We start from the raw sequence: 56,670 nt of genomic DNA on the forward strand, positions 1-56,670 counted from the left end.
CACCTCGGCATACGTCCACGACACACCCTCGGACGACACCGCCACGGCGTCCGGACGCGCCGCCGCCTGCGCCTCGAACAGCGCCGGGATCGTCGCCCGCTCCGCCGGGGCCTCGGCCCGCCCGGCCCACTCGCCGAGGACCAGCGACCGCTCCTCGGGCGCGAGGACGTCCGCGGCGCCGATGGGCGAGTCCGGGTCCGCGAGCAGCGCGGACAGGTACCGCTCGAACCGCTCGACGAGCCGCCGCGCGGTGGCCGGGTCGTAGAGGTCGAGCGCGTACTCCAGCTCGCCGTCGAACCCCTCGGCGCGCTCGGTGAGGATCACGAGCAGGTCGAACCGGGACGCGCCGCCGGCCAGCGGCTCCAGCTCGGCGCTGAAGCCGGGCATCTCCAGCCGTGCCTCCGGGTTGTTCTGGAACGTCAGGCCGACCTGGAACAGCGGGTGCCGCGCCAGGTGGCGCGGCGGGTTCAGCACCTCGACGAGCCGCTCGAAGGGGACGTCCTGGTGGGCGTAGGCGGCGAGGTCGGTCTCCTTCACCCGCCCCACCAGCTCCCGGAACGACGGGTCGCCGGACGTGTCGGTCCGGAACACGAGCATGTTCACGAACATGCCGACGAGGTCGTCCAGCGCCTCGTCCGTCCGGCCCGCGATCGGCGACCCGATCGGCACGTCCGTCCCCGCCCCGAGCCGCGTCAGCAGCGCGGCGAACGCGGCCTGGGCGACCATGAACGGGCTCGCGCCGGTCTCGCGGGCGATCTTCATGAGTCCGGCGCGGGCATCGGCGCCGAGCCGGAACCGCTCCGTCCCGCCCCGGTAGGACGCCTGCGCCGGGCGCGGCCGGTCGGCCGGCAGCGGCAGCTCCTCCGGCAACCCGGCCAGAGCGTCCCGCCAGTACGCGATCTGCTTGGACACCAGGCTCTCCGGATCCTCCTCGGAACCGAACAGCTCACGCTGCCACAGCGTGTAATCCGTGTACTGGACGCGCAGCGGCGCCCAGTCCGGCGCCGTCCCGGCGGCCCGCGCCGCGTACGCGGTGACGAAGTCGCGAGCGAGCGGCGCCATGGACCAGCCGTCGCCGCCGACGTGGTGCAGGAGCAGCAGCACGACGTGCTCGTCCGGGCCGACCCGGAACAGGTGGGTGCGCAGCGGCGGCTCGGCGGTGATGTCGAACGCGTATCCGGCGGCCATGGCGAGCCGGACCGGCAGTTCCGCCTCGGTCGTCTCGGAGACTTCGAGCTCGGGGCGGGCGGCGGCCGGGGCCAGGACGAGACGGCGCGGCACTCCCCCGGCGTCCGGCAGGATCGTGCGGAGCGTCTCGTGCCGTTCGACCAGGTCGCCGATCGAGGCGCGGAGCGCGTCCGCGTCCAGGGGTCCGCGGATGCGCAGCGCGACCGGCATGTTGTAGGTCGCCGACGGGCCCTCCAGCCGGTTCAGGAACCACAGGCGCTGCTGCGCGTAGGAGGGCGGGACCACGTCGGGGTGCTCGCGGGGCTCCAGCGGCGGGCGGCCGGACGCCGCGCCCTCCAGCGCGGCGACCCGAGCGGCGAGGCCGGCGACGGTGGGCGCCTCGAACAGGGCCCGGACGGGCAGCTCGGCTCCGAGGGCCCGGCGGATCCGGGTCGCCACCCGCATGGCGACGAGCGAGTCGCCGCCGAGGTCGAAGAAGTCGTCGTCGATGCCGGGCGCTTCGATCCCGAGCAGGCCGGCGACGATGTCCGCGATCGCGGCCTCGCGGGCGTCGCGGGGCGCCCGGTAGGGAGTGCCGGCGCCGGTGAGCTCCGGCTTGGGCAGCGCCTTGGTGTCGACCTTCCCGTTGGGCGTGAGCGGCAGCTCGTCCATGACCACCACGACGGCGGGCACCATCGACTCGGGGAGGTTCTCCCGGACGTGGGCGCGCAGCTCCTCGGGGTCCACGTGGGCGCCCGGCGCGGCGACGACGTAGGCGACCAGCCGGCTGCCGCCGGGCGCGGCGCCCCGCCCCGCCGGGGCGCCGGGCGCGGCCAGCTCGGCCCGCGCGTCGTCGGCGCCGGGCAGCGTGATGGCGCCGACGGGGCGGTCCGGCTCCGCCACGAGGGTCTGGACGAGGCCGTCCAGCAGCGCGGTCAGCCGCTCCGCGGTGGCGCGGCCGACGACGTCCGGCCGGTACTCCAGCCGGAGCCGGAGCCGTTCGCCCGGGACGGCGAGCAGGGTCAGCGGGTAGTGGGTGGCGTCGACCAGGTCGGCGTCCACCAGCCGGACGCCGCCGAACTCCGCCTCCAGCAGCCCGGCGTCGAGGGGGTAGTTCTCGAACACCGTCATGGTGTCGAAGAGCGGTCCGGTCCCGGCCGCCCGCTGGATCTCGCCCAGCCCGAGGTGGTGGTGGGCGAACAGCGCCGACTGCTCGTCCTGGAGGCGGCCGAGGCTCTCCACGAGGGTCTCGGCGTCGCGCAGCCGGACCCGGACCGGCAGCGTGTTGATGAACAGCCCGACCATCTGCTCGGACCCGGCCAGTTCGGGCGGGCGCCCGGACACCGTGGCGCCGAACACCACGTCGTCGCGGCCGGTGAGGCGTGCCAGCAGCAGCCCCCACAGCCCCTGCACGACGGTGTTGACGGTGAGGCCGTGGCGCCGCGCCCGGGCGGTCAGCCCGTCGGACAGTTCCGCGCTCAGGTCGAGGACGACGTGCTCGGGGAGCACCGGCGGGCGGCCGGCGGCCGCGGGGGCCAGGAGCGTCGGCCCGGAGATCCCGTCCAGCGCCGCGCGCCACGCGTCCCGGGCGGCGTCGCCGTCCTGGGCGGCCAGCCAGGCCAGGTGCTCCCGGTACGGCGCGGTGGGCGGCGGCCGCTCCCCGGCGTACAGGGTCAGGAGTTCGCCGGCCAGCACCGGGATCGACCAGCCGTCGAGCACGATGTGGTGCGCGGTGAGCAGCAGGCGGTGGCGGCCGGGGCCCAGCCGGAGCAGCGCGAAGCGCAGCAGCGGCGGACGCTCCAGGTCGAAGGGGCGGGCCCGCTCGGCCGCCATGGCCTCCCGGACCCGCGCGGCGGGGGCGCCGTCGAAGTCGGTCTCCTCCCAGGGCGCTTCGGCCTCGCCGAGCACGATCTGCACGGGGTCGCCGCCGCCGGTCTGCGCGAACGCGGCCCGCAGGCCCGGGTGCCGGTCGACCAGCCCCTGCCCGGCGGCGCGCAGGGCGGCGGCGTCGAGGGGGCCCTCGAAGTCCAGGACGAGCTGGGCGGTGTAGACGTCGGAGCCGGAGTCGAGCAGCGCGTGGAAGAAGAATCCCTGCTGGAGCGGGGACAGGGGCCAGACGTCCCCCAGCCCCGGGTGCGCCGCCTCCGCCTCGGCGACCTCCGGCCGCGTCAGCGGGACCAGCGGGAAGTCGGACGGCGTGTGCCCGCCGCCGCCCGCCGCGACGTGCGCGGCGATGCCGCGCAGGGCCTCGAACCAGGCGGTGGCCAGCTCGCGGACGTCCGCGCCGTCCAGGATCCGGGCCGCCCACGTCCAGGTGGCCGACAGGCGCGGCCCGGCGGCCGAGTCGCGGGCGATCGCGTCGATCTCCACGGTGTGGGCGAGCGGCATGGCGGCGTCCCCGCCGCCGTCCAGGGCCCCCGCCTCGGCGGCGATGCTCCAGTCGCCGTCCGCGGTCTCGACCCGGCCGAGGTAGTTGACGACGATCTGCGGCGCCGGGGACGCGGCGAGCTCCGGTCCGGTCGCGGCGTTCAGGTGGCGCAGCAGGCCGTAGCCGACGCCGTTGTCCGGCAGCGACCGGAGCCGCTCCTTGACGTTCCGGACGGCCTCCCCGGCCGCCGCGCCGCCGGCGCGGACGTCGTCCCACGCCGCGTCGCCCGCGTCGAGCCGGACGGGGAACATGCTGGTGAACCAGCCCACCGTGCGCGAGAGGTCGAGCGCGGAACCGTCGCCGAGGTCTTCGCGCCCGTGGCCTTCCAGGTCCACCAGCACGGCGGAGTCGCGCGTGCCGGTCCCCCGGCGGCGGCGCCACTCGGCCACGGCGAGGGCCAGCCCGGCGAGCAGGACGTCGTTCACCCGGCCGTGGAAGGCGGCGGGCACGCCGGTCAGCAGCGCCGACGTGGTGGCCTCGTCCAGTTCGAGGGTCAGGCTCCCGGCCGTGCCGCGGGTGTCCTCGGCCGGGTCCAGGGGGCGTCCGCCGAGCAGCGGGTCCTCCGTCCGCAGCATCTCGGTCCACAGGCCGAGTTCGGCGACCCGGCGATCGGTGACCGCCTCCGCGGCCAGCCGCCGGGCCCACCGGCGGAAGGACGTGCCGACCGGGTCCAGCCGGACGGGCGCCCCGGTGGCGCTCGCCGCCCAGGCGGCGACGAGGTCGGGCAGCAGGATCCGCCAGGACACGCCGTCGACGACGAGGTGGTGCAGCACCGCCAGCAGGCGGCCCGGCGCGTCCGCGCCGGCGTCCAGCCACACGAGCCGCACCATCGCCCCGGAGGCGGGGTCCAGCTGCCCGCGGGCGAGCGCGGCCTGCGCCCTCGCGGTCTCCGCCAGGGCCGCGTCGTCGGCTCCGGCGACGTCGACCCGGAGGACGCACGCGGCCGCGTCGACCGTCCCCGGCGGGGCGATCCGCGGCTCGCCGCCATCGGGAAGGCTCATCCGGAGGGCATCGTGGTGGTCGAGCACGGCCTGCAGCGCACGGGTCAGATGCTCCGCGCCCAGTCCCGGCGGGGTGCGCAGCAGGACGCTCTGGCTGAACCCGGCGGCCGGACCGTCCAGGTCCCGCAGCCACCGCATGATCGGGGTCGCCGGGAACCCGCCCACGCCGGCCCCGGGCTCCTCGGCCGCGCCGCCCGCGCCGTCCCGCGCCGCGTCCTCCGCCGGCCGCGCGACCCGCGCGAGGGACTCCACCGTCGGGTGCCGGAACACCTCCCGCGGCGACAGCAGCAGCCCGGCCCCCCGGGCCCGCGACACCAGCCGCATGGCGATGATCGAGTCGCCGCCGAGGTCGAAGAAGCCGTCGTCGATCCCGACCCGCGCGACGCCCAGCACCTCGGCGAACAGATCCGCCAGCAGCTTCTCCGCGGGGGTGCGCGGCTCGCGGCCGGACGCCCGCGCCGCGAAGTCGGGGGCGGGCAGCGCCGCGCGGTCGAGCTTGCCGCTGGGGTTCAGCGGCAGTGCCTCCAGGGGCACCACCGCCGCCGGGACCATGTACGCGGGCAGCGCCTCGCCGACGAAGCGGCGCAGCTCGCCGGGGTCGGCGGAGCCGCCGGGCGCCGGGACCACGTAGGCGACCAGCCGCGGGTTCCCCGGCTGGTCCTCGCGGTGCACCACCGCGACCTGGCCCACCGCGGGGTGCCGGGCGAGCGCGGACTCGATCTCGCCCGGCTCGATGCGGAAGCCGCGGATCTTCACCTGGTGGTCCAGGCGGCCGAGGTACTCCAGCCGCCCCGCGCCGTCCCAGCGAGCCAGGTCGCCCGTGCGGTACATGCGCTCGCCGGGCGTCCCGAACGGGCAGGCGACGAACCGCTCGGCGGTGAGAGCGGACCGGTCCAGGTAGCCGCGGGCCAGGCCCTCGCCCGCCAGGTACAGCTCTCCGGGCGCCCCCACCGGTACGGGTTCGAGCGACGCGTCCAGCACGTAGGCGCGGGTGCCCGCGATCGGGCCGCCGATCGGGGCGCGGCCGGCGGGGTCGCCGTCGTCGAACCAGGCCGTCGCGTAGACGGTCGCCTCGGTGGGGCCGTAGATGTTGGAGATGCGGGCCTTCGGCATGAGCGCCCGCAGGTCCCGGACGAGCTTCGCGGGCAGCGCCTCCCCGGCGAGCACGACGTCGCCCGCCTCCAGCGCCGGGGCCCCCGTCGCGAGCAGGGCGGACACCGCCGACGGCACGCCGCTGACCAGCGTCCCGGACCAGCCGCCCCGCTCGGCGACCTCCAGCAGGTCCCGGACGACCTCGATGCCGCCGCCCATCGTGAGCGGCGCCAGCCACTCGAACACCGACACGTCGAAGTTCAGCGACGTGGAGAACAGCACGCGGGCGAGGCGGCCGGGGCCGAAGTCCTCCCGCGCCCACGCGCACAGGTCGACGACGCCGGCGTGCGAGACGACGACGCCCTTCGGCCGTCCGGTCGACCCCGAGGTGTAGATGACGTAGGCGGCGTTGCCGGGACGGAGCGGGCGGACCCTCTCCGCGTCGGTCACGGCGGCGGGCGCGCCGCCGCCGGGCGGGCCGCCGAGGGCGAGCGCGTCCAGCTCGACCCGGGGCGTCCCGCCGGGCAGGACGGCGTCCGAGGTCGTGACGACGCAGACCGGGGACGCGTCGTCCAGCATGAACGCGATGCGGTCCGCCGGGTAGGCCAGGTCGACCGGGACGTAGGCCGCGCCCGCCTTCAGCACGGCGAGCGCCGCGACGACCAGGTTCTCGTCGCGCGGGAGGGCGAGGGCGACGAAGTCCTCCGCGCCGACGCCGCGGCCGATCAGCAGGCGGGCGAGGCGGGTCGCGCGCTCGTCCAGCTCCCGGTAGGTGAGGGTCGCGCCGGCGTGCGTCACGGCGGGCGCGTCCGGCGTGCGGCCGGCCTGCGCCTCGAACAGCTCCGGGACGACGGCGGGCGCGACCGGCCGCGCCGTGTCGTTCCACTCCTCCAGCACGCGGGACCGCTCGGCGGCGTCCAGCAGCTCCACGTCGCGCAGCGGCGTGGCCGGGTCCACCGTCCCCAGCCGGCGCATGAACCGCAGGTAGCGGTCCAGGTGCGCGGCGACCTGGTCCTCGGTGTAAAGGTCCGGGTGCGCCTCGAAGTCGACGCGCATCCCGGCACCGTCGAAGTTGTCGTAGACGTTGATCGACAGGTCGTCGACCGGGCCGGTGGTGACCGCGTGCATCCGCGCCGGCAGGCCCGCGAAGTCCAGCCGGTAGTCGAAGGCCATGACGTTGATGACCGGGCCGTACAGCCGGTGCCGCTCGCCCAGCAGCCTCAGGTCGCGCACCAGGTCGTCGCGCCGGTAGCGCTGGTGCCGCAGCGCCCGCGCGGTCGCCCGCGTCACGGCGCGGACCAGGCCGTCCACCGTCATGTCCGGGCGGACCCGGACCCGCAGCGGCAGGATCGTCGACAGCATCGCCGGCGTCTCCAGCGCCAGCCGGGACGTGCGGCCGGAGACGGCGAGGCCGAGGACGACGTCCTCGGCGCCGGTCATCCGCGCCACGTACGCGGCGGCCGCCGCGATCGCGAGGCCCGGCGTCGCCGTGCGCAGCAGCCGCGCCCCGGCGGCGAGGGCGGCGCTCTCCTCCGGCGGGACGACGCCGGTCAGGCTCCGGTGGTCGGCGGTGGGCTCGGCCGTCGCGTCCGACAGCGACACCGCCACCGGGCGGTCGGCGAACCGCTCGGTCCAGTAGGCGCGGTCCCGCTCGAACCGCTCCGACGCCCGGTACTCCTCCTCGTCGGCGAGCAGCGCCCGGTAGTCGCCGAGCTCCGCCGGGACGTACCCGCCGCCGGCCGCCAGCGACGTGTAGATCTCCGCGGCCCGGTGGGCGATCAGCGAGCCGCAGTAGCCGTCCTGGATGATGTGGTGGGCGCGGATGAACCAGCGGTGCAGGTCCGGCGACAGCCGCAGCAGGGCCGTGGTGAAGAGCCGCTCGCCGTCCAGCGGCAGGGGCTCGGCCATCCGCTCCCGCGTCCACGCCCGCGCGGCGGCGTCCGGGTCGGGCTCGCCGGACAGGTCCACCAGCGGGATCGACACGGAGGCGTCCGGGTCGAGGATCTGGTGGACGGTCCCGTCCTCCTCCACCAGCCGCGCGTTCAGCGCGAGCACCTCGTGCGCGCCGATCCGCGCCACCCGGTCGAACAGCTCGTGGTCGAGCGGTCCCTGAATCTCGATGTACTGCGCGATGTGGATCGGCGTTCGCGGCGCCAGCTGCTGCGCGTACCAGACGCTGCGCTGAGCGGCCGAAAGGGGAACGTACTCGATGGACATCAGGCGGTGCTTTCCCGGTCGCAGGGGGTTTGCTTCACGCCCGGATTCGGGTCCGGCAAGACGCCGGCGGGCAGAAATTCAAAGAGAATGACCACAGAACTGATCGGGTTTCCCCGTCCCCTTTCACCCGAGTTTCCTCCGGGGACGCACATCGCCCGCACGATCCCGGAGTCAACGCCCCGTGTTCCGGCCAATACGGAGCGCCGTCGCTTTCCGCCCTCGCCCGTCTTCCGCTCGCGTCCCACGATCTACTCAGGAGTAGCGGGGTCACAGTCAACCAGCCGGTCACATGCCTCGCAATCCCCTCAAAAGCAGAACTTGCCCGGCCCCATTGCTAACAGGAGTGACAAAATCATCGGCCGCCAGGTCCGTTCCGGACAGGCGGGACGCTCGACGGGTGACAAAGGTTGGCAACCCAATCCGGCCAGCCCGGTCACGCTCGGTGAAGGGCAGGCCGGCTACCTGCCCGGGTACTCGTGCACCACCACCGCGGCGGCCCGCACCGCCGGATGGCGCTGCAGCACCGCCTCGATCTCGCCCAGCTCCATCCGCACCCCGGCGATCTTGACCTGGCGGTCGACGCGCCCCAGGTACTGCAGCGTGGGACGGTCCTCGCCGCCCGCGCCGGGCGGCAGCAGCCGCACCGCGTCGCCCGTCCGGTAGAGGCGCCCGGTCGGGGACGCCCCGAAGGGGTCCCGGTAGAACGCCTCGCGGGTGCGCTCGTCGTCGCCGAGGTAGCCCCGGCCGACCACCACGCCGCCGACGAACAGCTCCCCGGTCTCGCCGACATCGCACGCCGACCAGGTGCCGTCGTCCTCCTGCCGCAGCACGTACAGGCGCGCGTTGACGATCGGCGTGCCGATCGGCAGGCGGAGAAGCCCCAGGTCACCGGCCGTCACGGTGTGGTGGGTGACGTCGTCGGAGCACTCGGTCGGGCCGTAGGCGTTCAGCAGCCGGGCGTGCGGCACGGCCTCCAGCCAGCGGCGGGACAGCTCGGCCGGCAGCTCCTCGCCCGTGGCGATCATCCAGCGCAGGCCCGCCAGCGGGCGGGCCCCGGCGCCGCCGGCCGGGGAGGCGCCGGCCGCCAGGTCGTCCAGCAGGTGCCTGACCATGGTCGGGACGAGCTCGACGACCGTGACGCCCTGCGCGTCCACCGCCCGGGCGAGCGCGACCGGGTCGTGGCCCACCTCGTCGCCGACCACGTCCACCCGGCCGCCGACGAGCAGCGGGCAGAGCATCTGCCAGATCGAGATGTCGAAGCCCAGCGGGGCGGTGAACGCGACCACGTCGTCGCCGGTCAGCTCCAGGTCGGCGACCTTCGCCCAGAGGTGGTTGAGCATGCCCTGGTGCTCGACGACCGCGCCCTTGGGACGGCCCGTCGACCCCGAGGTGAACAGCACGTACCGGGGCTGGTCGAGCGTGCTCAGGCGCGGCTCCCCCGCCCACGGGGCCAGGCCGTCCGCCCGGGACGCGCCGACGACCCGGCACCCCGCCTCCGCCGCACCCTCCAGCAGCGCGGGCGCGACCCTCTGGGCGTCCATCGTGATCAGCAACGACGCGCCCGCCTGGTCGAGGACGTCACGGACGCGGGCGGCGGGCCAGGTCTCGTCGGCCGGGACGTACAGGGCGCCGACCAGCTCGATCGCGAGGAACGCGGCGATGACGCCCGCGCACCGGGCGCCGCCCACGCCGACGACCGTGCCGGGACGGACCCCCTCGTCCTCCAGCAGCGCGGCGATCCGGCGCGCCTCGGCGGCCAGCCCGGCGTAGGAGAGCGTCCGGTGCTCGTCGGCGACGGCGGGGCGGTCGCGCTCGGCGGCGATCCGCTCCACCCGCGCGATGACCGGGCCGGCGAGGTCGACGTCACGCTCGCGGAGCATTCCGAGCCGCGCGGCCAGCTCGCGGGCCCGCTCCGCCTGCGCCGCGGGCACGTCCAGGGCGGGCAGCCCGGCCAGGGGGAGCAGCCGGTCCACGGCGGGTCCGCGAGCACTCATCTTAACTCTCCGTGTTGTAGGACTTCTCCGCTGTAACAAGCAAAACAAGCGGCCGCCATAGCCTAAGTCCGGCCCGGCAGAAGTACCACGCATTCTGCCCTACCGGCGGGTAATCAGGGGGTTGCGGCGGCAAGATGCCCGAAGGTACCGTGATGCCTCGCCATGGCTCTGGCGTGAAGCCCGCGGCGAACTTCGGGGGAAGACGAGGGAATTGCTTCTTCATTTCAGGGTGGCAGCGTGCCGATCATAACCTCGCCGCAGGAATTCAATGTCGACGACCTTTACGTCGATCTTCGGCATGTCATACAGCGCCCGCTCTACCTCAAATGCGAGGGCTTCAATTTCGCCGGTTCGGTGAAGCTGAAGGCGGCCGCGGCGATGGTGGAGGCGGCCGAGCGGGACGGCGCGCTCACCCCCGGCTCGATCATCGTGGAGTCGTCGTCGGGCAACCTCGGGATCGCGCTCAGCCTGATCGCCGCGAGCCGCGGCCTGCGGTTCGTGTGCGTCACCGACCCGCGCTGCAACCCGGCGTCGATGCGGGTCATGCGGGCCCTCGGCGCGGAGGTGCGCGTGGTGTCCGACCGGGACGCCAACGGCGGCTACCTCGGCGGGCGCATCGCCTACGTCCGGAACCTGTGCGCGTCCGGCGACGAGTACGTGTGGCTGAACCAGTACGCCAACCGCAACAACTGGCTGGCGCACTACCGCGGGACGGCCCCGGCGATCGACCGCGAGTTCCCCGACCTGGAGGTCCTGTTCGTCGGCGCCGGCACGACCGGCACGCTGATGGGCTGCGCCCGCTACTTCCGCGAGCACCGCCGGCCCGTCACGATCGTGGCGGTGGACGCGGTCGGCTCGGTCACCTTCGGGGGCCTCCCCGAGCGCCGGATGGTCCCCGGTCTCGGCACCAGCACCCGGCCGGCGCTGGTGGACGAGTCGTTCGTCGACGACGTCGTGCACGTCCCCGAGACCGACACGATCCGGACCGTCCACGCGCTGGCCTCGCGCGGGTTCCTGTTCGGCGGCTCCACCGGCACCGTCGTGTCGGGCGCCTCCCGCTGGCTGGAGGCCAAGTACCCCGGCGAGGACCCCGTGGCCGTCGCCATCGCCCCCGACCTCGGCGAACGCTACCTCGATTCCATCTACGAGGAGAACTGGCTGCGCGAACACTTCGGCGACCCGGCCGCTATCCTCGGCGACTGATCATCACAGCAGAACGGAGTTCCGCACATGACGCAGGCCCCAACGTTCGCCGTGGTCTCCGGCGCCCAGGTCCACCAGGCGGTCGCCGGGCGCGAGGCGGAGGTCACCCGGATGGTCGAGGCGGCCTACCGGCTGCACGGCGAGGGCCTGACGGTCAACCCCGACTCCTACTTCCTGCGCTTCCCCGACCGCCCGTCCGACCGGATCATCGCGCTGCCCGCCTCGGTCAAGGGCGGCGTCGGCGTGCACGGCATCAAGTGGATCTCCAGCTTCCCGGGCAACGTCGCCAACGGCGTCCCGCGCGCGTCGGCCGTGCTGGTCCTCAACGACGCCGAGACGGGCTACCCGTTCGCGTGCCTGGAGAGCTCCATCATCTCCGCCGCCCGCACCGCCGCGTCCGCCGCGCTGGCCGCCGCGGCCCTCGCCGACCGCCGCGGCCCCCGCCCCCGCCGGGCCGGCTTCGTCGGCACCGGCCTCATCGCCCGCTACATCCACACCTACCTGGCGGGCAACGGCTTCGCCTTCGACGAGCTCGGCGTCCACGACCTGTCGCGCGAGCACGCCGAAGGCTTCCGGGGCTACCTGGAGCGCGCCGGCAAGGGCGAGATCACGATCCACGACTCGGCCGAGTCGCTGATCCGCTCGTCCGATCTGATCGTCTTCGCGACCGTCGCGGGCGAGCCGCACGTCACCGACCCGGCCTGGTTCGCGCACGCACCCCTCGTCCTGCACGTGTCGCTGCGGGACCTCTCCCCCGAGATCATCCTGTCGTCGTACAACGTCGTGGACGACGTCGAGCACTGCATGAAGGCGAACACGTCCCCGCACCTGGCCGAGCAGCGGGTCGGCCACCGCGACTTCGTCGCCGGGACCCTGTACGACGTCCTGACGGGCGAGACGGCCCCGCCCGCCGACAAGCCGGTCGTCTTCTCACCGTTCGGCCTCGGCGTCCTGGACCTGGCCGTGGCGAAGTACGTCTACGACCAGGTCGCGTCGTCGGGCGAGCTGAACACCGTGCCCGGCTTCTTCCACGAGATGAAGCGCTACGGCTGACGCCCGGAGGCGTGCACCGCGGGCTTGAGGACCTCCTCGCACCACTGCCGGAAGGTGGTCGGGGTGTCGATCGCGTGCCGGGGGGTGCGGACGATCGCGTCGTCCAGGCCGTTCTCCTTGGCCGCCATCATGTCGAGCATGCTCTGGACCATGGCGCCGGACATGCCTCGGGCGGTGAGCCGGTCCGCGAGGGCCTGGGCGGGGATCCGCTCGTACCGGACGGAGGTTCCGAGCACCTCGGAGATGACGGCGGCGATGTCGTCGTAGGACAGGTTCTCGGGGCCCAGCAGGGGGATCTCTTCCTGGCCGGTCCACGTGGCGTCGAGCAGCAGGCGGGCGGCGACGGCCGCGATGTCCCGCGTGGCGACGAGGCGCAGCTCGCGGTCGGGAGAGATCACGTCGAAGAACCGGCCCAGCTCCTTGATCGTCTGGACCTGCCGGAGCACGTTCTCCATGAAGCCGGACGCGGCCAGCGCGCGGAAGGCGACCCCGGTGCTCGCGATCAGGTCGTCCATGGCCAGCGACGCGGTCACGTGCCCGGCCGTGCCCGCCTGCGGGGTGCCGCGGCCGAGGGCGCTGACGTCCACGACGCGCTTGACCCCGAGGCCGCGCATCGCCTCCGCCGCCGGCCTGGTGAAGCCCAGGAACGCCTCGTTCGCGTCGGCGGCCCGGGGATCGGACGGCAGCAGCCAGAACACGGCGTCGGCGCCGTCGAAGGCCTGGGCGACGACCCGCCCGTCGCCGTGCGACCCTTGGACGACCTCGACACGTTCCCGCACGTCGGCGCGCAGCCTGGCCGGATCGCGCGCGATGACGCGGACGGGCTCGCCGGCCGCGAGCACGGTGTCGACGACCTGGTGCCCGATGTTCCCGGTGGGGGCGGTAATGACGATCATGGCGTCCCTCCAATGACCTGCCGGGGATAAGTAAACTCAACCGTACCGTTTATTTTTGAGGACGCAACCCGATGAGTGCAGCAGGCGCATCCCCGGAGCGGGGCCGGCAGCGACGCGGTGAGGAGCTGCGCCGCCACATCCTGGCGGTGGCCAAGGACGTGTTCCTGGAGACCGGCTACGAACGGGCCTCGATGGACGCCGTCGCCGCGCGCGCCGGGACGTCGAAGCGGTCGCTGTACGCGCATTTCGAGAGCAAGGACCGCCTGTTCCTCGCCGTCATGGAGTGGGTCCGCGAGCTGTACCTGGGCAGGCTGAAGACCCCGGACGCGTACGCCGAAGACCCGGCGGAGGCGGTGACGCTGTTCTGCGGGCGCTTCCAGCAGCTGATGGCATGGGAACCGCAGGTGCGGACCTGCCGGCTCTGCATCGCCGAAGCCGAGCGCCTGCCCGGCAGCTCCAGCGCCTACTTCGACGCCATCTTCGCCAGCACCCGGGAGCGCCTCACCGGCTACCTGGCCGAGCACCACGTCGTGGACGCCGCGGCCCTGGCCGAGGACCTGCTCGCCCGGACGGTGCTCCCGCGCCTGTTCCGCACGCTCCTCAACGTCGAAGCCCCGAGCAAGGACGACCCAGACGAGCATGCCCTGTCCGAAGCCGTGGATCTTTCCGCGATCCGCCGCCTGGTGTCGGCGGCCCTGCGGGAGGGTTAGGCGGTGTTTCAAAGTCCCGGCCCACTTCGCTCGCCTGGCGGCTCGCTACGTGACCGGTACTGGGCGAACGCGGCATCGCTTCGCGATCTGCCCGGCTCCGCTCGCCTCCGGCCTCGCTCCACCGGCCAGGTCACGCGTTCGCGCGCGTGGCCGAGGCGAGAGTCGGCCGCCCCCAGGAGGTCGCCGAGACCGTCGCGTTCTTCGCGTCCGACGCGTCCAGTTTCATCACCGGCGCTCTCGTCGACGTGGACGGAGGCCGGACCGCCCAGTGATCAGGGGCCGATGCCGGCCTTGGCGCCCGTGGAGGAGGCCGGGGCATGCCCGAGGTTCGCCGGGGCCGTGGTGGTGCGGGACCGGCGCGATTCGAGCCGTTGCGAGAGGACGGCCAGCACCAGAGCGGCGGCGGCCAGGACGGCCCCGACGGCGCTGGGCGCCGTGTAGCCGAGGCCCGCGGAGATCACCAGGCCGCCGAGCCAGGCGGACAGGGCGTTGCCCAGGTTGAAGGCGCCGATGTTGGCCGCGGAGGCGAGCGTCGGCGCACCGTGGGCGTGGTCCAGGACGCGCTTCTGCAGCGGCGGGACGGTGGCGAAGCCGAGAAGGCCGATGAGGAAGACCGCCACGACGGACGCGGCCTTTCCGGAGGCCAGGAAGGTGAACAGCAGCAGGACCACCGCCAGGCCGCCCAGGGCGGTGTAGAGCATCGGCATGAGCCTGCGGTCCGCGAAGCGGCCGCCGATGAGGTTTCCGGCCACCATGCCCAGCCCGAAGACCACCAGCAGCCAGGTGACGGACGACTCCGCGAAGCCGCCGACCTCGGTCATCATCGGCGCGATGTAGGTGATCGCGGCGAACACCCCGCCGAAGCCGAGGACCGTCATGGCCATGGCCAGGACGACCTGGGCGTTCTTGAAGGCGGCCACCTCGTGCCGCAGCCGCACTCCCTCCGGCTTGGGCACGTCCGGGACCAGCCCGGCGACGCCCGCCAGGCCGAGCACGCCGAGGGCGGCGACGATCAGGAAGGTCACGCGCCAGCCGGCCGTCTGACCCACGAACGTGCCCAGGGGCACGCCGACGACGTTGGCCACGGTCAGGCCGGTGAACATCATGGAGATGGCGCCGGCCTTCCGCTCCGGCGCGACGAGTCCGGCGGCGACGACGGAGCCGATGCCGAAGAAGGCGCCGTGGGCCAGCGACGCCACCACCCGGCCGATCAGCATGACGGCGAAGACCGGGGCGGCCGCGGAGATGAGGTTGCCGAGGATGAACAGGCCCATGAGCAGCATGAGCATGGTCCTGCGAGAGATCCTGGTGCCGAGGACGGTCATGATCGGCGCACCGGCCACGACGCCGAGGGCGTAGCCGGTGACCAGGAGGCCGGCCGTCGGCACGGAGACGCCGAGGTCCGCGCCGACCTTGGGCAGCAGCCCCATGATCACGAATTCCGTGGTGCCGATTCCGAAGGCCCCGATGGCCAGGGCCAGCAGTGCGAGCGGCATGGTGGGCGGTCCTTCCGACGTTCCAGACGATGTTGCGTAAGCCTTCTATGAGCGTCGACAATAATTGCACACGCGGGCTAACGGCAAGCGCGGGTATAGTGAGGTCCGTGACACGGCGGTGGGCGCTCCGCCGGCGCGTCCGCTCGCACGGCCCGACCGAGGGAGCTGCTCATGACCGCCACCGACCCGGCGATGACCGCCCTGGCGCACGGCTGGTCGGCGCTCTCGCTGCTGCACGGCCGCATCGAGGGCAGAGTCGAACGCGCGCTCCAGGCCGGGCACCGGTTGAGCGCGCGCGAGTACTCGCTGCTGGACGTACTGAGCCGCCAGCACGACGGCGAGGGCGGGCACCTGCAGATGCGGCAGGTCGCCGACTCGGTCGTCCTCAGCCAGAGCGCCACCACCCGCCTGGTGACCCGGCTGGAGGACCGCGGGCTGCTCTCCCGCTACCTGTGCCCCACCGACCGCCGCGGCATCTACACCGACGTCACCGACGCCGGCCTGCGCCTACTGGAGGAGGCCCGCCCCACCCACAACACGGCTCTGCGCGAGGCCCTCGATCAGGCGGCCGCCGAGCCCACGCTCGCACCCCTGGTCGATGCCGTGCTCCAGTTGCAGGGCGCTGACCGGCCGGCATGACCTGCCGCATTCGACGGGCCGGGCCGGTCGGTGACCAGCGGCCCTGCTAGGGCTTCTTCGCGACGGCGGCGTACATGTTCGTGGCGGTGTCGGGCAGGAGCGCGGCGCCCGGCGTGGGCCGCCAGCGCGGCATCGGGACGACGCCCGGTTCGAGGAGTTCCAGCCCGGCGAACAGGCGCTCCACCTCGGCGTGGTCCCGCAGGTACATGGGGATGCCGCTGCTGGTGTAGTCGTCGGCGAGCCGCCGCGACTCCGGGGCGAGGTCGGCGGTGGGGATGGTGACGGCCACGTAGCTGCCGGGGGCGAGCGGAGCGACGAGCGCCTCCACCAGCCCCTGGGCGTCCTCCACGAACTGGAGCATGGCGATCACGGTCAGCGCGACCGGCCGGGAGAGGTCGAGGACGTCGCGCAGCGCGGGATCGGTGTGGAGCGCCTCGGGGGACCGCATGTCGGCCTCGATGTAGGCGGTGCGGCCCTCGGGGGTGCTGGTCAGCAGCGCACGCGCGTGGGCGAGGACGATCGGGTCGTTGTCGACGTAGACGATCCGCGCGTCCGGCGCCACCTCCTGGACCACCTCGTGCAGGTTCGGCGAGGACGGGATGCCGGTCCCGACGTCGATGAACTGCCGCACGCCCAGCTCGGCGAGGTGGCGGCCCATCCGCTGCATGCAGGCCCGGTTGGCGATCATCGAGGTGCGCAGCCCCGGCCAGTTCGCCAGCACCGCGGCCGCGGTCTCCCGGTCGGCGGCGTAGTTGTCCTTGCCGCCGATGATGTAGTCGTAGACCCGCGCCGAGTGCGGCCTGTCGGTCTGCAGATCCGCCTCGGCGGAGGGGTCCCGCGGAACGTCCGACATATCCGGTACCCGCCTTCGGTCGTGCCTCCAGATCCGTTGATCACTCTAGTTCCGGAACGCCCGCCCGGCCCCGCTTTCGCCACGTCCGCCCCTCGCGTTCGGGACTGAGAACGTGCGCCAGTGGGCACGGTGTGTCTATGGATGAGCGAGATGTTCCGCGTGGGGACGTGCAGGAGCTGTCGGACTTCGAGCTGGTCGTGTACGAGACGGTCGCGGAGATCGACAAGGAGCGCGGGGCGGCGGACTTCGAGACGATCGGGGCGCTCGTGGACGCGCCCGAGGAGGATCTGTGGGCCGCGCTCGGCCACCTCGTGTCGATCAACCATCTGCACTCGACGAGCAAGGGATACGTGCTCGGGCCGCACGACTGGGCGCCCTGACCGTCCCGGTGGATGGGAAGGGCCAGGAGGCGGGCGGCGGGCGCGCGGCACGATGACCCGGTAGGCCTGGGACACGTGTGGGAGGACGCCCGATGAAGCTCGTCGTCACCGAGGAACAGCGGGAGCTGCGGGACGCGCTGCGGCGCTTCTTCGCCGACCGGTCCCCCGGCGCCGAGGTGCGGCGGCTGATGGAGACGACCGAGGGCCACGACCCGAAGGTGTGGCGGCAGATGGCCGAGCAGCTCGGGCTGCAGGGCCTGGCGATCGCCGAGGAGCACGGCGGCGCCGGGTTCGGGATGCGGGAGCTGGCCGTGGTGTTCGAGGAGATGGGGCGGGCCGTGGTGTGCGCCCCGTTCCTCGCGACGATCACGGCCGCGGCGGCGCTGGAGGCCGGGGACGGCGGGCACGACCTGCTGCCGGGCCTCGCGGACGGGTCGGTGATCGGGACGCTTGCGGTGGCCGAGGACGGCGGGTCCTGGAACCCCGCCTCGGTGCGGGCGACGTTCGAGGACGGCGTGCTGCGCGGGACGAAGGACTTCGTCCTGGACGGGCACATCGCCGGCCTGGTCCTCGTGGCGGCGCGGGGCGAGGACGGGGTCGGGGTCTACGCCGTCGAGGACGCGGCGGGGCTCGTCCGGCACGCCCTCCCGACGCTCGACCAGACGCGGAAGCTGGCGCGGATCGAGCTGGACGGGGTCGCGGCGCGCAGGGTCGGGGGGCCGGAGGCGCTGGCGCGGGCCCTGGACGTCGCGGCCGTGGCGCTGGCCGCCGAGCAGCTCGGCGGGGCGCAGCGCACCCTGGACATGACGGTCGAGTACGCGAAGGTCCGGCACCAGTTCGGGCGGCCGATCGGGTCGTTCCAGGCGGTCAAGCACCGGTGCGCGGACATGTTCGTGCTGGTGGAGTCGGCACGGTCGGCCGTGCTGAACGCGGCGGCCGCCGCCGACGAGAGCCCGGACGAGCTGCCGGCCGCCGCCGCGCTCGCCCAGGCGTACTGCTCGGAGGCCTTCTTCCACACGGCGGGCGAGGCGATCCAGCTGCACGGCGGGATCGGGTTCACCTGGGAGCACGACGCGCACCTGTACTTCAAGCGGGCGCGGTCGTCGCGGGAGCTGTTCGGGTCGCCGGACCGGCACCGCGAGCGCCTGGCCGCCCTCGCCGGGCTCACGGGTGCAGCCGCAGCCCCTTGAGCACCTTGTCCACGCCGTTCTTAGGGCCGTGGACGGCGAATCCGACCAGGGGCATCTCCTCGGCGGTGACGGCCCGGACGGTCGCGCGGTTCGCCTCGTCGTGGCCCGTCTTGAACATGTCCTCGATGTAGACGGCGATGTCCATCTCGCGGGCGAGGGCGCGGGCGTGGGCCGTCGAGATCGCCTCGGCCCCGGCCTCGTAGACCAGGACGGGCTGGCGGAACATCGCCAGGTAGGTGTTGCCGGACGCGTCCTCGTACGGCTCTCCGATGACGCCGGGGACGCCGCCCGCGACGGCGCTGGCGAGGAACGCGGTGACGTTGAGCCGCTGCCACGCGGCGAGGTCGTCGCGGACCACGATCCCGATCTTGGTGTCGAAACGCATGCGGTCCAGCCTGCCCGCGGCCCGGGCGCGCCGTCTTGAACGCTCGTGCGCCAGACTGGGAGGCGTGGACTGGAGCAGGTACTGGCGGTCGCCCGACCGTCCGCTGGAGGCGATGCACGCCCACTTCGAGCGGCACGCCTACCACCGGCACAGCCACGAGACGTACTCGTTCGGCGTCACCGAGGACGGCCACCAGGCGTTCCGGTGCCGGGGCGGGGCCCACACGAGCGCGGCCGGGATGGTCATCGCGTTCAACCCCGACGACCCGCACGACGGCCACGCCGCCGACGAGCTCGGCTTCACCTACCGCATCGTCCACATCGGCGCCGGGCTGATCTCGGACGTGCTCGCCGACATCGCGGCGCGCCCGGTCGGGCTGCCGCTGTTCGACGCGCCCGTCGTGCCGGACCCCGCCCTGGCCCGGGCGCTGCGCGGGCTGCACGCGGCGCTGCTCGGCGGTGCGCCGGCCCTGAAGCGCGACGAGCTGCTGACCGCGGCCGTCGGGACGCTGGTCGACCGGGCCGCCACTCGCAGGGTGCACGCGGCGCCCGCCGGCGGCTTCGTCGAGCGGGCCAGGCGGCGCCTCCATGAGTGCTGCACCGACGACATCGGAGCCGACGCGCTGGCAGAGGCGGCGGGGTGCAGCCGGTTCGCGCTGTACCGGGCGTTCCGGCGGGAGTACGGGATGGCGCCGAGCGACTACCAGCGCCAGCTCCGCCTCCGCGCGGCGCGCCGCCTGCTCGCCCGGGGCGACGCGATCGGGGACGTGGCGGCCGGCACCGGTTTCGCCGACCAGAGCCATCTGACGCGCTGGTTCGTCCGCTGCTACGGCATGACCCCCGGCGGCTACCGCGACGCTTGTACGGATTAAGGAAGAATGCCGCCCATGAAACGGGCGAGCGGGGCGATGTTCGGGCTGGCGTACGGGGACGCGCTGGGCGCGCCCACCGAGTTCCTCACCATGAAGCAGATCCACAGGCGGTTCGGTGAGCACGGCCCCGCGCGGCCCGAAGGCGACCCGGCCCTCGTCACCGACGACACGCAGATGGCGATCGCGGTCGGGCTCGCGCTCCTCGACGCCCTGGCGAACCCGCCGTTCACCCCCGACCTGATCACGCCGATGTGGCGGCGGCGCTTCGTCGACTGGCTGAACAGCCCCGACAACGACCGCGCGCCCGGGAACACCTGCCTGCGCGCCTGCCGGAACCTGGCCGCCGGGAGGCCTTGGGTGGAGGCCACCGTGGCGGGCTCCAAGGGCTGCGGCGCCAACATGCGCGTCGCGCCGGTCGGCCTGGCCCCGGGCCTGTCGGACGAGACGCGGGCCGGGGCGTCGCAGCTCCAGGCCGCTCTCACGCACGGGCATCCGACCGGGCTCGCGGCGAGCGAGCTGACGGCGTTCGCCGTGCGGTGGCTGGCCGACGGGATGGCCCCGGCCGACCTGCCCGCCGCGCTCCGGGCCCGCTGCCACGACCAGCGCGCCGTCTACCACGAGCGCTGGCTCGGCACCCTGTGGCAGCAGCCCGGCATGGACACCCCGGAGACGTTCGCCGCCCGGGGCTGGGACGAGTGCCTGGACGTCCTCGACCGCCTGGACGAGGCCGTCGCGCGCGGGGACCGGGCGTCCGACCCCTGCGCGGTCACGGGCGCGGGCTGGGTCGCCGAGGAGGCGCTCGCCACCGGCCTGCTGTGCTTCCTGCTGTTCCCGGACGAGCCGGTCGAGGCGATCCGGCGCGGCGCGGCCAGCTCGGGCGACTCCGACTCGATCGCGTGCCTGGCCGGCGCGTTCGCGGGCGCGCACCTCGGCATGGACGCATGGCCGGACGAGTGGGCGGCCCGCATCGAGTACGCCGCCGACCTCGCGAGGCTCGGCGAGGCCTGGGACTGATCCCGCGAGAGCACCGCTCTTGACGTGCGGCCACCCTAAAGCTAATATCCTTAGCTATAGAGCTACACAGTTTCAAGGAGTGCGTGATGAGCGAGACCCGTTTCCTCGACCTTCCCGGCGGACGGCTGGCCTACGACGACACCGGCGACGGCCCGCTCGTCGTGTGCCTGCCCTCGATGCTCGACCTGCGGTCGCAGTACCGGTTCCTCCGGCCGCTGCTCCTGGACGCCGGGTACCGCGTCGTGACCGTCGACCAGCGCGGGATGGGCGAGACCAGCGCGCACTGGCCCGAGTACGGCAGCACCCCGCTGGCCCACGACCTGCTGGCCCTGCTCCAGCACCTGGACGCGGGCCCGGCACTGATCTACGGGTGCTCCAACGGCGCGGCCGCCGCGGTGTGGGTCGCGGCCGAGGCGCCCGAACTGGTCAAGGGACTCGTGCTGGCGGCGCCGTTCGTCCGGGACGGCAAGGGCGGGTTCGCGCAGAAGCTGACCACCGCCCTCATGCGGGTCCCCGGCCTCGCCCTGCCGCTCTACATGTCCTACTACCCCAAGTGGGAGCCGAAGCCCCCGGCCGACTTCGCCGAGCACAAGGCCGAACTGAAGGCGAACTTCAAGGAGCAGGGCCGCGGCAAGGTCATCGCCGACTACCTGAGCATGTCCCACGCCGAGGCCGAGGCGCGGCTCGACCGCGTCCAGGCGCCCACGCTCGTCATCATGGGCACGGGCGACATCGACTGGCCCGACCCGGCCGCCGAGGCCGAATGGGTCGGCCGGCGGCTGAACGGCCAGGTCGTCCTGCTGGACGGCGCCGGCCACCACCCGCACGTGGAGTTCCCCGAGCGGGTCGCCGAGGCCGTCACGACCTTCCAGCGCTCCCTCTAGGACGCCGACCAGCCCGTCCAGGCCTCGATGGTGACGGCTATGACCGGGCCCTCGGGCGGGTGCTCGCGGTACTGGGGATAGCGCTCCGCCAGGAGCCGGACAGGTTCGGCCATGCGCGCGGGGTCGTCGACGACCGTCGCGTGGCCGTCCACGCGGACCCACCAGAGGCGTTCCCAGTCGTCCTCGTAGTGGTCCGCCAGGAGCGCGACGCGCGGATTGGCCCGGATGTTCGCGAGGCGCCGCAGATCCCGGCTGCTCTTGGGCTTGTGGTCGACGGCCGTGTAGACGGCGCCCCGGTGGACGGCGAACGTCACCGGGACGAGATGCGGGCGTGCGTCCTCCCCCACGGTCGCCAGGCGCGCGACCGGCACGGTGGTCAGCAGACGGCGCGCCTCGTCCGGCGCAAGCTTCGGCACCCCCTCACCCTGCCATGCCCTTCACCTGCCATGGCCCCCTGGCTTGCCATGCCCCCTCCCCCGCACGGGGTAGGGCGTTCGCCCCCCGGCGGGAGGCGCCGCGGCGGGGGTGCGGACAGGCTCGTCCCATGGAATCGGTCGGGAGGCTGTGGCCGCGCTGGGCGGGGTACGCGGCCGGGGTGTGGTCGGTGGGCGCGGTGGGGGCGGCCCTGTACTGGGCGGCCGGCGGGGAGACCGGGGCGCCGCCGGCCGGCGCGCGGGCGGCGGGATGGGTGATCGCCGCCCTCCTCGGCGTCGGCGGGATCATGGCGGTGTCGAGCGTGCGCGGCGTCGGGCGGCAGATGCCCCGGTGGTGGCCGCTCAGCGGGCTGTGGACGGCCTGCGTGCTGGCGGGGGCCGGAACGTTCGGCTTCGTGATGAACGTGCTGCAACTCGTCTTCGACGGGACGGTCGACGACTGGCCCAGGTTCGCCGTCGAGGCCCTGTGCGCGGTGGGCGCGGCCCTGCTCGCCGGGACAGCCCTGGCCTACCAGCGCAGCACGGCGGGACGGTGCGCACGGTGCGGCGGATTTCACGCCGTGACGGGCACCGGCACGACCTCGCCGCCCGTGTCCCCCGCGCCGCGCGCGGTGCGGTGGGCCGCCTACGGCGGGGCCCTGGGGTTCGCGCCCTACGCCGCCATGAAGACCACTTGGGCGTTCGGGGGCTCCTTCGCGGGGATCGAGGGCGAGCAGGTCGTCGCCGAGTTCGAGCGCAACGGCGCGTCCGGGCTGGTCCTCACGCTGGAGAGGTACGGACTGGACTTCACCACCCTGTCGGCGCTCGCCGGCGTCTTCCTGCTGATGGGGCTCACGCACGAATGGGGGCAGGTCTTCCCGCGGTGGGCGCCGCCGCTGGCCGGGCGCAGGGTGCCGCGCTGGCTGCCGCTCATCCCGGCCTGGCTCGGCGCCCTGACGCTCGGCCCGTACGGCGTCGTCGGCTCCATCGCCTACCTGCTGCCGCCCGTCCTCGGGCTGCGCGACCTCCCGCACGACGGGCTCATCAGCGGATGGTCCGGCTGGACGGTGGCGGCGTGCGGGATCGGCGCGTTCGCCGCCTACGGCCTGGCGCTGGGCGCGGCGGCGTGGTCGTACCAGCGGCGGACCAGGCCGGTGTGCGTCAGTCCTGGAAGTCCGGGGGGCGGTGCTCCCTCCGCGCCTTGATCGCCTCTTCGAAGTTGTGGGTGGTGAGGCGGACGTACAGCTGGGCGAGGCCCTCCTGCCCCATGTGGGCGTCCAGGCTCGCGGCGTCCAGGCTCGACCACAGCATCCGCTTGGTCAGCTCGGTGCCGGGACGGCTGAACCCGGCGATCCGCTCGGCCAGCTCGTAGCAGGCGTCGAGGAGCTTGTCGCCGGGGACGACGCGCGACAGCAGGCCGATCCGCTCGGCCTCGGCGGCCTCGACGTCGCGTCCGGACAGCATCAGCTCGAACGCGCGGGACGCGCCGATCGCGCGCGGCAGCAGGTAGCTGAGGCCGAGCTCGCTCGCGGTCAGCCCGTTGTTGATCCCGGCCGCGCGGAACAGGGCCGTGTCCGCGCCGAGCCGGATGTCGGCGGCGAGCGACAGGCACAGGCCGCCGCCGATCGCCGGGCCGTTGACCGCCGCGATGACCGGCTGGTGCACGCGCCGCATCGCCCGCACCACGTCGTCCAGCAGCTCCATCGAGCGCAGCGCGATCGTCGGGAGCGTCAGCCCGTCGATGCCCGGGATGCTCCCCGGGTTCTCCAGGTCGGCGCCGGAGCAGAACCCCCGCCCGGCGCCGGTGATCACGACGACGCGGGTCTCGTTGTCGCGGCTGACCTCTTCCAGGGCCTCCCGGAACGGCACCATCACGTCGAACGCCATCGCGTTCATGCGCTCGGGCCGGTTGAGGGTGATCAGGGTGACGTTCGGGCGCGGCCTGTCGACCAGGACGAAGGGCAAGGCGGGCCTCCCAGAGTGACCTAACAAGCGTTAGGTTACACGCGGGGGAAGTCGGGCGGCGCCAGCCCCCGCTCGACCACCTTCGCCAACTCCTCCTCCGTCAGGATCCGTGGCTCCCCGATCGCCTTGGCGCGGACGTACACGCCGCACAGCCACTCCAGAAGGCGCGCGTTCTCGTACGCCTCCTCCAGGTCGCGGCCGATCGTGACGCCCCCGTGGTTGGCCATCAGCGCGGCGCGCTTGCCGCCCGCCATGGCCGTCCGGACGTTCTCGGCCAGTTCGGGCGTCCCGTAGGTGGCGTACTCGGCGACCTTCACCACGCCGCCGAGCAGGAGCGTGTTGTAGTGGATCGGCGGCAGCTCGGGCATGGTCGTCGCCACGACGGCGCCGTAGGTGGAGTGCGTGTGCACGATGGCGGCGGCCGGGGTCGCCTCGTAGAGGGCGAGGTGCATCGGCGTCTCGGACGACGGCGCCTTGTCGCCGTCCACCCACCGGCCCTCGATGTTCACGACCGGGCAGTCGGCGGGCTCCATCCGGTCGAGCATCATCCCGCCCGGGGTGACCGCGACCAGGTCGCCCGACCGGACGCTGACGTTGCCGGACGCGCCGGTCACCAGCCCGGTCCCGGCGAGCCGCCGGCCGATCGCGCACAACGCGTCCCGCTCGTCCCTCAACAACATGCGAATACCTCTCACCTTTCGGAGCCTGCACCGCGTACGCTACGGCCCTGACGATCACTAAGGGGCCGGTCATGACCGTCGTCACTCTCGGCGCGCACATCCTGGACGTGCTCGCCCGCCCGGTGGAGGCCATCCCGGAGGGCCAGGACACCGTCGTCGTCGAGCAGATCCGGGTGACCGCGGCGGGCGCCGCCGCCGGGACCGCCGTCGCCCTGGCCCGGCTCGGCAACGAGGTCGTCTCGGTCGGCGCGATCGGCGACGACGACCTCGGCGACCTGCTGGTCACGATCATGACGCGCGAGGGCGTCGACGTGGGCGGGCTCGTCCGGCGGACGGCCGACCAGACCAGCGCGTCGATCCTGCCGATCCGGCCGGACGGCGGGCGGCCGAGCTTCCACGTCCCCGGCGCGAACCTGACCCTCACCGCCGGCGCGGTCGGGCCGGGCCTGCTGGGCGCGGCGAGCGCGGTGCACCTCGGCGGCCCCGACGTCACGTTCGGCCTCAACGACCCGGCCTTCTTCGCCATGCTCGACGCCGCCCGCGAGGCCGGCACCGTCGTGACGATGGACCTGCTGTCCACCATGCCCGACCTGCTGGACGGCGCCGCCGCGTTCCTCCCGCACGTCGACCACTTCCTGCCGAACGAGGAGCAGGCCGCCCTCATGACCGGCGAGGACGACCCGGAGAAGGCCGCCGCCGCGCTGCTCGCGCGGGGGCCCGGCACGGTCGTCGTCACGCTCGGCGGGGACGGCAGCCTCGTCGCCACCGCCGAGGGCGCGCACCGGCTGCCCGCGCTTCCCGTCGAGGTCGTCGACACGACCGGCTGCGGCGACGCCTACTGCGCCGGGTTCATCACCGGCCTCACCCGCGGCAGGGACGTCCTGGAGGCCGCGCGCTGGGGCACCGCCGCGGCGGCCACCGTCGCCCAGGGGCTCGGCTCCGACGCCGGCCTCACGGACCTGGACGCGGTCCTCGCCCTGCTGGACTGACACGGCGCCATGGCGACCGGCCGCTCAGAGCGGAGCCGCGCCGCGGTGCAGGACGGCGTTCGCGGCCCCGGCGAGCTGCTCCAGCCGGAACACCTCCGTCCGGTGGAACGGCGGCGCGTCCGTCCGGGCGACCACGAGCGCGACCCCGCCCGCGGCGAGCGGGCACACCGCGAACCGCGTGCCGTCCGGCGCCGTGAACGCGCGCGGCCGCAGCGGCCGCAGCTCCGGCAGGGCGGCGGCCGGCTCGCCGCCGGAACTGACGTGCACGAGGACCGGCTCGTCCTCCCCCTTCACCTCGGCGAGGCCCGCCCAGTCGGCGCTCAGAATGGCCGGGACGGCGTCGGCGAGGATCTCCAGGCCGCGCTCCGGGACGGCGGCGACCTGGCCGATCACGGCCGCGTCCGGGAAGGCGCCCTGCGGCTCGGCGGTCGGCCAGACCCCGACGACCTCCACCCCCGGCACCGTGCCGAGCCCCCCGGCCAGCCGCTCGAAGTCGGCCCCGGTGGGCCACGCGACGGTGAAGTCGTCCATCGCCCGCCCGTTGTCGCGCTCCAGCACCGCCATCTGGACGACGTCCGCGCCCGCCGCGCCCAAGGTGCGCGCGACCTGGCCGAGCGAACCAGGGCGGTCCGGCAGGCGCACCCTTATCCGCAGCAACATCGCCACCTCCCGTCTCCGTGCGAGGCCCCCAGCTTCGGCGACACCCGTTTCCCCTGTGTTACCCACACGTGTCATCCCAAGAAAACGGCACGGAAAGTCGGTGCTGGAACGGTGGGCACGGGTCAAACTAGAGTCCGGTGGAGGTCATCGGTTGGCCTGACGTCTCCTGCCGCCCAGCATTAAGGTGACTCTACGTGTCGAGGGACGGGGAACCCCCAGTCAGCGAGGCCTCCGGTGCCGGGCCCGAACCGCCGCGCGCCGTGGACGCCGCCGCGGGTGAGGCCGGCGCGGTCGACGCCGGGGCGGTGCTGCACGCCGAGGTGAGGGACGCCCTCGCCGGGCTCACCGCCCGCCTCGACCGCGAGCGGGAGCGCGCGGAGCACCGCGAGGCCGTCATCGACCGGCTGCACGAGGAGAACCAGCGGCTGCGGCGCGGGGAGCTGCAGGCGATGCTGGAGCCCGTCCGCACGGCGCTGTACCGGCTGCACGACCAGACGCGCCGCGAGTCCGACCGGCTCCGCGCGCCCGGCCTCGCCGACGCGCCCGACCCGCGGCGGACGGCGGCGCTGCTGGCCGCGCTGGCCGACGACGTCGCCGACGCGCTCGCGCGGCTCGGCGTCGAGCGGTTCACCGTCGAGCCGGGCGCCCCCTACGACGGGTCCCGGCACCGTCCGGTCGCGGTCACGCCGGTCGACGACCCCGTGGCGGACGGCACCGTCACGGACGTGCAGTCCGACGGGTTCGAGCAGAGCGGGAAGGTGCTGCGCAAGGCGGCGGTCAGCGTGGGCAGGCTCGCCGAGCCGGTGCCCGCCGCCGAGGCGACGCACAACGGACAGACGACGAACAGCGGGTGAGGGACATGGCCGTCTACGGGATCGACCTGGGAACGACGTACTCCTGCATTGCCTCCATCGACGATGTGGGCCGGCCCGCCGTCCAGCGGAACCTGGAGGGCACCGACACCACCCCGTCCGTCGTGTTCTTCGAGAGCGGGGAGAACGTCGTCGTCGGCCAGACCGCGAAGGACACCGCGGTCCTGGAGCCCGACAACGTCGTCAGCCTGATCAAGCGGGACATGGGCCGGGACGTCACGCGCCCCATCCACGGGATCGACTTCACGCCCGAGGAGGTGTCGGCGTTCATCCTGCTGAAGCTGGCGACGGACGCGCGCACCACGACGGGCGAGGAGGCCCGCGACGTCGTCATCACCGTCCCGGCCTACTTCGGCGTGGCCGAGCGCGACGCGACCCGCAAGGCGGGCCGCATCGCGGGCCTGAACGTCATCGACATCGTGTCCGAGCCGATCGCCGCCGCGATCACCTACGGCGTCCTCAACCCCGAGACCGACCGCACGATCCTGGTGTACGACCTCGGCGGCGGGACGTTCGACACCACGATCATCGCCCTGCGCGAGGGCCACATCGAGGTGGTGTGCACCGACGGCGACCACGAGCTCGGCGGCGCCGACTGGGACGCGCGGCTCGTGGAGCACCTCGCCGAGCGGTTCCGCGCCGAGCATCCGGGCGCCGGCGACCCGCTGGACGACCGGCAGACCGAGCAGCAGCTGCGCCGCGACGCCGAGGACGCCAAGAAGGCCCTCACCACCCGCACGTCCCACACCGTCCGGGTGATGCACGGCGGGCGGGTCGCCTCCGTCGAGGTGACGCGGGAGAAGCTGGAGGAGCTGACCAAGGACCTCCTCGACCGCACCGTGGAGATCACCGGCCGGACGCTGGCGACCGCCGCCGAGAAGGGCGTGGAGGACTACGACGACCTCGTCCTCGTCGGCGGCTCCACGAAGATGCCGGTCGTCGCGGCGCGGCTGCAGACCGAGCTCGGCCTCGCCCCCCGCCTCCAGGACCCCGACCTCGCGGTAGCCAAGGGCGCCGCCCTGTACGCGTTCGAGGAGACCTACCGGCGGCTCGTCCGGGAGGGCGCCGCCGAGCGCGCCGAGGAGATGGCGAACCGGGCGGGCCTGTCGGCCGAGCAGCAGAAGCAGATCGCCGGGCGGCGGATCAGGACGGTCGCCTCGCACGCGTTCGGGATCGTGGTCGTCGACCGGGAGACCGGCGCCGAGAGCGTCGCGCACCTCGTGCACGCCAACGACGAGCTCCCCGCCGCCAGAACCGAGGACTTCTTCACCGTCTACGACGACCAGGCCTCGGCCGACATCCGGGTGATGGAGCAGGCCGGCGTGGTGGAGTCCGCCGACCTGATCGACAACACCGAGATCGCGACCGGCGAGATCCGCGTCCCGCCGGGCAAGAAGTCGGGCTGGCCGATCGGGGTGACGTTCGCGCTCGACTCCTCCGGCCTGCTGAACGTCACGGCCGTGGAGAAGGAGACCGGCGAGCGGCTGGAGCTGAAGGTGGACGTCGGCGGCATGTCGGAGGAGGAGGTCGAGCGCTCCCGCAAGGCCCTCTCCCGGGTCCAGGTCAGCTGAGCGGGCCGCGGATCCCCTGGAGGCGCCCGTGGCGTTCGACGAGGACTACCGGCGGGAGGTGCTGGAACCCGCGCGGGCCGCGGGCGACCAGCCCCCCGAGGACCTGCGCGTCCGGTACGCGCTCGACGGACCGTCCTCCAGCCCCCACCCACCGCCATTCAACGGACGAGCTCCGCTCGACGGACTGGACGCGGCGGCCGTCACGGCGCGGGTCCGGGAGGTCCGGCAGTGCTGGCGGCGGGCGCGCGGGCAGCTGAAGTACCGCCGGCTCATCGACCGGCTGGAGGCCGAGCACCGCGAGCTGGCGCCGCTGTTCTCCGCCGCCGAGCGCGGCGACCCCCGCCCGCTGGAGGCGCGGCTGCGCGGCGGCCGCGAGCGCGCCGAGCGCCGCCTCGGCGAGGCCCGCGGCCGCCTCGCCGACGCGGCCGGGGCGCTGCGGATGGCCACGCCCGCCGAGGTCGAGGCCATCGCCCGCACCACCGGGGTGCGGGCCGCCGAGCTGGCGGAGCCGGCCGCCGCCGACGGCATCGAGATCCGCGAGCCCGACCCGCTGCCGTCCGCCGCGCCCTACCCGGCGTACCGGAAGGTGCGCGAGTCGCTGGAGGTCCTCGGCAGGCGCCACCTCGCCGACTTCCTGTTCGGCGCCCGCCTCACCGGCCCGATCCGCGTCCTGGACGGCTTCGCCGTGCCGGGCGGCGGCCCGCGCCCGGACGGGGACGCGGTCGCGGCCGCGAGCGCCGAGTGGGCGCGCCGCAGCCGCGACACCACCACCACGCACGCCGACACCGTGCTGGCCGCACTGCGCTCGGGCGCCGACCTGCCCGCGCTGCTGCTGTTCGACATCGCCGACCGGCTCCGCGAGCGGCTGCGGCAGCGGGCGTCCGAGCGCGCCCTGCTCCGGTACGCCGCCGAGGAGCTGGGCGTCGAGCAGGGCGACGCCCGCCGCCTGGTGTTCGCCGTCGTGCGCGAGACCGACCCGGGCGGCGGCCTGCCGGGGCGGCTCCGGGCGCTGCTGGACGCCGGCGACGTGCACGCGGCGGCCGGGCTGGCCGACGCCGCGCGGGTCCCGCACCCCTCCCCCGGCGCCGAGCCGCCCGAGGAGCAGGTGCTCGCCGCCGAGGCCCGGCACCGCCTCGGCACCGCGCTGCGCCTGCGCGAGGCCGCGGCCGCCGAGCCCGACCCCGACCGCGCCCACCGCCTGCTCGCCGACGCGCTGCGCCTCGTCCGGGACCTGCCGGGCGCCGCCGCCCACCAGCGGCGCCTGCCGCCGCGCCCGGTCCCGGCGGTGCACCTCGACGTGGACGGCGCGTCGGTCCGGCTGTCCTGGGAGGATTCGCCGTCCACGGGGGGCGAGGTGGTCCACCACGTCGTGCGGCGGGAGGGCAGGGCGCCGCGCGACATGCGCGACGGCACGGCCGTCGGCGGGGCGCTGGACACCCGTCCTCCGGTCAACGTGCCGCTGTACTACGGGGTCGTCGCGGTGCGGGGCGAGGCCGCGGCGGCGCCGGCGGTGGCGGGGCCGGTGGTCGTGCGGCCCGATCCGGGCGAGGTCGAGCTGACCGCCGGGGACGGGCAGGTCACCGGACGCTGGCGGTGCCCGGCGGAGGCGGTGCGGGTCGTCGTGGCGCGGGACGGCCGGACCGTCGCGGCGGGCCGGGACGGGTTCCGCGAGCGCGTCCCGAACGGGCGGACGCACCACTACCGGATCGCCGCCGTCTACCTCGACGCGGCCGGGCGCGAGGTCGAGACGGCCGGGGTGCGGGCGTCGGCCACGCCGAGCGCGCCTCCCGAGCCGGTGTTCGAGCTGGCCGCCGAGACCGACGCGTCCGACCCCGGGCTGGTGCGGGCCCGGTTCGCGCCGCCCGCGCACGGGACGGTGGAGCTGGTGCTCTGCCAGGGCCCGCCGCCGTGGCCGCGCAGCGCGCTCGTCCCGCTGGAGGAGGTGCGGCGGGAGACGCGGCGGCTGGCGTGCGCGCAGGCGGAGGGAGGGCTCGCGGTGCGGCCGGGCGCCGGCGGGTGGCTGCTGGCGGTGACGGTCGCGGAGGGCACCGCCGCGATCGGCGCCTACCACCGGCACGTGAACCTGCCGCCGCCGCGCCGGCTGGTCGCCGAGCGGCGGGGCGCGTACGTGCACGTCGGGTTCGACTGGCCGCCGGACGTCGCGGAGGTCGACGTCGCCTACCGGATCGGGCGCGACGGCGGAGCGGAGCCCGCGCCGCCGGGCGACTCCGCGCGCGTCCCGGTCCGGGCCGCGCAGAGCGTCACCCGGGCCGCCTACGACACCCAGGGCGGGATCCGGCTGCCCGTTCCCGAGGACGAGCCGGTCGAGCTGTCCGTCGCCGCGGCCGGGACGGTCGGCGGCGCGCGGATGACCGGCCCGCCGGTGACCGCCGAGGTCGCGGCGCGCACGATCGTCCATTACGACGTGCTGCGTTCGGGCCCGCCGTGGCGGCGGACGCTGACCCTCCGGCTCACCTCGTCCCGGCCGCTGCGGGTGGCGCGGTTGTCGCTGGTGCTGCGCGCCGGGCGGGTCATGCCGCAGCGCGCCGCCGACGGCGAGACCCTCGGCGCGTGGGAGCGGGTGCCCGTGCCGGGCGAGCTGACGCTCGGCGCGCCTGCGGCGTCCGGTCCGCACTGGCTGCGCTGCTTCGCCGACGACGACGCCGTCGAGCTGAGCGATCCCCCCGTCCGCCGACTCCAGGTCCCCTGATGACGAGACCCCTGGCCCGGGTGGGAATCCCCGGCGTGCCGCCCCGGCAGGGCATCACCTGCCCCTACTGCTTCGCCTCGGTGGCGCCGCAGCGGATCCTGTTCCGGTGCCGGGGGCAGTCCGGACGGCGGCAGGGCTGCATCCCCGTCCTGGACGAGCGGCTGGCCGAGTACACCGGGTCGACGGCGGGGGCGTCGCTGCCGCCGGCGTTCGCCGCGCCCGGGCGCAAGGGACGGGCCGACTGCCCCGGCTGCGGGCAGCCGACCGGGAACCGCGCCTGCCCCGAGTGCCACAACCCGCTGCCGTCGGCGTACTGCGACTCCCCCGGGCGGATCGTCGCGCTCGTCGGGGCGAAGAACGCCGGGAAGAGCACCTACATCGCCGTCCTGCTGCACGAGCTGATGAACCGGGTCGGGACGGAGCTGGACGCGTCGCTGGTCGCGTGCGACGACCGGACGATCGAGCGGTACAAGCGCGACTTCGCCCGGCCGCTGCTGGAGGAGCGGCGGCTGCTCCCGACGACGCCGAGCGCCGCGACCGGCCCGCGCGAACCACTGGTGTACCTGCTCACCCGGACCCGGTCCCGGAAGGGGCGCTTCTCCCGGCCCCGCAACGACTCGCTGGCGCTGGTGCTGTTCGACACGGCGGGCGAGGACCTGCGCAGCCGCGAGGCCACCGACCTGCACCTGCGGTACCTGGAGGCCGCCGACGCGGTCATCTTCCTGGTCGACCCGCTGGAGCTGCCGGGCGCGCGGCCGGGCGTGCTGGACGCGGTGCCGGGCCCCCGCGCGGCCGGAGACGATCCAGGGGCGGGCCATCCGGGGGGCGATCCGGCGGGCGATCCGCTGGACGTCATCGCGCGCGTCACCGAGGTGCTGCGGCTGCGGCACGGCACCCGTCCGGGCGCGCCGCTCCCCGTCCCGGTCGCGGTCGCGCTCACCAAGATCGACGTGCTGCGGCCGGGGCTGCTGCGCCAGTCGGCGCTGCACCGGTCGCGGTCGGGGCAGGGGGTCCTCGACCTCGACGACAGGGACGCGGTGAACGCGCAGGTCCGCGCGCTCCTGCACGACTGGCAGGCGGGGCAGCTCGACACCTACCTCGGGCAGCAGTACGCCGACCACGCGCTGTTCGGCCTGTCGGCGCTCGGCGGCGTCCCGGAGGAGGGGCGCGTCGGCGCGGGCGGCGTCCGGCCGTACCGGGCGGAGGACCCGCTGCTGTGGCTGCTGTACCGGTTCGGCATGCTCGACGGCGTCCGCCCGGAAGGGACGTAGCGGTGGCCTGGCAGCTGCACTACACCTCCGCCCGGAGCGGGCCCACCGGCCGGGCCGGGTTCCAGTTCGTCGCCGAGACGCCCGGCCTGCCGGACGGGACGCGGGCCGCGGTCACGCCCTACCTGTCGTACCGTCCGCCGCCCGACGCTCCGCTGTCGCCGGGCGGCGCCGAGCTGGACCTGTTCCCCGTCTCGCTGCTGTACGACGAGGTGGACGGCCGGCCCCTGTTGCTGCGGTGCCGCTACCTCGGCCGCGACTACTCGGGCCGCTACGGCAACTTCTTCGCGCACGCGGTGGTGGCCGAGCCCGAGGAGCTGGAGGGGCTGCGGCCCGCCGAGCTGTGGCAGGCCGCGCACTGGACGCCGCTGCCCGCGCCGGGGGCCGTGCTCGACCCGCTGGAGGAGCTGACGCCGGGCTCCGCGCTCGCCCCGGAGGCCCTCGCCGGGTGGCTCGCCGCCGCCGGGCCCGGCGACCCGTACGCGCTGCTCGCCCGTCTGGTGGACGCCGTCGCGGGCGTGCTGGGGCGGGGCCACGGGCGGGTCGTCCTCGTCGCCGACGACGTGGAGGCGATCGCCCGCTGGATCGCGGTCGTGTCGTACTCGCTGCCGGTCGCGGCGGCGGCCCGGCTGTCGTTCGTCACCTACACCGCCGACCCGGACGGCGCCGCGCAGCGCCTGGTCGGCACGACGCCCGCCGTCTGGGCGACCGCCCAGAGCCACGCCTCCCACGCGTCCGTGTTCGACCTGCGCGACGGTGCCTCCGAGGGCCGGGCCAGCCGCTTCGCCAGGACCGTCGCCGGCTGCTGGCGCGCCCGCGACTTCGGCGGCCTGGACGCCCTGGCCGAGCTGACGCCGCTCGACGACCCCGCGCGGGAGGGCGCCGCCGCGCTGCTCGCCCTGTGCCGGGGCGAAGCGGGCATGACGCCGGACGAGGAGGCCGCGGCGGCGGAGCTGCTGGCGCGGCGCGGGACCGCCGTCCCCGCCTGGGTGTGGCGCGACCTCGCACCGGGCGTCCCGTCCATGGGGCTCGATCTCGCGCTCACCGTGCACGAGCGGGCGCGGGCGGCGGGAGCGGCGGACCTCGCCCCCCGCTGCGCGCTCCGCGTCGGCGAGCTGGTCTCCGAGAGGCTCGCCGGGGCGTCCCGGCTGGCGGACGTCGCCGAGGCGGCCGGTGTGGCGGAGCGGACCGGCGTCCCGGCCGATCCCGGCGAGGTGGCGGCGTCGGCGGCGCGCTGCGCCCGGCGCGGCCTCGCCGGGCTGGAGGGCGCGCTCGCCGGCTGCCCGGCCGGGCTGCGGGACGCGCTGCTGGACGGGGTCGTCGCCGGTCTCGCCCGATCCGGGGACCGGGCGGCCGCCCTCACCCCCGAGACCTGCGACCTGCTCTACGAGCACGCCGGGCGGCTGCGCGCCGCGCCCGATGTCGCGGTCGCCGTGCTGGCGTCGGTCGGGCGGAGGCGCCCGGGCCGCCGGATCGCGGTGACGGGCCGGCTGCTGCGTCTGGACGGCGACGGCACCGCCGACGTCGACGGGGCGCTCCGGGAGATCTGGGCGGCGCCCCCGTCCGCCGCCGCGTGCCTCGACCTGCTGGACGCCTGCGGGTCCGCGCCGCCGCCCCCGGCGCTGGCGGAACTGCCGTCCCGGACCTTCGCGCGGCTCGCCTCCACCGGCGGCGACGGCCTCACCGACCCCGCGACGCTGCGGCTCGCCGAGCGGGTCCGCGCGCTCATGCCGGACGGGCCCGCCGGGCGCGACGCCGCCCTCGTCCAGGCGTACGGGATGGCCATCACCGCGGGCCCGCCGCGGGCCGCGCGGGCGCTGGAGCGCCTCGCCGACGCGGGCGGCGCCACCGGAAGCCTCGCCCGCGAGGCGTTCGCCGACGCGGCGCGGCGGCTGTCGCCCCGGCCGCCCGGGTTCCGGGCGGAGCTGCTGGCGGCCGTGCCCGCCCCCGTGCGGGCGCGGGTCGCGCAGCGGTGGACGGCCGAGCTGCCCGGCCGCGTCCGCGCCGGCCGCGCGCCGCTGCGCGGCGGCGAGGTCGAGCGGCGCAACGAGCTGGTCGAGGTGGTGCTGCTGCTGCGCAGGCGCGGCGCGGCCGAGCCGTCCCTGGAGGCGTGGGCGCGGGCGGCGGCCCGGCGGTGGCTCGCGGCCAGGCAGCTCGACTCCCATCTGGCGCGCCGCCCCGAACTGCGGGACGAACTGCGGGCCCTTCTCCTGGAGGGCACCCCGTGAACCCCGTCATCGTGCTGCTGCTGATCGCCGTGTGGGTGGGCGCCATGTGGCTCGGGTTCATGTACGTGTTCCCCGTGCTGTTCGCCGCGACGCTGGTCGTCGCCGGGGCCGCCGCGCTCGGCGTGTACTGCCTGCACGCGTGCCGGACGCTCGCGCCGTCCACGCTGGAGGGGCCCTCGCCGGTCGCCGAGCCCGCCGTCGCCTACCGGCACTACCTGCTCGGCCAGGTGTGGCGCGACTGGTGGACGATCAGCCGCACGGTCGTCCCGCAGGTGTACCGGACGGCCCGGGGCGTCGTGCTGAGCCTGACCCGGACGCTCCTCGGCGGCCCGTGGGGGTTCTTCGTCTTCCCGGTCTGGCTGGCGCTGTGCGCGGGCATCACCGCCGCCGCCGTTCCCGCGTCGGTGTTCGTCCTCGCGCTGACGGTCCTGTACGGGCTGGTCGCCGCGGTCGGGCTGGCGTCGTGGCTGGCGTGCGTGCTCGTCCTGGCGGCGGTCGAACGCGTCTTCATGGGGTACGCCCGCATCCTCCAGACGTGCCCGCACCCCTTCTGCTACGAGCGGATCGGGCTGCCGGAGTACGCGTGCCCGAGCTGCGGCGCGCGGCACCGGCGCCTCTCGCCGGGGGCGGGCGGCGCGTTCCGGCACGTGTGCCGGTGCGGGGCGCGGCTTCCCACGACCGTCCCGCTCGGGCGCTTCCGCCTGGCCGCGTACTGCCCGCACTGCGGGGGGCGGCTGCCCGAGCGCATCGGGCGCGTCCGCGTGGAGCCCCTGCCGTTCGTGGGCGGACCGGCCGCGGGCAAGACCACGTTCATGGTCCTCGGCATCAGGGCCCTGCACGCGCGGGCCCGCGCCGTCCACGGGCGGCTGTCGTTCGTCGAGCAGCGGCACGCGCAGGCGTACGCGGGCGCGATCCGCGAGTTCCAGCGCGGCGGGCGCCTGGCCAAGACCGGCCCGGAGCTGCCCCTGGCCACCATGGTGGACGTGGAGCTGCCGGGCCGCGCGCGGCGCATCCTCTACCTGTTCGACCCGGCGGGCGAGCACTACACGGGCGCGACGGAGGTCGAGTCGCTGCGCTACCTGGAGCACAGCGAGGCGCTGCTGTTCGTCGTGGACCCGTTCGCGCTCCCCCAGCTCCGCCGGTCGCTGACCGGGGACGAGAGGGAGTTCGTCGACGAGGCGGCCGCGTCGTCGGAGGAGGACCCCGCCGACACCCTCCAGCGGGTGCTGAACGAGCTGCGCTCGCGTCCCGACCAGGGGCGGCAGAAGCGCGTCGCCGTCGTCGTCACCAAGACCGACCTGCTGCTGCGCACGGAGATCGGCCGCGGTCTGGACCCGGGCGGCGACCCGCGCGACTGGCTCGACCGCGTCGGGCTGGGCAACACCGTGCGCACGCTCGACCAGGTCGCCGCCCAGGTGCGGTACTTCGCCTCCGGCCTCGGCACCGAGCCCGCCGCCGTCGCCGACCTGCTCGGCTGGGTGACGGGGCTGCCCGCCGCGGGCGCGCCGGACGGCGAGCGCCCGCCTGCCGACGTCCCGCCGGATCCTCCGGGGACGGCGCCGCTGCGCGCCCCGTGGCCGGTGCGCGGACGCGACGCGGGCCGCGTCCCCGCCGGCTACCAGGTGGGGCGCTGGGCCGTGCTGGCCGGCGTGTCGGTCCTGACCGTCGCCACCATCGCGGGGGCGCTCGTCGCGGCGGCCGAACGCATCCCGTTCTGACCGGCCGCCCCGCCGGCCGCCGCTGTGTGACGCACCCCACTTCCTGACGTGGAAGATAACTGACCGTCATCGCATTGACCCCTTCGGAAAGCTTCCCCGTCCGAAAGGCGCGCCATGACGACGACCGCGAGCCAGACCCCGCTGATCCTGGACCCCGCCGCGCAGGAGCTGCTGTTCCGCGGGGCGCGCACCGCCAACGCCTTCACCGGCGAGCCGGTCGGCGAGGAGCAGGTCCGCGCGATCTACGACCTGGTCAGGTGGGCCCCGACCGCCATGAACGCCCAGCCGCTGCGGATCGTGGACGTGCGCAGCCGGGAGGCGCGCGAGCGGCTGGTCCCGCTGATGAGCGAGGGCAACCGCGCCAAGACCGCGACGGCCCCGCTGACCCTGATCGCCGCCGCCGACGAGGACTTCCACGAGCACCTGCCGGTCACGTTCCCGCACCGGGAGGGCGCCCGCGAGGCCCTGCGCGACAGCCCCGGCCGCCCGGCGATGGCCCGGTTCAACGCCTCCCTCCAGCTCGGCTACCTGATCCTCGGGATCCGCGCCGCCGGTCTCGCCGCGGGGCCGATGTCCGGCTTCGACGCGGACGCCGTCGAGAAGGAGTTCTTCCCGGAGGGCAACCTCCGCCCCATCGCCGTGATCAACGCGGGCAGGCCCGCCCCGGACGCCTTCCGCCCCCGCAACCCGCGCCTGGACGCCGCGCAGGTCATCACCACCGTCTGAGCCTCCCCCGCCCCCGCTGGAGACTCCCCATGACCCAGGCGGCCGCCTCCGCCGGCTCCGAGCTGTCCGCGTCCCCTCCGGCCGGCCGGAGACCCGTGCTGGTCCTCGTGCTGGGCGCGCTGACGGCGGTGGCGCCGCTGTCGATCGACATGTACCTGCCGGCGCTGCCCCGGATGTCGGCGGACCTGTCCACGGGCGCCGTGCAGGCGCAGCTCACGCTGACCGCGTGCGTCGTCGGCCTCGCCGTCGGGCAGGCGGTGGCGGGGCCGCTGAGCGACAGGCTCGGCCGCCGCCGACCGCTGCTGGCCGGCCTCGCCGCCTACACCGTCGCGTCGCTGCTGTGCGTCGCGGCGCCGAGCGTGGAGACCCTCATCGCGCTGCGGCTGGTGCAGGGCGCCGCCGGGGCCGCCGGGATCGTGATCGCGCGGGCGATCGTCCAGGACCTGTACGACGGCGTCGCGGCGGCCCGGTTCTTCTCGGTGCTGATGCTGGTGAACGGGCTGGCGCCGATCCTGGCGCCCGTCCTCGGCGGCCAGCTGCTGCGGGTCGTGCCGTGGCCGGGCGTGTTCGCGGTCCTCGCCGCGATCGGCGTCGCGCTGTTCCTCGGGTCGCTGCTCGGGCTGGCCGAGACGCTGCCGCCCGAACGGCGCGAGACGGGCGGGCCGCGCGCGACCGCCGCGGTCTGCGGGGCGCTCGTGCGGGACCGGGCGTTCGCGGGGTACGGGCTGGCGATCGGCCTGTCGTTCGCGGCGATGTTCACCTACATCTCGGGATCGCCGTTCGTGCTCCAGGACATCTACGGGATGTCGCCGCAGGGGTTCAGCGTCGCCTTCGGCGTCAACTCCCTCGGCATCGTCGCGGCGGGCCAGGCGGGCGCGCTGCTCGCCGGGCGGGTCGCGCTGACCCGGCTGCTGGCGGCCGGGCTCGCCGTCGTCGCGGCGGGCGGGGCGGTCCTGGTGGCCGCCGTCCTCGCCGGATGGGGGCTCGGCGGGGTGCTGCCGGGCCTGTTCCTGGTCGCGAGCGGGCAGGGGCTGATCGGCCCCAACGCCACCGCCCTGGTGCTGGCCGGACGCCCGCCGCGGGTGGCCGGGACCGCGTCGGCGCTGCTCGGCGTGGCCCAGTTCGCGCTGGGCGGCGCCGCCGCACCGCTGGCCGGCGTCGCCGGGCCGGGCACCGCCGTCCCGATGGCCGTGACCATCGCCGCGCTGGCGGTCCTCGCCGCGGCCGTCACCGCGGTCGCCTCACGGGCCCCGAGGGGCGCGTCGCCGCCCTGACGGTGCGGCCCCGCGCGGTACCGTCAGGGCGTGGGCCGGTCCAGCGCGTCGAGGATGAACCCGGCGACCTCGTCGGCGAGCCGCGCGGCGGGCTTGGGGCCGTCCGCCCGGTACCAGGACGGCATCTGGTTGACCATGCCGAGCGCGACGATCGTGATCGTCTCCGCGGGGGTCCCGGTGCCGAACACGCCTTCCCGCTGGCCCTGCTCGATGAGGCCCCGGAACGTCACGTGGTAGCGGCGGCGGTCGGCGCGGACCGAGCGCATCCGGGCGTGGTCCAGCCGGTGCATCTCGCGGGCGAACACCTTCGCCTCGTCGATGTGCTCGGCGGTGCTGCGGATCAGCCCGGTCAGCACCGCGTGGACGGCCTCGCGCGGCGGCAGCCCCCGCGCCAGCACCGCGCCGAGGTCGGCGAGCTGGCGGGCGATCAGCGAGTGGTAGATCTCGTAGAGCAGGTCGTCCTTGGAGTCGAAGTAGTGGTACAGCGCGCCCTTGGTGACCTCGGCGGCCTCCACGACGCTCTGCACGGGCGTCCCGTCGAAGCCGCGCTCGGCGAACAGCCGCAGCGCCGCGTCCAGGATCCGCCGCTCGACCGCGCTCTGCCGGACGGGCGCCGTGGACTCCGGCACCGGGCCGGGCGTCGGATGGGCCTGCGTCACCTGTCGCCTCCTCCCGCGCGGCGGCATTGACTCCGGCGCGCCCCGCGCCTTAGCTTGCCAGAAACCGACCGGTCGGTATGCCCCCGCAGAGCCAGTATCGCACCCGCAGAGGAACCATCGATGCCCGCAGTTGAGACCGTCCGCGGCCCCGTCGACGCCGCCGCCCTCGGGCGCACGCTGATGCACGAGCACGTCTTCGTGCTCGGCGCCGAGAACGTCCAGAACTACGGCGCGGGCGACTGGTGGGACGAGGAGGAGAAGGTCGCCGACGCGGCCGGCAAGCTGCGCGAGCTGGCCGGGCTCGGCGTCACCACCATCGCCGACCCCACGGTGTGGGGGCTCGGCCGCTACCTCCCGCGCATCCAGCGGGTCAACGAGCGGGTGCCGGAGCTCAACATCATCGTGGCGACGGGCATCTACACCTACAACGACCTGCCGTTCCAGTTCCACCACCGGGGTCCCGGCACGCTGGTGGACCAGGGCCCCGACCCCATGATCGCCGACTTCACCCGCGACCTGACCGAGGGCATCGCCGGGACGGGGGTCAGGGCCGCCTTCCTCAAGTGCGCCGTGGACGCCCCCGGCCTCACGCCCGGCGTCGAGCGGGTGCTGCGGGCCGTCGCCGCGGCGCACCGCGAGACGGGCGCGCCGGTCACCGTGCACACCGAGAGCTCGATCCACGCGGGCCGGACGGTCGTGGGCCTGCTCGCCGAGGAGGGCGTGGACCTCGCCAAGGTCGTCGTGGGGCACGCGGGCGACAGCAACGACCTCGACTACCTGATGGAGCTGGCCGACACGGGCGCGATCCTCGGCATGGACCGCTTCGGCCTCGACATCATCAACCCGACCTCCGAGCGGGTCGCGACCGTCGCGGCCCTGTGCGAGCGGGGCTACGCCGACCGGATGGTCCTCAGCCACGACGCGTCCTGCTTCATCGACTGGTTCGGCCCCGACCCCGCGACGGTGCCCGCGATGCAGCCGAACTGGAACTACCGGCACATCAGCGAGGACGTCCTGCCCGCCCTGCGCGCCGCCGGGGTCTCCGACGGGCAGATCGACCAGATGCTCGTGGAGAACCCCCGCCGCTACTTCACCCGCTGAGCCCCCGGGGCGGGCCCGGCCAGGACCCGCCCCGCGTTGTCCTTCCTTCTTTCGGACTAATTGCCCGGAATCGGGAATCATGGGAGGAACCTGCGGGAGGAGGCATCCAGGTGAGCGAGGACTCCGGGCGCCGCGCCCGCGCCGCGATCCCGTTGCTGCTGGTGGCGCTCCTGGCCCTCCTCGCCCCCGGCTGCCGGGTCGTGGAGAGCGGGACCCCGCAGGACGCCCCGCCCTCCGCCGCGGCGACCCGCCACAAGCACGCCAAGCCCAGCGGGCGGCGGCCGGGCGTGGTCAACATCGAGACCGAGCAGACGCTGAACGGCACCCGCGCCGCCGGGACGGGCATCGTGCTCACCGCGTCCGGCCTCGTGCTGACCAACAACCACGTCATCCAGGGCGCCACCGCGATCAAGGGGACCGACGTCGACAACCGCCGCGGCTACACGGCGCAGGTCGTGGGCTACGACCGGGCCGGCGACATCGCGGTGATCCGGCTGTCGGGGGCCACCCGGCTGAAGGCCGCCGCGTTCGCCTCCGCGGGGGGCGTCGAGGTCGGCGACACGGTCACCGCCGTCGGCAACGCGGGCGGCAAGGGCGGCACGCCCACCGTCGTCACCGGAAGGGTCACCGCGCTGGAGCAGTCGGTCACCGCGCGCGACGACAGCAACGGCACCTCCGAGCGGCTCACCGGCCTGATCGAGACGAACGCGCCGATCCGGCCGGGCGACTCCGGCGGGCCGCTGCTGGACACCTCCGGCAAGGTCATCGGCATCAACACCGCGGCGTCCGCCGGGTTCTCGGTGAAGGACGCCGAGCAGCGCAAGGACCACCGGGGGTACGCCATCCCGTCCGACCGGGCGCTGGAGGTCGCGCGGCAGATCCAGCGCGGCGAGGCGTCCTCGACCGTGCACATCGGCCGGACCGCGATGCTCGGCGTCAAGGTCCGCCCGAACGGCCGCTCCCCCGGCGCGCTGGTCGCCGAACTCGTGCCCGGCTCCCCCGCCGAGGCCGCCGGGGTCCCCGTCGGTGGCGTCATCGTCGCCTTCGGCGACGCCTCCGTCGACACCCCGTCCACCCTCACGACCCTGATGCTGGCCCGCCACCCGGGCGACGCCGTCCGGATCGAGTGGACGACGAGCCGGGGCGACCGCATGGCGGGGACCGTCCACCTGACGGAAGGCCCGCCCCAGTAGCGCGCCGGACCGCCGCTACCGTGCGACAGTGGGGATGTCGGCCGACCACGAGGATGTGCCCTATGACGCGCAAGCCGCCCGCCGGTGACTTCGACGACGCCGGTATGGAGGTCTCGGAACCGAAGACCTGGGCGGCGGGCGTTCCCGGGGTGACGGCCGCGCTGCGCCACTCCCACGCCCAGATGGGCGTGCGGCGGACGGCCCTGACGCTGCTGCGCGTCAACCAGAAGCAGGGGTTCGACTGCCCGGGGTGCGCCTGGCCGGAGGGCGACCACCGGCACACCGCCGAGTTCTGCGAGAACGGCGCGAAGGCCGTCGCGGAGGAGGCGACCCTGCGGCGCGTCACCCGGGAGTTCTTCGCCGAGCACGGCGTCGAGGAGCTGGCCGGGAGGTCCGACCACTGGCTCGGGCAGCAGGGGCGGCTGACCGAGCCGATGGTGAAGCGCGCCGGGTCCGGGCACTACGAGCCGGTGTCGTGGGACGAGGCGTTCGGCCTGCTGGCGACCGAACTGAACGCCCTGGACTCTCCGGACGAGGCCGTCTTCTACACCTCCGGGCGGACGAGTAACGAGGCCGCGTTCGCCTACCAGCTGTTCGCGCGGGCGTTCGGGACGAACAACATGCCCGACTGCAGCAACATGTGCCACGAGTCGTCCGGCTCCGCGCTGAGCGAGACGATCGGCATCGGCAAGGGCTCGGTGCTGCTGGAGGACCTCTACCAGGCCGACCTCGTCTTCGTCGTCGGCCAGAACCCCGGGACGAACCACCCGCGGATGCTGTCGGCGCTGGAGCGGGCGAAGCGGGAGGGCGCCCGCGTCATCGCCGTCAACCCGCTGCCCGAGGCGGGGCTGATGCGGTTCAAGAACCCGCAGCGCGCCTCCGGGATGGCCGGGCGGGGCACGGTGCTCGCCGACCGGTTCCTGCAGATCCGGCTGAACGGCGACCTCGCGCTGTTCCAGGCGCTCAACCGGATGCTGCTGGAGTCGGACGCGCCCGGCGCCCTCGACCGGGAGTTCCTCGACGCCCACGCGCACGGCTTCGAGGCGTTCCGCGAGCACGCCCTGCGCCTGGACTGGGACGACGTCCTGGAGGCGACCGGCCTCACCCGCGAGGAGATCGCCGCGACGCTGGGGGACGTCCTCGCCGCCGGGCGGATCGTCGTCTGCTGGGCGATGGGCCTCACCCAGCACCGCAACTCCGTGCCGACGATCCGCGAGATCGTCAACTTCCTGCTGCTGCGCGGCAACATCGGCCGGCCCGGCGCGGGCGTCTGCCCCGTCCGCGGCCACTCCAACGTGCAGGGCGACCGGACGATGGGCATCTGGGAGCGGCCGAAGCCCGCCTTCCTGGACGCCCTCGCCGCCGAGTTCGGGTTCGAGCCGCCCCGCGAGCACGGCCTGGACACCGTCGAGGCGATCCGCGCCATGCGCGACGGAAGGGCCAGGGTGTTCCTCGGGATGGGCGGCAACTTCGTCCGCGCCACCCCCGACTCCGCCGTGACGGAGGCGGCCCTGCGCGGCTGCCGGCTGACCGCGCAGGTGTCGACCAAGCTCAACCGGTCGCACGCGGTGACCGGGGAGGTGGCGCTGATCCTCCCGACGCTCGGCCGCACCGAGCGGGACGTGCGGGAGACGGGGCCGCAGATCGTCTCCGTCGAGGACTCGATGGGCATGGTGCACGCCTCCCGCGGCCGCCTCGCCCCCGCGTCGGAGCACCTGCTGCCGGAGGTGTCGATCGTCTGCCGGCTCGCCAGGGCCGCGCTGCCCGGCTCGGGCATCGGCTGGGAGGCGATGGAGCGCGACTACGACGTGATCCGCGACCACGTCTCCCGGGTCGTCCCCGGCTTCGAGGACTTCAACGCCCGCCTCCGCGAGCCCGGCGGCTTCACGCTCCCCCACGCGCCCCGCGACGAGCGCAGGTTCCCGACGGCGACCGGCAAGGCCAACCTCACGGTGAACGAGCTGGAGGTCCTGCGGGTCCCCGAGGGGCGGCTGCTGCTGCAGACCGTCCGCAGCCACGACCAGTACAACACCACCGTCTACGGCCTGGACGACCGCTACCGGGGCATCAAGGCGGGACGCCGCGTCGTGCTCGTCAACCCCGCCGACCTGGCCCGCCTCGGCGTCGCCGACGGCGCGACCGTCGACCTCGTCTCGGAGTGGCCGGACGGCGCCGAGCGCCGCGCCCCCGCCTTCCGCGCCGTCTCCTACCCGACCGCGCCCGGCTGCGCGGCGGCCTACTTCCCGGAGACCAACGTCCTGGTCCCGCTCGACAGCACCGCCGAGATCAGCAACACCCCCACGTCCAAGTCCGTCGTCGTCCGCCTGGAGCCGCCCCGGCCCTGATTCCACGGCGGATCGGGCATGCGGGGCGGGCGGCGTCCGTCTAGGCTTCGGGCATGACGAACCTCCCCGAGCATCCCGGGACGCCCGGAGCGCCGGAGATGCGGGCCGGTGACGCCGACCGCGAGCGGGTCGCGCAGGTGCTGCGGGACGCGGCCGGCGAGGGGCGGCTGACGCTGGACGAGCTCGACGAGCGGCTGGACGCGGTGTACGCGGCCAAGACCTACGCGGAGCTCGGACCGATCACCCGCGACCTGCCCTCACCGGGCCGGGCGGCGCCCCCGGCGACCGGGGCGGACTGGCGGCCGGTGCACGGCGCGCCGTCCTGGCGGAGCGGCATCGGGATCATGAGCGGTTCCGCCGCGCGGGCGTGTGGAACGTCCCCCGCCGGTTCCGGGCGTTCGCGTTCTGGGGCGGCGGAAAGATCGATCTGCGGGAGGCCCGGTTCGAGGAGGGCCAGGTCGTGATCCGGGCGCTCGCGATCATGGGCGGGTTCGAGATCATCGTGCCGGACGACATCACCGTGCACGTCAACGGGCTCGGGATCATGGGCGGGTTCGACCAGCGGGCCAGCGGGCCCGGCGTGCCCGGCTCCCCCACGGTCGTGGTGAAGGGCCTGGCGTTCTGGGGCGGCGTCGGCGTGAAGCGCCGCCGGCGCCCCGGTAACGGGACCCCGCGGCCCTAGCCGGCCAGGCGGTCCAGCCACTCGCCGAGCAGCGCCGCCTCCGAGGCGGTCAGCCCGGCCGGCGGGGCGGAGCCCAGGGCCGCCTTCAGCGCCACCGCGCGGGCCGCGAGCGGCGTGCCGGCCGGATCGCCGCCCTCCGAGGTCACGGCGGCGAGGACGGCCTCCCGCGTGCGGACCGACGCCTCCCGGTCGGCGGCCTCGCCGGACGGGCCCGCGATCAGCGTGAGGGCCGTCCCGACCCCGGCGGCGTGGATCATGCGGGCGGCGGTGGCGACCGGGACGCGGAGCCGTCCCGCGCCGGCGACGGCCTCGACCAGGCCCAGCAGGATGCCGTACGCCTCGCCGGCGGCGGCCGGAGTGCGCGGCGTCCCGTACATCAGCGTGTAGAACGCGGGGTGGGTGACGGCGTACTCGATGTGCAGGTCCCAGCCGCGGCGCAGGTCCTCGACCGGGTCGCCCGTGCCGCCCTGCGCCCGCTTGCTCGCCAGGTACTCCTCGAAGCCGCGGGCGGCGACGGCGTCGAACAGGCCGCGCTTGTCGCCGAAGTGGTGGTAGAGCGTCGGCGCCCCGACGCCGGCGGCGGTGCACACGGCCCGCGTCGAGACCGGCTCGCCGCCGGCCTCGGTGAGCAGCCGCGCGGCGGCGCGCAGGATGCGGTCGCGGGTGTCGGGGTCCTTCTGGGCGGTCACAACAACGATGTTACAGAAATTTTCCGAACAGCGCTATGCTCGGACCTATAGCGTGAGTACAGTCATTGCTATACCGATGCTACGAACGGCCTGCCGGCCGTCATCACACGAGAGGGGGCGCCGCCATGCGCAGCGCCGTGCTCACCGCCCCGGGCGGACCGCTGGAGATCGTCGACCGCGACGAGCCGAGGCCCGGCCCCGGCGAGATCCTGGTGCGGGTCACCGCCTGCGGGATGTGCTTCTCCGAGGTCAACCACCTGCGGGGCCACTACCCGTTCGGAACGTTCCCCGTCGTCCCCGGGCACGAGATCAGCGGCGTCGTCGCGGCGCTCGGCGAGGGCGTCGACTGGCCCGAAGTCGGCACCCCGGTCGGCGCCGCCTGGCTGTACGGGTCCTGCGGCCACTGCGACCAGTGCGCCCGCGGCGACCAGATCCTGTGCACGGGCGCGCCCAAGCAGGTCACCGGCGTCAACCGCGACGGCGGGTACACCGAGTACTTCGTCGGCCGCGCCGGGTTCGCCACCCCGCTGCCGGACGGCCTGGACCCGGTCGCCGGCGCGCCGCTGATGTGCGCCGGGCTCACCGCGTTCAACGGGCTCCGGCAGGCCGGGGCCGCCGCCGGGTCCAGGGTGGCCGTGCTCGGCACCGGCGGCGTCGGGACGATGGCCCAGCGGTTCGCCGCCGCGATGGGCGCCCGCGTCGCCGTGGTGTCGCGGTCGCGCCGCGCCGAGAAGGAGGCGCTCGCGCTCGGCGCCGAACTGTTCGTCGCGACCGACGAGCGGGACCCGGCCGAGGCGCTGCGGGCGTGGGGCGGCGCCGACCTCGTCGTGAACACCGCGCCCGACACCGCGACGGGGCTCGCCGCGTTCGGCGGCCTGCGCCCGGACGGCACCCTGCTCTACCTCGGCATGGGCGCCGAGAACGTGAGCGTGCCGCCGATGGCCCTGGTCAGCGGCCGGCTGCGGGTGATGGGCGTGCCGTCGGGCTCCCCGCACGACCTGCGCGACACCCTCGCGTTCGCGGTCGCGCACGGGATCGTCCCCGAGGTCACCCCGGTCACGCTGGACGAGGCCCCGGGCGTCCTCGCCGCGATGGACGAGGGCACCCACCGGGGCCGCGCCGTCATCACCTTCCCGTGAACCGCCTCCACGGCCGCGCCCGCTCGTAGGCGGCGCACGCGGCCATCACCAGGGCGTCGGCGTGCCGGGCGCCGACGACCTGGAGGCCGACGGGCAGGCCGCGGGAGGTGAAGCCGCACGGCAGGCTCGCCGCCGGCTGCTGGGTCATGTTGAACGGGTAGGTGAACGGGGTCCAGCCCGTCCAGCGCGGCGACGGCGAGCCCGGCGGGACCTCCAGGCCGGCCTCGAACGCGGCGATCGGGGTCGTCGGGGTGAGCAGCAGGTCGTAGCGCTCGTGGAACACGCCCATCATCCGCCCGAGCTCCATGCGGCGGGCCGTGGCCGTCAGGTAGTCCAGCGCCGAGTACCGCGCGCCCTGCTCGCAGATCTCCCGCAGGCCGGGATCGAGCAGCTCGCGCTCCTGCGGCGACAGATGCTCGACGACCTTGGCGGCGCCCGCGAACCACAGCACCTCGAAATCCGCGACCGGGTCCCCGAAGCCGGGGTCGACCTGCTCGACCTTCGCGCCGAGCTCGGCGAAGACCCCGGCGGCGGACGCGACCGGTGCCGCGACCTCGGGATCGACCTCCGCGAACCCGAGGTCGGGACTGAACGCGACGCGCAGGCCGGTCAGGTCGTCGCGCCCCTCGCCGGGGGCCCCGGCCTCGGCGAACGCGACGTCCGGCGGCGGCAGCGACGACCAGTCGCGGCCGTCGGCGCCGCAGACGGCGTCGAGCAGCAGCGCCGCGTCCGCCACCGTGTTGGTCATCGGACCGGTGTGCGCGAGCGTCCCGAACGGGCTCGCCGGGTAGTGCGGGATGCGGCCGTACGTCGGCTTGATCGTGAAGGTGCCGGTGAACGCGGCGGGGATGCGCACCGAGCCGCCGCCGTCGGTGCCGAGCGCGAGCGGCGCCATGCCCGCCGCCACCGCCGCCGCCGCGCCGCCGCTCGACCCGCCCGGCGTGCGGGAGGGATCCCACGGGTTGCGGGTGACGCCGGTCAGCGGGTTGTCGGTCACGCCCTTCCACGCGAACTCCGGCGTCGTCGTCTTGCCGACGAACACCGCGCCCTGCTCGCGCAGGCGGGCGACGGACGGCGCGTCCTCGTCCCACCGGCCGACGGGGTCGATCGTCCTGGAGCCGCGCAGCGTCGGCCAGCCGCGGGTGAGCAGGACGTCCTTGATGGAGACGGGCACGCCGTCCAGCGGCCCGAGCGTCGCACCGCGCCGCCACCGCTCGGTCGCGGCCCGCGCCATGTCGAGGGTGGTCTCCTCGTCGAGGAGGCAGAACGCGTTGAGCTCCGGGTCGTCCCGCTCGATCCGGGCGAGGACGGCCCCGGCGGCCTCGGCCGGGGACAGCGTCCCCGCCCGGTACTCCGCGAGCAGTTCGGTCGCGGTCAGATCGGCCGCATCGGCCATGGCTACCCCCTCTGGTGTGGTGCCGCCCGCTCCGAGCCCACGTACCCGAGGCGCTTGTCCACGACGTTGCGCAGCGGGCGGCCGGAGACGTAGCGGCCGAGGTTGTCGGCGAACAGCCGGACCAGTTCGTCCCGCCAGCCGACGACGTCGCCGGACATGTGAGGGGACACGATGACGTTCGGCAGGTCCCACAGCGGCGAGGACTCCGGGAGCGGCTCGTCCTCGAAGACGTCGAGCGCGGCGCCCGCGATCCGCCCCGCGCGCAGCGCCTCGACGAGGTCGTCCTCGGCCACCAGGCCGCCGCGGCCGACGTTGACGAGCCGCGCGGACGGCCGCATCCGCTCCAGCGCCGCCGCGTCGATCATCTTCCGGGTCTGCGGGGTGAGGGGCGCGGCGAGCACGACGTAGTCGGCCTCGGCCAGCGCCTCGCCCAGCCGCTCCATGGGGTGCACGACGCCGAGGTCGGGGTCGGCGTCGCGGGCGGTGCGCCCGGCGCCGGAGACGGCCAGGCCCGCCGCCGAGAGCCGGCGGCCGATCGCGCGGCCGATCGGGCCGGTGCCGACGACCAGCGCGCGGGCGCCGGTGACCCGCTCGGTCTCGCGGTGCCGCCAGCGCCGCTCGCCCTGGAGGCGAAGGGTGGTGTGCAGGTCCTTGGCGAAGGCGAGCACGAGACCGAGGACGTACTCGGCGATCGGCTCGTCGAAGACGCCTCGCGAGTTGGTGACAATAGTGTCACTGTGAGTGAGGCCGGGGAACAAGAGCCGGTCGACTCCGGCACTGGCGATGTGGACCCACCTCGGGCCGCCGGACTCCGGCCACGCGCCGGCCAGGGCGTCCGAGAGGAAGTCCCACATGAACAGGACGTCGGCGCCGGGAAGCGCCTTCGCCAGCTCTGTTTCACGCACGTAACGGATGCGCGCGAGGCCCTCCGCCTCCTCCATGCCGCGCGGATCGACGTCGCCCAGCAGGACCACCACGTCAGGCGGGCCACCGGATGCGGGCAGAGCAGGGTCCATCGGCGTCACTTCCGGGGTGTGCGGAGTTTACGAGAAGGCAACGGCGGGAGGCATTGACACGCTAGAAAGCGTTCGTAGGATTGTCAACAATCAACGCGGTGCACCGCGGCCCCGGCGCACCGCAATGGGACATGTGCTGCAAGACCGTCGCAACCGCTGCCCAGCAGGGCCAGGACGGATCCCAGAGCGCTCTAACAGCCCCCGTCCGGGGGTGTGGGGGGACGCCCCCCACGAACATGGAGAGTCCTTCGGGTGGCGACGCTCTCGCCCACCCCTGTCCACGGGGAGGTCAGCATGTCCAAGCTCATGACCATCACTCTGGAGCGCCGCGGCGTGTCGTGCGTCGCCGAACTTCTTGAGAAGGACGCGCCGCGGACCTGCGAGGCCGTCTGGAACGCTCTACCCCTCGGAGGCGAGGCGTACCACGCCAAGTACGCCCGCAACGAGGTCTACACGATGGTCCAGCGGTTCTCCGAGGAGGAGGTCGGCCTGGAGAACCCCACCGTCACCCCCATCCCGGGCGACGTCGTCTACTTCTCCTTCCCCGGCGGGATGCTCGACCGGAAGTTCAAGGAGGAGAAGAACATCCACGCGCTGCCCGGCGTCATCGACCTCGCGATCTTCTACGGCCGCAACAACCTGCTGCTGAACGGGGACGTCGGCTGGGTCCCCGGCAACGTCTACGCGACGATCGTCGACGGCCTCGACCGGATGGCCGAGGCGTGCAACGACGTCTGGCGGTCCGGTGGCGTCGGCGAGCGCCTCCTCTACGCGCGCGCAGAGTCCTAGAGTGACGGCCGCGCAGATGACATTCGACCCCTCCCTGGTCGTCGGCCCCGAGCTGCTCGCCCAGCACGGCATCGGGGTGGTCGCGCCGTTCGACTTCGCCCTCGACCGGGAGCTGTGGCGCTGGACGCCCGACGACGTGTCGCTGTTCATGACCCGGCTGCCGTACGTGCCGGTCCCGGTCACGGTGGAGATGGCCTCCGCCCTGTCGGACCAGTCGATCGTCCGGCAGGCGACCCGCGACGTCCTGGCGCCCGAGCCGCTCGCGGTCGCCTACGCGTGCGCTTCGGGCAGCTTCATCCGCGGCAAGGCGGGCGAGCTGCAACTGCACGAGTCGATGCTGCGGGCCGGCGCGCCGGTCTCGACGACGACCTCCGGCGCGCTGGTGGAGTCGCTGCGGCTGCTCGGCGCCCGGCGCATCGCGGTCGTCACGCCCTACATCGACGCCGTCACCGAGCGGCTCGTGTCGTTCCTCGGCGAGCACGACATCGAGGTGGTCTCCTCGGTCGGGCTGGGGCTGCTCAGCCACATCTGGAAGGTCGGCTACGGCGAGATCGTGTCGGCCGTGTCGACGGTGGACTGCCCCGAGGCCGAGGCCGTCTTCATCAGCTGCACCAACGTACCGACCTACGACATCATCGCCCCGCTGGAGCAGATGATCGGCAAGCCGGTGCTGACCGCCAACCAGGTGACGATGTGCTCGGCGCTGCGCGCCATGGGCCGTTCGGCGTCCGGTCCCGGGCAGTCCCTGGTCAGGCTCGCTCCCTTCACCGCGGCCTAGCCGCCATGATCCCCAAAGGTAGGATGGCCGACCACATGCGACAGAACGGGTTGCGCGCGGGGTTCCTCTACCCCGGCTTCAGCGCCGAGGACGACTACCCCGCCATCGAGCGCGCCCTGGGAGAGGTCAGCCTCCCGGTCGTGCACACCCTGATGCGCGAGGACGCCCACCGCGTCGACGCGCTGCTGGACATCGGCGGCGCCGACGTGCTCGGCGACGGCGCCCGCGCGCTCCGCGACCTCGGTGTGAAGGCCGCGGTGTGGGCGTGCACCAGCGGCAGCTTCGTGTTCGGCTGGGACGGCGCCGCGCAGCAGGTCGCGGGCGTCCGCGAGGCGGCGGGCGTGCCCGCCTCCAGCACCTCGTTCGCGTTCGTGCACGCGGCGCGGGCCCTCGGCGTGACCCGGGTCGCGGTCGCCGCGACCTATCCGGCCGACGTCGCCGAGCGGTTCGTCGCGTTCCTCGCCCACGCCGGCATCGAAGTGGTGGCGCTGTCCTGCCGGGGCATCGTCACCGCCGCCGAGGTCGGCACCCTCGGCCGCGACGAGGTGCTGAGCTTCGTGGCGGCCAACGACCATCCGGACGCCGAGGCGGTGCTGGTGCCCGACACCGCGCTGCACACGGTGTCCTGGCTCGACAAGCTGGAGGCGCGGGTCGGCAAGCCGGTGCTGACCGCCAACCAGGTGAGCGTCTGGGAGGGGCTGCGGCTCGCGTCCGGCCCCGAGGGGCTCCCGCCGCGCACCGGGCTGGGCCGGCTGTTCTCCGTCCCCGCCGCCGTCCTCCCGCACGGGCGACATGCCTGGCAGCCATGACAAGAAGACGAAAGGGAACCGATGGGCCGACTGGGTGAGCTTGAGCCTGTTCCCCGCAAGTCCACAGTGGAGATCGTGTCGGACGAGCTGCGTTCGGCGATCATGTACGGGTCGCTGGAGCCCGGCGCGCAGCTCGGCGAGGCCGAGCTCGCCGCGCGCCTCGGCATCAGCCGCGGGCCGCTGCGCGAGGCCATGCAGCGGCTCGTCCAGGAGGGCCTTCTGGTCAGCGAGCCGCACCGCGGGCTGTTCGTGATCACGCTGGACGAGGGGGACGTCGAGGACGTCTACCTCGCCCGGCTCGCGATCGAGCGCGAGGCCTGCCGGCTGATCATGAACCGGAACCGGGGCGAGGCGGTGGCCCGGCTCACCGAGGCGCTGGAGGCGCTCGTGGCCGCCGCCCGCGAACGCGACCGCGTCGCGATGAGCGACGCCGACCAGGCGTTCCACGAGGTGCTGGTCAGCTCGTCGGGCAGCCCGCGGCTGGAGCGGATGGCGCACACGCTGCTGGTGGAGACGCGCATGTGCCTGAACGCGCTGCAGGACACCTATCCCGAGCCCGCCGACCTCGTCGAGGAGCACCGGCGGCTCGTCGACGCGATCGGCGACGGGGAGGAGGAGCGCCTGCTCACCCTGATCGAGGAGCACATGACCGACTCCATCCACCGCCTCCGCGAGTCGTAACTTCCGGCGCCGCCACACGGCGCGAGCCGCCCTGGACAACCGGCCCCGGGCCACCTACATTGCAGATTGTCGACAATCTACCGGAGGGACGCCATGGCGACGCTGTCTCCCCTGCTCAAGCAGGCCACCCCCGTCCTTGCCGAGCGCGGCGAGGGCGTCTACCTGTACGACGCCGAGGGCCGCCGGCACCTGGACTTCACCGCGGGCATCGGCGTCACCAACACCGGCCACTGCCACCCGCGCGTGGTCGAGGCCGCGCAGCGGCAGGTGGGCACGCTCATCCACGGCCAGTACACGACCGTCATGCACCGGCCGCTGCTGCGGCTGACCGAGGCGCTCGGCGAGGTGCTGCCGGCGGGCCTGGACTCGCTGTTCTTCCTCAACAGCGGCAGCGAGGCCGTCGAGGCGTCCATCCGGCTGGCCCGCCACGCCACCGGCCGGCAGAACATCGTCGTCTTCCACGGCTCCTTCCACGGCCGGACGATGGGCGCCGCCGCGCTCACCACGGCGGGCACGAAGTTCCGCGCCGGGATCGGCCCGCTGATGCCGGGCGCCGCGATCGCGCCGTTCCCGCAGGCCTACCGGTACGGGTGGTCGGAGGAGGAGGCCACGCGGTTCGCGCTGCGCGAACTCGACTACCTGCTCGTCACCGCGAGCCCGGCGTCCGACACGGCCGCGTTCGTGGTCGAGCCCGTCCTCGGCGAGGGCGGCTACATCCCCGCGCCGCCCGCGTTCCTGGAGGGGCTGCGCGAGCGCGCCGACCGGCACGGCATCCTGCTGATCATGGACGAGGTGCAGACCGGGTTCGGGCGCACCGGCCGGTTCTGGGGCCACGAGCACTCGGACGCGCGCCCCGACGTCCTGATCACGGCCAAGGGGCTGGCGAGCGGGTTCCCGCTGTCGGCGATCGCGGCGCCGGAGGCGCTGATGGCCAAGGCCCGCCCGGGCTCGCAGGGCGGCACGTACGGGGGCAACGCCGTATCGTGCGCCGCGGCGCTCGCCACCCTGCAGGTCATCGCCGACGAGGACCTGGTCGGCAACTCCGCGGTGCAGGGCGCGCGGCTGAACGACGGGCTCCGCAAGGTCGCCGCCGACCACCCGGCCATCGGCGACGTGCGGGGGCTCGGGCTGATGCAGGCCAGCGAGTTCACCACGCCGGACGGCGAACCCGACGCCGCCGCCGCGGCGCGGGCGCACGGGGCCGCCGCCGAGCGCGGGCTCCTGCTGCTGACCTGCGGCGCGTACGGCAACGTCGTCCGTATGATCCCGCCGCTGGTCGTCACCGGAGAGCAGATCGACGACGGCCTCGCCCTGTGGGCGGACGCCGTCACCGACGCCCTCGGCTAGTCCTCAGAGTCCCGGCTCGCTACGTGACCGCGCCTGGGCCCGTGGTCAGGGCGGGTCTTTCGGGCCGGTTCTGCGGTAGACGATCGTGAGGGTCACCACGACCGCGATGAGGGCCGCCAGGACGATCCCGCCCTTGATCAGCCGGTCCACCAGCAGGTCGATGATCACATCGGCGTCGTCGGCGGCGAGGGTCACCGGTCCCCTCCCGCCCGGCGGGGCCCGGTCCGGTGGTCCAGGTAGTGCAGGGCGCCGCGGGCGGCGAGCCGGCCGAGTTCGGACCGGCCGCCGCTCCGCCGCGCGCCCGGGCCGGGCGCCGGACGGTCGGCCCAGGCGCGCAGGGCCGGTTCGACCAGGCCGCGGGCCCGGCCGAGCCGGCCGCGGCGCCTCAGCACGATCGCCACGCTGAACACCGCGACGGCCAGCAGCGCGATCCCCGCGACGATGATCGCGAAGCGGATCAGCAGGATGTTCATCACCTCGTCCATGTCGGCCTTCCCCTTCCGTCGGGCTTCTTTGGCACGGTCGTGCCAAAAAAGACTGTAGCACGGACGTGCTATAAAAGAGCGGTGCCGAAGATCGTCGATCCCGAGGCCCGCCGCCGCGAGGTGGCCGAGGCCGTGTTCCGCGTCGTGCTCCGGGACGGCCTGGAGCAGGCGTCGCTGCGCACCGTCGCCGCCGAGGCGGGCCTGGCGATCGGGTCCGTCCGGCACTACTTCGGCGGCCAGGCCGACATCATGATCTTCGCGATGCGCACGCTCGCCGAGCGGGCCGGCGAGCGGCTGCGGCAGCGCGCCGGCCGCCTGGCGGTGCACGACCCCGCCGCGCCGCCCGCCGAGCACGCGGCGGCGATGGAGGCCCTGTTCGCCGAGCTGCTGCCGCTGGACGCCGAGCGCCGCGAGGAGGCCGAGGTATGGCTGGCCTTCACCGTCGGCGCCCGCACCCGGCCCGAGCTGCGCCCGCTGGCCCGGGAGATGCACGACGACCTGCGCTCGATCGCGGCGCGGGTCCTGCGGGCGGCCCGCAGCGCCGGGGCGCTGCGCCCGGAGCTGGACATCGAGGTGGAGGCCGCGCGGGTGCACGCGCTGGTGGACGGTCTGACCTCGCACGCCGTCCTGCGGCCCGAGGACACGGACCCGGCGGAGCTGCGGGCCGTGCTGCGCCGGCACGTCAGCGAGCTGTCCGGCGTCCCCGCGGCCGACCTGCCCGCGCCGCCCGTCCCGCGCGCCGGGGAGTGACGCGCCGCCTGCTAGATTCCGAACCTCGTTCTACCGAGGAGGCGCGTTGGACCCCTGGCAGACCCCGGAGCGCGCGGCGCTGCGGGCCCTGGTCCGCGACTTCACCGCGCGGGAGATCGCGCCGTTCCTCGCCGGCTGGGAGGACGCGGGCGAGCTGCCCCGCTCCCTGCACGTCCGGGCCGCCGAGGCGGGGCTGCTCGGGGCCGGGTTCCCGGAGGAGGCCGGCGGGTCCGGCGGGGAGCTGTTCGACGCGCTGATCGTCGCCGAGGAGATCATCCAGGCCGGCGGGTCGGGCGGCGTGGTCGCCTCCCTGTTCACGCACGGGATCGCGCTCCCCCACATCATCGCCTCCGGGGACGCGGCGCTGATCGACCGGTTCGCGCGGCCGGCGCTCGCCGGCGAGCTGATCGGCGCGCTCGGCGTCACCGAGCCCGGCACCGGGTCGGACGTCGCGGGCATCCGCACCACCGCCGTCCGCGACGGCGGGCACTACGTCGTCGACGGCGCCAAGATGTTCATCACCTCGGGCGTGCGGGCCGACTTCGTCACCACGGCGGTGCGGACGGGCGGGCCCGGCTTCGACGGCATCTCCCTGCTGGTCGTGGAGAAGGGCGCCCCCGGGTTCACCGTGTCGCGGCCGCTGCGCAAGATGGGCTGGCTCTGCTCCGACACCGCCGAGCTGGCGTTCGACGGCGTCCGCGTCCCGGCGGAGAACCTGGTCGGGGCCGAGAACAGCGGATTCGTGCAGATCGTCCAGAACTTCGTGACCGAGCGGCTCTCCCTGGCCGTCCAGGCCTACGCGACGGCGCAGCGCTGCCTGGACCTCACCCTGGCCTGGGTCCGGGACCGGGAGACGTTCGGGCGCCCGCTGGCCTCCCGGCAGCTCGTCCGGCACAAGATCGTCGAGATGGCGCGGCGGACCGACGTCGCCCGCGCCTACACCCGCGCGGTCGCCGAACGGCACGCCGCCGGGGAGGACGTCCTCACCGAGACCGCCTACGCCAAGAACACCGCCGTCCTCGCCTGCGAGCACGTCGTGCACGAGGCCGTCCAGCTGCACGGCGGGATGGGCTACATGCGCGAGTCGGAGGTCGAGCGCCACTACCGCGACGCCCGCATCCTCGGCATCGGCGGCGGCACCAACGAGATCATGAACGAGATCGCCGCCAAGCGTCTCGGGCTGTGACGCCGGCGGCGCCCGGCGGTGAAGGCCGCCGGGCGCCGCCGTTCCGGGTCAGCCGAGGGGGTTCGCGCAGTCGATGGGCCAGTACGGGCCCCAGATGTCGAGCGAGTTCAGCACGAACTTGATCATCACCGGGTCGAAGGCGATGCCCACGTGCGCGTTGGTGTCGTTCGCGCACTTGTCCTGGAGCAGGACGTTCTGCGCGTTGGAGCCGTTGAGGAACTCCGAGGTGTAGGGCGTGACGACCTCGTCGTACTTGGTGGAGAGCACGATGTAGGTCGGGCCGGGCACGGTGTCGCCGCCCTCGTTCAGCTTCTTCAGGAAGTCCGAGCCGACGATCTGCTGGCCCGCGGCCGGCGCGGCCTTCACGACCTCCTGGGTGATGCCGAGCAGGGTGCCCAGCTCCACCAGCCCGGACATGTTGGTCCCGTGGTTGGACGGCACGATGCCGACCAGCCTGTTCACCTTCGCGGCGCCGCCGAGGAACTTCATGTAGTACCGCGGCATCATGCCGCCCTGCGAGTGCCCGACGATGTCGACCTTGGACGCCCCGGTGGAGGCCGTGACCCTGTCGACGAACGCCGCCAGCTCACCGGCCGAGGTCGGGATGTCGCCGATCCCCTGGATGGGGCCGTCCTTCGGGCCGCCGTAGTTGAGGGCGTAGACGCAGTACCCGGCCTTCTTCAGCGCCGGGGAGAGCTTCTGCCAGTTGAACGCCATGTTCTCGAACGTGCCGTGCACGAGCACCACGGGGCGGGGGTGGACGAACGAGGGCTTGCAGTTCCAGTCGTTCGCCCCCTGAGGACTCGTCTCGGCATGCGCGGCGGGCGCGACCGTCCCGGCCAGGCCGAGCGCGGCGGGGACCGCGGCGGCGACGACCGCCCACGAGCGGAGTCGTTTGAAACGCATGGGCATCTCCCTAATGCGGGCACGACGAAAAAGGCCGTCGTCCGGCCTTCGCGGTCGCCGTGTTGATCGGGGTGGAAGTGCCCACAAAGTACGACCGGGTTCCGGCGCAGTCTTGTCGGATGACCGCCGGTTACCGCGCGGGAATTGTCAGCCGATTCACAATCGCCCCGGC

The 56,670-nt window shown here is 74.5% G+C and carries 49 protein-coding genes and 1 pseudogene; 33 read left to right on the top strand and 17 right to left on the bottom strand.

Features of this window, described 5'->3' with window-relative positions:
* Together AB0C84_RS25625 and AB0C84_RS25630 are read right to left on the bottom strand one after the other, a co-directional pair.
* Positions 1-7,905: amino acid adenylation domain-containing protein (locus AB0C84_RS25625; protein ID WP_361070953.1), on the bottom strand; the 7,905-nt coding region annotated here is incomplete at its 3' end.
* Between the two features lie 458 nt (positions 7,906-8,363).
* Positions 8,364-9,899, bottom strand: coding sequence for an amino acid adenylation domain-containing protein (locus AB0C84_RS25630; protein WP_361070956.1), 1,536 nt, complete (start codon positions 9,897-9,899; stop codon positions 8,364-8,366).
* A gap of 237 nt (positions 9,900-10,136) precedes the next feature.
* On the opposite strand from AB0C84_RS25630, the gene sbnA reads away from it, so the two are divergent.
* On the top strand, positions 10,137-11,102 hold the full coding sequence (gene sbnA, locus AB0C84_RS25635) for a 2,3-diaminopropionate biosynthesis protein SbnA (RefSeq protein WP_339154007.1): 966 nt from the start codon (positions 10,137-10,139) through the stop codon (positions 11,100-11,102).
* A 27-nt stretch (positions 11,103-11,129) separates the two neighbouring features.
* Entirely contained in the window at positions 11,130-12,155 is a 1,026-nt protein-coding gene (gene sbnB, locus AB0C84_RS25640; RefSeq protein ID WP_361070959.1) for a 2,3-diaminopropionate biosynthesis protein SbnB, read from the top strand.
* Here sbnB and AB0C84_RS25645 read toward each other — a convergent pair.
* The gene (locus AB0C84_RS25645; protein ID WP_361070962.1) at positions 12,146-13,051 is read right to left on the bottom strand and encodes an NAD(P)H-binding protein; all 906 of its coding nucleotides are present in this window, start codon (positions 13,049-13,051) and stop codon (positions 12,146-12,148) included. The two genes, sbnB and AB0C84_RS25645, sit on opposite strands and share 10 nt — an antisense overlap.
* Before the next feature lie 71 nt (positions 13,052-13,122).
* Here AB0C84_RS25645 and AB0C84_RS25650 point away from each other — a divergent pair, with 71 nt between their 5' ends.
* Positions 13,123-13,761 carry a TetR/AcrR family transcriptional regulator gene (locus tag AB0C84_RS25650; RefSeq protein ID WP_361070965.1) on the top strand — a complete coding sequence of 213 codons (639 nt, stop codon included), beginning with the start codon at positions 13,123-13,125 and terminating at the stop codon, positions 13,759-13,761.
* Positions 13,762-13,901: 140 nt separating this feature from the next.
* Positions 13,902-14,033, top strand: a pseudogene (locus tag AB0C84_RS25655) (SDR family oxidoreductase); the annotation flags it as partial.
* Here AB0C84_RS25655 and AB0C84_RS25660 read toward each other — a convergent pair.
* Complete coding sequence (locus tag AB0C84_RS25660) at positions 14,034-15,257, bottom strand: MFS transporter (protein ID WP_361070967.1); 1,224 nt, start codon at positions 15,255-15,257, stop codon at positions 14,034-14,036.
* Positions 15,258-15,428: 171 nt separating this feature from the next.
* Between AB0C84_RS25660 and AB0C84_RS25665 the strand changes: the two genes are divergently transcribed.
* Positions 15,429-15,896: a MarR family transcriptional regulator gene (locus tag AB0C84_RS25665; protein WP_361070970.1), complete on the top strand. Its 468-nt coding sequence runs from the start codon at positions 15,429-15,431 to the stop codon at positions 15,894-15,896.
* 46 nt (positions 15,897-15,942) lie between these two features.
* Here AB0C84_RS25665 and AB0C84_RS25670 read toward each other — a convergent pair whose 3' ends face one another.
* Entirely contained in the window at positions 15,943-16,749 is an 807-nt protein-coding gene (locus AB0C84_RS25670; RefSeq protein WP_361070973.1) for an SAM-dependent methyltransferase, read from the bottom strand.
* Positions 16,750-16,886: 137 nt separating this feature from the next.
* On the opposite strand from AB0C84_RS25670, the gene AB0C84_RS25675 reads away from it, so the two are divergent.
* Together AB0C84_RS25675 and AB0C84_RS25680 are read left to right on the top strand one after the other, a co-directional pair.
* Positions 16,887-17,129 (top strand): hypothetical protein, encoded by a 243-nt coding sequence (locus AB0C84_RS25675; RefSeq protein WP_179836019.1) that lies wholly within the window; start codon positions 16,887-16,889, stop codon positions 17,127-17,129.
* A gap of 92 nt (positions 17,130-17,221) precedes the next feature.
* On the top strand, positions 17,222-18,319 hold the full coding sequence (locus AB0C84_RS25680; protein ID WP_361070976.1) for an acyl-CoA dehydrogenase family protein: 1,098 nt from the start codon (positions 17,222-17,224) through the stop codon (positions 18,317-18,319).
* On the opposite strand, the gene AB0C84_RS25685 is transcribed toward AB0C84_RS25680, so the two are convergent.
* Entirely contained in the window at positions 18,294-18,704 is a 411-nt protein-coding gene (locus AB0C84_RS25685) for a DUF2000 domain-containing protein (RefSeq protein WP_179847683.1), read from the bottom strand. The two genes, AB0C84_RS25680 and AB0C84_RS25685, sit on opposite strands and share 26 nt — an antisense overlap.
* A 64-nt stretch (positions 18,705-18,768) precedes the next feature.
* Between AB0C84_RS25685 and AB0C84_RS25690 the strand changes: the two genes are divergently transcribed.
* The 3 genes from AB0C84_RS25690 to AB0C84_RS25700 all read left to right on the top strand — a co-directional run bounded on the left by AB0C84_RS25690 (position 18,769) and on the right by AB0C84_RS25700 (position 21,473).
* Positions 18,769-19,575: an AraC family transcriptional regulator gene (locus AB0C84_RS25690; protein WP_361070980.1), complete on the top strand. Its 807-nt coding sequence runs from the start codon at positions 18,769-18,771 to the stop codon at positions 19,573-19,575.
* A gap of 15 nt (positions 19,576-19,590) precedes the next feature.
* Complete coding sequence (locus tag AB0C84_RS25695; protein ID WP_361070983.1) at positions 19,591-20,589, top strand: ADP-ribosylglycohydrolase family protein; 999 nt, start codon at positions 19,591-19,593, stop codon at positions 20,587-20,589.
* 86 nt (positions 20,590-20,675) lie between these two features.
* On the top strand, positions 20,676-21,473 hold the full coding sequence (locus AB0C84_RS25700) for an alpha/beta hydrolase (protein ID WP_361070986.1): 798 nt from the start codon (positions 20,676-20,678) through the stop codon (positions 21,471-21,473).
* Here the strand turns inward: AB0C84_RS25700 and AB0C84_RS25705 are convergent.
* Complete coding sequence (locus tag AB0C84_RS25705; RefSeq protein WP_339154027.1) at positions 21,470-21,889, bottom strand: TIGR03668 family PPOX class F420-dependent oxidoreductase; 420 nt, start codon at positions 21,887-21,889, stop codon at positions 21,470-21,472. The genes AB0C84_RS25700 and AB0C84_RS25705 overlap by 4 nt on opposite strands.
* A 128-nt stretch (positions 21,890-22,017) precedes the next feature.
* On the opposite strand from AB0C84_RS25705, the gene AB0C84_RS25710 reads away from it, so the two are divergent.
* Complete coding sequence (locus tag AB0C84_RS25710) at positions 22,018-23,091, top strand: hypothetical protein (RefSeq protein WP_361070990.1); 1,074 nt, start codon at positions 22,018-22,020, stop codon at positions 23,089-23,091.
* Here the strand turns inward: AB0C84_RS25710 and AB0C84_RS25715 are convergent.
* Positions 23,048-23,851, bottom strand: coding sequence for an enoyl-CoA hydratase (locus tag AB0C84_RS25715; protein ID WP_179847680.1), 804 nt, complete (start codon positions 23,849-23,851; stop codon positions 23,048-23,050). The genes AB0C84_RS25710 and AB0C84_RS25715 overlap by 44 nt on opposite strands.
* Positions 23,852-23,886: 35 nt before the next feature.
* Positions 23,887-24,531, bottom strand: a complete 645-nt coding sequence (locus AB0C84_RS25720; protein WP_361070994.1) for a class II aldolase/adducin family protein — start codon at positions 24,529-24,531, stop codon at positions 23,887-23,889.
* 71 nt (positions 24,532-24,602) lie between these two features.
* Here AB0C84_RS25720 and AB0C84_RS25725 point away from each other — a divergent pair, with 71 nt between their 5' ends.
* Positions 24,603-25,520: a carbohydrate kinase family protein gene (locus tag AB0C84_RS25725; RefSeq protein WP_258942189.1), complete on the top strand. Its 918-nt coding sequence runs from the start codon at positions 24,603-24,605 to the stop codon at positions 25,518-25,520.
* A gap of 24 nt (positions 25,521-25,544) precedes the next feature.
* On the opposite strand, the gene AB0C84_RS25730 is transcribed toward AB0C84_RS25725, so the two are convergent.
* Entirely contained in the window at positions 25,545-26,180 is a 636-nt protein-coding gene (locus tag AB0C84_RS25730) for an ACT domain-containing protein (RefSeq protein ID WP_361070998.1), read from the bottom strand.
* Between the two features lie 194 nt (positions 26,181-26,374).
* Here AB0C84_RS25730 and grpE point away from each other — a divergent pair, with 194 nt between their 5' ends.
* The 8 genes from grpE to AB0C84_RS25770 all read left to right on the top strand — a co-directional run bounded on the left by grpE (position 26,375) and on the right by AB0C84_RS25770 (position 38,547).
* Complete coding sequence (gene grpE, locus AB0C84_RS25735) at positions 26,375-27,034, top strand: nucleotide exchange factor GrpE (protein WP_361071001.1); 660 nt, start codon at positions 26,375-26,377, stop codon at positions 27,032-27,034.
* A gap of 5 nt (positions 27,035-27,039) precedes the next feature.
* Complete coding sequence (locus AB0C84_RS25740) at positions 27,040-28,623, top strand: Hsp70 family protein (protein WP_179847677.1); 1,584 nt, start codon at positions 27,040-27,042, stop codon at positions 28,621-28,623.
* Positions 28,624-28,651: 28 nt separating this feature from the next.
* Positions 28,652-31,333 carry a hypothetical protein gene (locus AB0C84_RS25745; RefSeq protein WP_361071005.1) on the top strand — a complete coding sequence of 894 codons (2,682 nt, stop codon included), beginning with the start codon at positions 28,652-28,654 and terminating at the stop codon, positions 31,331-31,333.
* The gene (locus tag AB0C84_RS25750) at positions 31,333-32,604 is read left to right on the top strand and encodes a hypothetical protein (RefSeq protein ID WP_361071008.1); all 1,272 of its coding nucleotides are present in this window, start codon (positions 31,333-31,335) and stop codon (positions 32,602-32,604) included. Before AB0C84_RS25745 ends, AB0C84_RS25750 begins: the two co-directional genes overlap by 1 nt.
* A gap of 2 nt (positions 32,605-32,606) precedes the next feature.
* Positions 32,607-34,829, top strand: coding sequence for a hypothetical protein (locus AB0C84_RS25755; RefSeq protein ID WP_361071011.1), 2,223 nt, complete (start codon positions 32,607-32,609; stop codon positions 34,827-34,829).
* A complete protein-coding gene (locus AB0C84_RS25760; protein WP_258942195.1) occupies positions 34,826-36,547 on the top strand; it encodes a hypothetical protein in 1,722 nt (573 codons plus the stop codon). Before AB0C84_RS25755 ends, AB0C84_RS25760 begins: the two co-directional genes overlap by 4 nt.
* Positions 36,548-36,661: 114 nt before the next feature.
* Positions 36,662-37,273 carry a malonic semialdehyde reductase gene (locus tag AB0C84_RS25765; protein WP_258942196.1) on the top strand — a complete coding sequence of 204 codons (612 nt, stop codon included), beginning with the start codon at positions 36,662-36,664 and terminating at the stop codon, positions 37,271-37,273.
* 29 nt (positions 37,274-37,302) lie between these two features.
* On the top strand, positions 37,303-38,547 hold the full coding sequence (locus AB0C84_RS25770) for a multidrug effflux MFS transporter (RefSeq protein ID WP_361071016.1): 1,245 nt from the start codon (positions 37,303-37,305) through the stop codon (positions 38,545-38,547).
* 23 nt (positions 38,548-38,570) lie between these two features.
* Here the strand turns inward: AB0C84_RS25770 and AB0C84_RS25775 are convergent, their stop codons facing one another.
* Positions 38,571-39,206, bottom strand: coding sequence for a TetR/AcrR family transcriptional regulator (locus AB0C84_RS25775; RefSeq protein WP_361071019.1), 636 nt, complete (start codon positions 39,204-39,206; stop codon positions 38,571-38,573).
* 120 nt (positions 39,207-39,326) lie between these two features.
* Between AB0C84_RS25775 and AB0C84_RS25780 the strand changes: the two genes are divergently transcribed.
* The 5 genes from AB0C84_RS25780 (at position 39,327) to AB0C84_RS25800 (ending at position 44,527) form a co-directional block, all read left to right on the top strand.
* Complete coding sequence (locus AB0C84_RS25780; RefSeq protein ID WP_361071022.1) at positions 39,327-40,307, top strand: phosphotriesterase-related protein; 981 nt, start codon at positions 39,327-39,329, stop codon at positions 40,305-40,307.
* Positions 40,308-40,417: 110 nt separating this feature from the next.
* Positions 40,418-41,500, top strand: coding sequence for a trypsin-like peptidase domain-containing protein (locus tag AB0C84_RS25785; protein ID WP_361071025.1), 1,083 nt, complete (start codon positions 40,418-40,420; stop codon positions 41,498-41,500).
* Positions 41,501-41,562: 62 nt separating this feature from the next.
* Positions 41,563-43,845 carry an FdhF/YdeP family oxidoreductase gene (locus AB0C84_RS25790; RefSeq protein ID WP_361071028.1) on the top strand — a complete coding sequence of 761 codons (2,283 nt, stop codon included), beginning with the start codon at positions 41,563-41,565 and terminating at the stop codon, positions 43,843-43,845.
* Positions 43,846-43,898: 53 nt separating this feature from the next.
* Entirely contained in the window at positions 43,899-44,309 is a 411-nt protein-coding gene (locus AB0C84_RS25795) for a DUF1707 domain-containing protein (RefSeq protein WP_361071031.1), read from the top strand.
* Positions 44,213-44,527, top strand: coding sequence for a LiaF domain-containing protein (locus AB0C84_RS25800; protein WP_361071033.1), 315 nt, complete (start codon positions 44,213-44,215; stop codon positions 44,525-44,527). The genes AB0C84_RS25795 and AB0C84_RS25800 overlap by 97 nt, the downstream gene beginning before the upstream one ends.
* Here AB0C84_RS25800 and AB0C84_RS25805 read toward each other — a convergent pair.
* Entirely contained in the window at positions 44,524-45,216 is a 693-nt protein-coding gene (locus AB0C84_RS25805) for a TetR/AcrR family transcriptional regulator (protein ID WP_361071036.1), read from the bottom strand. The two genes, AB0C84_RS25800 and AB0C84_RS25805, sit on opposite strands and share 4 nt — an antisense overlap.
* Before the next feature lie 125 nt (positions 45,217-45,341).
* Between AB0C84_RS25805 and AB0C84_RS25810 the strand changes: the two genes are divergently transcribed.
* Positions 45,342-46,355, top strand: coding sequence for an alcohol dehydrogenase catalytic domain-containing protein (locus tag AB0C84_RS25810; protein ID WP_361071039.1), 1,014 nt, complete (start codon positions 45,342-45,344; stop codon positions 46,353-46,355).
* On the opposite strand, the gene AB0C84_RS25815 is transcribed toward AB0C84_RS25810, so the two are convergent.
* Together AB0C84_RS25815 and AB0C84_RS25820 are read right to left on the bottom strand one after the other, a co-directional pair.
* Complete coding sequence (locus AB0C84_RS25815) at positions 46,342-47,751, bottom strand: amidase (RefSeq protein ID WP_361071042.1); 1,410 nt, start codon at positions 47,749-47,751, stop codon at positions 46,342-46,344. The genes AB0C84_RS25810 and AB0C84_RS25815 overlap by 14 nt on opposite strands.
* Before the next feature lie 2 nt (positions 47,752-47,753).
* Entirely contained in the window at positions 47,754-48,767 is a 1,014-nt protein-coding gene (locus AB0C84_RS25820) for a D-2-hydroxyacid dehydrogenase (RefSeq protein ID WP_361071045.1), read from the bottom strand.
* A 306-nt stretch (positions 48,768-49,073) separates the two neighbouring features.
* Here AB0C84_RS25820 and AB0C84_RS25825 point away from each other — a divergent pair, with 306 nt between their 5' ends.
* The 5 genes from AB0C84_RS25825 (at position 49,074) to AB0C84_RS25845 (ending at position 53,171) form a co-directional block, all read left to right on the top strand.
* On the top strand, positions 49,074-49,556 hold the full coding sequence (locus AB0C84_RS25825; RefSeq protein ID WP_361071169.1) for a DUF3830 family protein: 483 nt from the start codon (positions 49,074-49,076) through the stop codon (positions 49,554-49,556).
* Between the two features lie 16 nt (positions 49,557-49,572).
* Positions 49,573-50,334, top strand: a complete 762-nt coding sequence (locus AB0C84_RS25830; RefSeq protein ID WP_361071048.1) for an Asp/Glu racemase — start codon at positions 49,573-49,575, stop codon at positions 50,332-50,334.
* A 35-nt stretch (positions 50,335-50,369) separates the two neighbouring features.
* Positions 50,370-51,143 (top strand): maleate cis-trans isomerase, encoded by a 774-nt coding sequence (locus AB0C84_RS25835; RefSeq protein ID WP_258942206.1) that lies wholly within the window; start codon positions 50,370-50,372, stop codon positions 51,141-51,143.
* Between the two features lie 21 nt (positions 51,144-51,164).
* Entirely contained in the window at positions 51,165-51,824 is a 660-nt protein-coding gene (locus tag AB0C84_RS25840; protein WP_361071052.1) for a GntR family transcriptional regulator, read from the top strand.
* Positions 51,825-51,917: 93 nt separating this feature from the next.
* Positions 51,918-53,171: an aminotransferase class III-fold pyridoxal phosphate-dependent enzyme gene (locus AB0C84_RS25845; protein WP_258942208.1), complete on the top strand. Its 1,254-nt coding sequence runs from the start codon at positions 51,918-51,920 to the stop codon at positions 53,169-53,171.
* A 45-nt stretch (positions 53,172-53,216) separates the two neighbouring features.
* Here the strand turns inward: AB0C84_RS25845 and AB0C84_RS25850 are convergent, their stop codons facing one another.
* Both AB0C84_RS25850 and AB0C84_RS25855 read right to left on the bottom strand, forming a co-directional pair.
* Entirely contained in the window at positions 53,217-53,366 is a 150-nt protein-coding gene (locus AB0C84_RS25850) for a hypothetical protein (protein WP_179847658.1), read from the bottom strand.
* Complete coding sequence (locus AB0C84_RS25855) at positions 53,363-53,656, bottom strand: hypothetical protein (RefSeq protein WP_361071057.1); 294 nt, start codon at positions 53,654-53,656, stop codon at positions 53,363-53,365. The genes AB0C84_RS25850 and AB0C84_RS25855 overlap by 4 nt, the downstream gene beginning before the upstream one ends.
* 81 nt (positions 53,657-53,737) lie before the next feature.
* Between AB0C84_RS25855 and AB0C84_RS25860 the strand changes: the two genes are divergently transcribed.
* Entirely contained in the window at positions 53,738-54,406 is a 669-nt protein-coding gene (locus AB0C84_RS25860; RefSeq protein WP_361071060.1) for a TetR family transcriptional regulator C-terminal domain-containing protein, read from the top strand.
* A 46-nt stretch (positions 54,407-54,452) separates the two neighbouring features.
* Entirely contained in the window at positions 54,453-55,592 is a 1,140-nt protein-coding gene (locus tag AB0C84_RS25865) for an acyl-CoA dehydrogenase family protein (RefSeq protein WP_361071063.1), read from the top strand.
* A 48-nt stretch (positions 55,593-55,640) separates the two neighbouring features.
* On the opposite strand, the gene AB0C84_RS25870 is transcribed toward AB0C84_RS25865, so the two are convergent.
* The gene (locus tag AB0C84_RS25870; protein WP_361071066.1) at positions 55,641-56,498 is read right to left on the bottom strand and encodes an alpha/beta fold hydrolase; all 858 of its coding nucleotides are present in this window, start codon (positions 56,496-56,498) and stop codon (positions 55,641-55,643) included.
* Positions 56,499-56,670 lie beyond the last annotated feature (172 nt).

The organism is Actinomadura sp. NPDC048955 (genome assembly GCF_040649435.1).
GTDB classification, from domain to species: Bacteria; Actinomycetota; Actinomycetes; order Streptosporangiales; family Streptosporangiaceae; genus Spirillospora; species Spirillospora luteofluorescens.

Excerpts from the sequence above, each read along its gene's own strand:
- AB0C84_RS25630 (WP_361070956.1), bottom strand. The coding sequence starts at position 9,899 with ATGAGTGCTCGCGGACCCGCCGTGGACCGGCTGCTCCCCCTGGCCGGG.
- sbnB (WP_361070959.1), top strand. The coding sequence starts at position 11,130 with ATGACGCAGGCCCCAACGTTCGCCGTGGTCTCCGGCGCCCAGGTCCAC.
- AB0C84_RS25645 (WP_361070962.1), bottom strand. The coding sequence starts at position 13,051 with ATGATCGTCATTACCGCCCCCACCGGGAACATCGGGCACCAGGTCGTC.
- AB0C84_RS25650 (WP_361070965.1), top strand. The coding sequence starts at position 13,123 with ATGAGTGCAGCAGGCGCATCCCCGGAGCGGGGCCGGCAGCGACGCGGT.
- AB0C84_RS25660 (WP_361070967.1), bottom strand. The coding sequence starts at position 15,257 with ATGCCGCTCGCACTGCTGGCCCTGGCCATCGGGGCCTTCGGAATCGGC.
- AB0C84_RS25665 (WP_361070970.1), top strand. The coding sequence starts at position 15,429 with ATGACCGCCACCGACCCGGCGATGACCGCCCTGGCGCACGGCTGGTCG.
- AB0C84_RS25670 (WP_361070973.1), bottom strand. The coding sequence starts at position 16,749 with ATGTCGGACGTTCCGCGGGACCCCTCCGCCGAGGCGGATCTGCAGACC.
- AB0C84_RS25675 (WP_179836019.1), top strand. The coding sequence starts at position 16,887 with ATGGATGAGCGAGATGTTCCGCGTGGGGACGTGCAGGAGCTGTCGGAC.
- AB0C84_RS25680 (WP_361070976.1), top strand. The coding sequence starts at position 17,222 with ATGAAGCTCGTCGTCACCGAGGAACAGCGGGAGCTGCGGGACGCGCTG.
- AB0C84_RS25685 (WP_179847683.1), bottom strand. The coding sequence starts at position 18,704 with ATGCGTTTCGACACCAAGATCGGGATCGTGGTCCGCGACGACCTCGCC.
- AB0C84_RS25695 (WP_361070983.1), top strand. The coding sequence starts at position 19,591 with ATGAAACGGGCGAGCGGGGCGATGTTCGGGCTGGCGTACGGGGACGCG.
- AB0C84_RS25700 (WP_361070986.1), top strand. The coding sequence starts at position 20,676 with ATGAGCGAGACCCGTTTCCTCGACCTTCCCGGCGGACGGCTGGCCTAC.
- AB0C84_RS25710 (WP_361070990.1), top strand. The coding sequence starts at position 22,018 with ATGGAATCGGTCGGGAGGCTGTGGCCGCGCTGGGCGGGGTACGCGGCC.
- AB0C84_RS25720 (WP_361070994.1), bottom strand. The coding sequence starts at position 24,531 with ATGTTGTTGAGGGACGAGCGGGACGCGTTGTGCGCGATCGGCCGGCGG.
- AB0C84_RS25725 (WP_258942189.1), top strand. The coding sequence starts at position 24,603 with ATGACCGTCGTCACTCTCGGCGCGCACATCCTGGACGTGCTCGCCCGC.
- AB0C84_RS25730 (WP_361070998.1), bottom strand. The coding sequence starts at position 26,180 with ATGTTGCTGCGGATAAGGGTGCGCCTGCCGGACCGCCCTGGTTCGCTC.
- AB0C84_RS25740 (WP_179847677.1), top strand. The coding sequence starts at position 27,040 with ATGGCCGTCTACGGGATCGACCTGGGAACGACGTACTCCTGCATTGCC.
- AB0C84_RS25750 (WP_361071008.1), top strand. The coding sequence starts at position 31,333 with ATGACGAGACCCCTGGCCCGGGTGGGAATCCCCGGCGTGCCGCCCCGG.
- AB0C84_RS25765 (WP_258942196.1), top strand. The coding sequence starts at position 36,662 with ATGACGACGACCGCGAGCCAGACCCCGCTGATCCTGGACCCCGCCGCG.
- AB0C84_RS25770 (WP_361071016.1), top strand. The coding sequence starts at position 37,303 with ATGACCCAGGCGGCCGCCTCCGCCGGCTCCGAGCTGTCCGCGTCCCCT.
- AB0C84_RS25780 (WP_361071022.1), top strand. The coding sequence starts at position 39,327 with ATGCCCGCAGTTGAGACCGTCCGCGGCCCCGTCGACGCCGCCGCCCTC.
- AB0C84_RS25790 (WP_361071028.1), top strand. The coding sequence starts at position 41,563 with ATGACGCGCAAGCCGCCCGCCGGTGACTTCGACGACGCCGGTATGGAG.
- AB0C84_RS25795 (WP_361071031.1), top strand. The coding sequence starts at position 43,899 with ATGACGAACCTCCCCGAGCATCCCGGGACGCCCGGAGCGCCGGAGATG.
- AB0C84_RS25810 (WP_361071039.1), top strand. The coding sequence starts at position 45,342 with ATGCGCAGCGCCGTGCTCACCGCCCCGGGCGGACCGCTGGAGATCGTC.
- AB0C84_RS25815 (WP_361071042.1), bottom strand. The coding sequence starts at position 47,751 with ATGGCCGATGCGGCCGATCTGACCGCGACCGAACTGCTCGCGGAGTAC.
- AB0C84_RS25820 (WP_361071045.1), bottom strand. The coding sequence starts at position 48,767 with ATGGACCCTGCTCTGCCCGCATCCGGTGGCCCGCCTGACGTGGTGGTC.
- AB0C84_RS25825 (WP_361071169.1), top strand. The coding sequence starts at position 49,074 with ATGACCATCACTCTGGAGCGCCGCGGCGTGTCGTGCGTCGCCGAACTT.
- AB0C84_RS25830 (WP_361071048.1), top strand. The coding sequence starts at position 49,573 with ATGACATTCGACCCCTCCCTGGTCGTCGGCCCCGAGCTGCTCGCCCAG.
- AB0C84_RS25835 (WP_258942206.1), top strand. The coding sequence starts at position 50,370 with ATGCGACAGAACGGGTTGCGCGCGGGGTTCCTCTACCCCGGCTTCAGC.
- AB0C84_RS25840 (WP_361071052.1), top strand. The coding sequence starts at position 51,165 with ATGGGCCGACTGGGTGAGCTTGAGCCTGTTCCCCGCAAGTCCACAGTG.
- AB0C84_RS25845 (WP_258942208.1), top strand. The coding sequence starts at position 51,918 with ATGGCGACGCTGTCTCCCCTGCTCAAGCAGGCCACCCCCGTCCTTGCC.
- AB0C84_RS25855 (WP_361071057.1), bottom strand. The coding sequence starts at position 53,656 with ATGGACGAGGTGATGAACATCCTGCTGATCCGCTTCGCGATCATCGTC.
- AB0C84_RS25870 (WP_361071066.1), bottom strand. The coding sequence starts at position 56,498 with ATGCGTTTCAAACGACTCCGCTCGTGGGCGGTCGTCGCCGCCGCGGTC.